This is a genomic window from Streptomyces sp. NBC_01320 (assembly GCF_035974375.1).
GTDB lineage: Bacteria > Actinomycetota > Actinomycetes > Streptomycetales > Streptomycetaceae > Streptomyces > Streptomyces yanii.
This window is the reverse complement of sequence record NZ_CP108390.1, coordinates 4,463,187-4,520,857: the sequence shown is the minus strand read 5'-3', so window position 1 is coordinate 4,520,857 and position 57,671 is coordinate 4,463,187. Positions and strand designations below refer to the sequence as shown.

Annotated in this window: 46 protein-coding genes and 4 pseudogenes (1 of these 50 only partly in view); 36 read left to right on the top strand and 14 right to left on the bottom strand. The window is 70.4% G+C overall.

The window, feature by feature from the left end:
* Positions 1 to 65 precede the first annotated feature (65 nt).
* Positions 66 to 773: an N-acetylmuramoyl-L-alanine amidase gene (locus OG395_RS20345; protein WP_327244228.1), complete on the bottom strand. Its 708-nt coding sequence runs from the start codon at positions 771 to 773 to the stop codon at positions 66 to 68.
* Between the two features lie 61 nt (positions 774 to 834).
* Here OG395_RS20345 and mnmA point away from each other — a divergent pair, with 61 nt between their 5' ends.
* Entirely contained in the window at positions 835 to 1,971 is a 1,137-nt protein-coding gene (mnmA, locus tag OG395_RS20340; protein ID WP_327244227.1) for a tRNA 2-thiouridine(34) synthase MnmA, read from the top strand.
* Between the two features lie 104 nt (positions 1,972 to 2,075).
* Here mnmA and OG395_RS20335 read toward each other — a convergent pair whose 3' ends face one another.
* The gene (locus tag OG395_RS20335; protein WP_327244226.1) at positions 2,076 to 2,633 is read right to left on the bottom strand and encodes an alpha/beta fold hydrolase; all 558 of its coding nucleotides are present in this window, start codon (positions 2,631 to 2,633) and stop codon (positions 2,076 to 2,078) included.
* A gap of 72 nt (positions 2,634 to 2,705) precedes the next feature.
* Entirely contained in the window at positions 2,706 to 3,041 is a 336-nt protein-coding gene (locus tag OG395_RS20330; RefSeq protein WP_327244225.1) for a DUF427 domain-containing protein, read from the bottom strand.
* A 77-nt stretch (positions 3,042 to 3,118) separates the two neighbouring features.
* Between OG395_RS20330 and OG395_RS20325 the strand changes: the two genes are divergently transcribed.
* The 18 genes from OG395_RS20325 (at position 3,119) to OG395_RS20240 (ending at position 26,200) form a co-directional block, all read left to right on the top strand.
* The gene (locus OG395_RS20325; protein ID WP_327244224.1) at positions 3,119 to 3,658 is read left to right on the top strand and encodes a TIGR00730 family Rossman fold protein; all 540 of its coding nucleotides are present in this window, start codon (positions 3,119 to 3,121) and stop codon (positions 3,656 to 3,658) included.
* A 28-nt stretch (positions 3,659 to 3,686) separates the two neighbouring features.
* On the top strand, positions 3,687 to 4,376 hold the full coding sequence (locus OG395_RS20320) for an SDR family oxidoreductase (RefSeq protein WP_327244223.1): 690 nt from the start codon (positions 3,687 to 3,689) through the stop codon (positions 4,374 to 4,376).
* A 143-nt stretch (positions 4,377 to 4,519) separates the two neighbouring features.
* Complete coding sequence (locus OG395_RS20315) at positions 4,520 to 5,545, top strand: methionine synthase (protein WP_327244222.1); 1,026 nt, start codon at positions 4,520 to 4,522, stop codon at positions 5,543 to 5,545.
* Between the two features lie 29 nt (positions 5,546 to 5,574).
* Positions 5,575 to 7,770: an NAD-dependent DNA ligase LigA gene (gene ligA / locus OG395_RS20310; protein WP_327244221.1), complete on the top strand. Its 2,196-nt coding sequence runs from the start codon at positions 5,575 to 5,577 to the stop codon at positions 7,768 to 7,770.
* Between the two features lie 374 nt (positions 7,771 to 8,144).
* Positions 8,145 to 10,226 carry a putative bifunctional diguanylate cyclase/phosphodiesterase gene (locus tag OG395_RS20305; protein WP_327249397.1) on the top strand — a complete coding sequence of 694 codons (2,082 nt, stop codon included), beginning with the start codon at positions 8,145 to 8,147 and terminating at the stop codon, positions 10,224 to 10,226.
* Between the two features lie 236 nt (positions 10,227 to 10,462).
* A complete protein-coding gene (gene gatC / locus OG395_RS20300) occupies positions 10,463 to 10,759 on the top strand; it encodes an Asp-tRNA(Asn)/Glu-tRNA(Gln) amidotransferase subunit GatC (protein ID WP_327244220.1) in 297 nt (98 codons plus the stop codon).
* Between the two features lie 5 nt (positions 10,760 to 10,764).
* On the top strand, positions 10,765 to 12,267 hold the full coding sequence (gene gatA / locus OG395_RS20295) for an Asp-tRNA(Asn)/Glu-tRNA(Gln) amidotransferase subunit GatA (RefSeq protein WP_327244219.1): 1,503 nt from the start codon (positions 10,765 to 10,767) through the stop codon (positions 12,265 to 12,267).
* Positions 12,264 to 12,503 (top strand): hypothetical protein, encoded by a 240-nt coding sequence (locus OG395_RS20290; protein WP_327244218.1) that lies wholly within the window; start codon positions 12,264 to 12,266, stop codon positions 12,501 to 12,503. Before gatA ends, OG395_RS20290 begins: the two co-directional genes overlap by 4 nt.
* Positions 12,504 to 12,519: 16 nt before the next feature.
* Entirely contained in the window at positions 12,520 to 14,028 is a 1,509-nt protein-coding gene (gatB, locus tag OG395_RS20285; protein WP_327244217.1) for an Asp-tRNA(Asn)/Glu-tRNA(Gln) amidotransferase subunit GatB, read from the top strand.
* 95 nt (positions 14,029 to 14,123) lie between these two features.
* Positions 14,124 to 15,383 carry an SLC13 family permease gene (locus tag OG395_RS20280; protein WP_327249396.1) on the top strand — a complete coding sequence of 420 codons (1,260 nt, stop codon included), beginning with the start codon at positions 14,124 to 14,126 and terminating at the stop codon, positions 15,381 to 15,383.
* A gap of 141 nt (positions 15,384 to 15,524) precedes the next feature.
* A complete protein-coding gene (locus tag OG395_RS20275) occupies positions 15,525 to 17,636 on the top strand; it encodes a phosphocholine-specific phospholipase C (RefSeq protein ID WP_327244216.1) in 2,112 nt (703 codons plus the stop codon).
* 444 nt (positions 17,637 to 18,080) lie between these two features.
* On the top strand, positions 18,081 to 18,530 hold the full coding sequence (locus OG395_RS20270; protein ID WP_327244215.1) for a hypothetical protein: 450 nt from the start codon (positions 18,081 to 18,083) through the stop codon (positions 18,528 to 18,530).
* Between the two features lie 53 nt (positions 18,531 to 18,583).
* A complete protein-coding gene (locus OG395_RS20265; protein WP_327244214.1) occupies positions 18,584 to 18,757 on the top strand; it encodes a hypothetical protein in 174 nt (57 codons plus the stop codon).
* Positions 18,758 to 18,969: 212 nt separating this feature from the next.
* Positions 18,970 to 21,189 carry an MMPL family transporter gene (locus OG395_RS20260; protein WP_327244213.1) on the top strand — a complete coding sequence of 740 codons (2,220 nt, stop codon included), beginning with the start codon at positions 18,970 to 18,972 and terminating at the stop codon, positions 21,187 to 21,189.
* A gap of 21 nt (positions 21,190 to 21,210) precedes the next feature.
* Positions 21,211 to 21,765, top strand: a complete 555-nt coding sequence (locus tag OG395_RS20255) for a GNAT family N-acetyltransferase (RefSeq protein WP_327244212.1) — start codon at positions 21,211 to 21,213, stop codon at positions 21,763 to 21,765.
* A gap of 99 nt (positions 21,766 to 21,864) precedes the next feature.
* Positions 21,865 to 22,521 carry a hypothetical protein gene (locus tag OG395_RS20250; RefSeq protein WP_327244211.1) on the top strand — a complete coding sequence of 219 codons (657 nt, stop codon included), beginning with the start codon at positions 21,865 to 21,867 and terminating at the stop codon, positions 22,519 to 22,521.
* Between the two features lie 312 nt (positions 22,522 to 22,833).
* A complete protein-coding gene (locus OG395_RS20245) occupies positions 22,834 to 23,007 on the top strand; it encodes a hypothetical protein (RefSeq protein WP_327244210.1) in 174 nt (57 codons plus the stop codon).
* A 58-nt stretch (positions 23,008 to 23,065) separates the two neighbouring features.
* Positions 23,066 to 26,200 (top strand): helix-turn-helix transcriptional regulator, encoded by a 3,135-nt coding sequence (locus OG395_RS20240; protein WP_327249395.1) that lies wholly within the window; start codon positions 23,066 to 23,068, stop codon positions 26,198 to 26,200.
* 61 nt (positions 26,201 to 26,261) lie between these two features.
* Here the strand turns inward: OG395_RS20240 and OG395_RS20235 are convergent, their stop codons facing one another.
* The 3 genes from OG395_RS20235 to OG395_RS20225 form a co-directional block, all read right to left on the bottom strand.
* On the bottom strand, positions 26,262 to 26,513 hold the full coding sequence (locus OG395_RS20235) for a DUF6191 domain-containing protein (protein ID WP_327244209.1): 252 nt from the start codon (positions 26,511 to 26,513) through the stop codon (positions 26,262 to 26,264).
* A gap of 30 nt (positions 26,514 to 26,543) precedes the next feature.
* The gene (locus OG395_RS20230; RefSeq protein ID WP_442818578.1) at positions 26,544 to 27,782 is read right to left on the bottom strand and encodes a PQQ-dependent sugar dehydrogenase; all 1,239 of its coding nucleotides are present in this window, start codon (positions 27,780 to 27,782) and stop codon (positions 26,544 to 26,546) included.
* Positions 27,783 to 27,896: 114 nt separating this feature from the next.
* Positions 27,897 to 28,853 carry an aldo/keto reductase gene (locus tag OG395_RS20225; RefSeq protein WP_327249393.1) on the bottom strand — a complete coding sequence of 319 codons (957 nt, stop codon included), beginning with the start codon at positions 28,851 to 28,853 and terminating at the stop codon, positions 27,897 to 27,899.
* 154 nt (positions 28,854 to 29,007) lie between these two features.
* Between OG395_RS20225 and OG395_RS20220 the strand changes: the two genes are divergently transcribed.
* From OG395_RS20220 to serA, 6 genes are all read left to right on the top strand, one after another.
* Positions 29,008 to 29,958 (top strand): 2-hydroxyacid dehydrogenase, encoded by a 951-nt coding sequence (locus OG395_RS20220; RefSeq protein WP_327244208.1) that lies wholly within the window; start codon positions 29,008 to 29,010, stop codon positions 29,956 to 29,958.
* A 285-nt stretch (positions 29,959 to 30,243) separates the two neighbouring features.
* Positions 30,244 to 33,081 carry a putative bifunctional diguanylate cyclase/phosphodiesterase gene (locus OG395_RS20215; protein WP_327244207.1) on the top strand — a complete coding sequence of 946 codons (2,838 nt, stop codon included), beginning with the start codon at positions 30,244 to 30,246 and terminating at the stop codon, positions 33,079 to 33,081.
* Positions 33,082 to 33,287: 206 nt separating this feature from the next.
* Positions 33,288 to 35,144 carry an acetolactate synthase large subunit gene (locus OG395_RS20210; RefSeq protein ID WP_327244206.1) on the top strand — a complete coding sequence of 619 codons (1,857 nt, stop codon included), beginning with the start codon at positions 33,288 to 33,290 and terminating at the stop codon, positions 35,142 to 35,144.
* A 22-nt stretch (positions 35,145 to 35,166) separates the two neighbouring features.
* Positions 35,167 to 35,694, top strand: a complete 528-nt coding sequence (gene ilvN, locus OG395_RS20205) for an acetolactate synthase small subunit (RefSeq protein ID WP_266981212.1) — start codon at positions 35,167 to 35,169, stop codon at positions 35,692 to 35,694.
* 102 nt (positions 35,695 to 35,796) lie between these two features.
* Positions 35,797 to 36,798, top strand: coding sequence for a ketol-acid reductoisomerase (ilvC, locus tag OG395_RS20200; RefSeq protein WP_266981210.1), 1,002 nt, complete (start codon positions 35,797 to 35,799; stop codon positions 36,796 to 36,798).
* A 270-nt stretch (positions 36,799 to 37,068) separates the two neighbouring features.
* Positions 37,069 to 38,661 carry a phosphoglycerate dehydrogenase gene (gene serA / locus OG395_RS20195; RefSeq protein WP_327244205.1) on the top strand — a complete coding sequence of 531 codons (1,593 nt, stop codon included), beginning with the start codon at positions 37,069 to 37,071 and terminating at the stop codon, positions 38,659 to 38,661.
* Between the two features lie 284 nt (positions 38,662 to 38,945).
* Here the strand turns inward: serA and pdxR are convergent, their stop codons facing one another.
* Positions 38,946 to 40,370 (bottom strand): MocR-like pyridoxine biosynthesis transcription factor PdxR, encoded by a 1,425-nt coding sequence (gene pdxR / locus OG395_RS20190; RefSeq protein WP_327244204.1) that lies wholly within the window; start codon positions 40,368 to 40,370, stop codon positions 38,946 to 38,948.
* 47 nt (positions 40,371 to 40,417) lie between these two features.
* Here pdxR and OG395_RS20185 point away from each other — a divergent pair, with 47 nt between their 5' ends.
* Entirely contained in the window at positions 40,418 to 40,900 is a 483-nt protein-coding gene (locus OG395_RS20185) for a carboxymuconolactone decarboxylase family protein (protein ID WP_327244203.1), read from the top strand.
* Between the two features lie 13 nt (positions 40,901 to 40,913).
* Here OG395_RS20185 and OG395_RS20180 read toward each other — a convergent pair whose 3' ends face one another.
* Positions 40,914 to 42,062 carry a PucR family transcriptional regulator gene (locus OG395_RS20180; protein WP_327244202.1) on the bottom strand — a complete coding sequence of 383 codons (1,149 nt, stop codon included), beginning with the start codon at positions 42,060 to 42,062 and terminating at the stop codon, positions 40,914 to 40,916.
* A 183-nt stretch (positions 42,063 to 42,245) separates the two neighbouring features.
* Between OG395_RS20180 and OG395_RS20175 the strand changes: the two genes are divergently transcribed.
* Both OG395_RS20175 and pruA read left to right on the top strand, forming a co-directional pair.
* On the top strand, positions 42,246 to 43,172 hold the full coding sequence (locus tag OG395_RS20175) for a proline dehydrogenase family protein (RefSeq protein ID WP_327244201.1): 927 nt from the start codon (positions 42,246 to 42,248) through the stop codon (positions 43,170 to 43,172).
* 51 nt (positions 43,173 to 43,223) lie between these two features.
* Complete coding sequence (gene pruA, locus OG395_RS20170) at positions 43,224 to 44,855, top strand: L-glutamate gamma-semialdehyde dehydrogenase (protein ID WP_327244200.1); 1,632 nt, start codon at positions 43,224 to 43,226, stop codon at positions 44,853 to 44,855.
* A 111-nt stretch (positions 44,856 to 44,966) separates the two neighbouring features.
* On the opposite strand, the gene OG395_RS58395 is transcribed toward pruA, so the two are convergent.
* Complete coding sequence (locus tag OG395_RS58395; protein ID WP_442818762.1) at positions 44,967 to 45,569, bottom strand: DUF1877 family protein; 603 nt, start codon at positions 45,567 to 45,569, stop codon at positions 44,967 to 44,969.
* Positions 45,557 to 45,920 (bottom strand): annotated as a pseudogene (locus OG395_RS58390) (glycoside hydrolase family 97 C-terminal domain-containing protein); the annotation flags it as partial. The gene OG395_RS58395 and the pseudogene OG395_RS58390, both read right to left, overlap by 13 nt.
* A gap of 582 nt (positions 45,921 to 46,502) precedes the next feature.
* Between OG395_RS58390 and OG395_RS20160 the strand changes: the two are divergent.
* Complete coding sequence (locus OG395_RS20160; protein ID WP_327244198.1) at positions 46,503 to 47,048, top strand: GNAT family N-acetyltransferase; 546 nt, start codon at positions 46,503 to 46,505, stop codon at positions 47,046 to 47,048.
* 3 nt (positions 47,049 to 47,051) lie between these two features.
* Here the strand turns inward: OG395_RS20160 and OG395_RS20155 are convergent, their stop codons facing one another.
* Positions 47,052 to 47,915: an NAD-dependent epimerase/dehydratase family protein gene (locus OG395_RS20155; protein ID WP_327249392.1), complete on the bottom strand. Its 864-nt coding sequence runs from the start codon at positions 47,913 to 47,915 to the stop codon at positions 47,052 to 47,054.
* A 128-nt stretch (positions 47,916 to 48,043) separates the two neighbouring features.
* Here OG395_RS20155 and OG395_RS20150 point away from each other — a divergent pair, with 128 nt between their 5' ends.
* A complete protein-coding gene (locus tag OG395_RS20150; RefSeq protein WP_327244197.1) occupies positions 48,044 to 48,886 on the top strand; it encodes a helix-turn-helix transcriptional regulator in 843 nt (280 codons plus the stop codon).
* Between the two features lie 143 nt (positions 48,887 to 49,029).
* On the opposite strand, the pseudogene OG395_RS20145 reads toward OG395_RS20150, so the two are convergent.
* Positions 49,030 to 50,033: pseudogene (locus tag OG395_RS20145) on the bottom strand (NADP-dependent oxidoreductase).
* Positions 50,034 to 50,148: 115 nt separating this feature from the next.
* On the opposite strand from OG395_RS20145, the pseudogene OG395_RS20140 reads away from it, so the two are divergent.
* A pseudogene (locus OG395_RS20140) lies at positions 50,149 to 51,094 on the top strand (LysR family transcriptional regulator).
* A gap of 184 nt (positions 51,095 to 51,278) precedes the next feature.
* Positions 51,279 to 51,407, top strand: a complete 129-nt coding sequence (locus OG395_RS20135) for a hypothetical protein (RefSeq protein WP_093772350.1) — start codon at positions 51,279 to 51,281, stop codon at positions 51,405 to 51,407.
* A 377-nt stretch (positions 51,408 to 51,784) separates the two neighbouring features.
* Here the strand turns inward: OG395_RS20135 and OG395_RS20130 are convergent.
* Positions 51,785 to 52,585 (bottom strand): annotated as a pseudogene (locus tag OG395_RS20130) (RNA-guided endonuclease InsQ/TnpB family protein); the annotation flags it as partial.
* Between the two features lie 245 nt (positions 52,586 to 52,830).
* Here OG395_RS20130 and OG395_RS20125 point away from each other — a divergent pair.
* Both OG395_RS20125 and OG395_RS20120 read left to right on the top strand, forming a co-directional pair.
* Positions 52,831 to 53,871, top strand: coding sequence for a 3-isopropylmalate dehydrogenase (locus OG395_RS20125; RefSeq protein WP_327244196.1), 1,041 nt, complete (start codon positions 52,831 to 52,833; stop codon positions 53,869 to 53,871).
* Positions 53,872 to 54,112: 241 nt separating this feature from the next.
* On the top strand, positions 54,113 to 55,201 hold the full coding sequence (locus OG395_RS20120) for a branched-chain amino acid aminotransferase (RefSeq protein WP_327244195.1): 1,089 nt from the start codon (positions 54,113 to 54,115) through the stop codon (positions 55,199 to 55,201).
* Positions 55,202 to 55,264: 63 nt separating this feature from the next.
* On the opposite strand, the gene OG395_RS20115 is transcribed toward OG395_RS20120, so the two are convergent.
* On the bottom strand, positions 55,265 to 56,698 hold the full coding sequence (locus OG395_RS20115; RefSeq protein WP_327244194.1) for a cytosine permease: 1,434 nt from the start codon (positions 56,696 to 56,698) through the stop codon (positions 55,265 to 55,267).
* A 126-nt stretch (positions 56,699 to 56,824) separates the two neighbouring features.
* Between OG395_RS20115 and ureA the strand changes: the two genes are divergently transcribed.
* Positions 56,825 to 57,508: an urease subunit gamma gene (gene ureA, locus OG395_RS20110; protein WP_266981180.1), complete on the top strand. Its 684-nt coding sequence runs from the start codon at positions 56,825 to 56,827 to the stop codon at positions 57,506 to 57,508.
* Positions 57,508 to 57,671, top strand: partial view of an urease subunit alpha gene (locus tag OG395_RS20105; RefSeq protein ID WP_327244193.1) — the start only. 1,519 nt of this gene lie beyond the right edge of the window; only the first 164 of its 1,683 coding nucleotides appear in the window; the start codon lies at positions 57,508 to 57,510; its stop codon lies beyond the right edge, outside the window. Before ureA ends, OG395_RS20105 begins: the two co-directional genes overlap by 1 nt.

Genomic DNA, 57,671 nt, shown 5'->3' with positions numbered 1-57,671 from the left:
CATCCCGATCACGCATACCGTGATCATCCCGCACGAATGATCACGAACCGCAGGCGGGGTGCGGGTTACTGGGACACGCTCCTAGGCCCTGTCCGGCCGTCAGCCGCCGTCCGTACCAGCTTGAGATACCGGTCCCAGTCCCAGTGCGGACCGGGATCGGTGTGGTCCGTGCCCGGCACCTCCACATGCCCGATGATGTGCTCGCGGTCCACCGGAATCCCGTACCGCCCGCATATCGCGGCCGTCAGCCGCGCCGACGACGCGTACATCGCCGCCGTGAAGTCCTGCGGCCGGTCCACGAACCCCTCGTGCTCGATGCCGACGCTGCGCTCGTTGTACGACCTGTTCCCGGCGTGGAACGCCACATCCAGCTCACGGATCATCTGCGCCACATGGCCGTCCCGGCGCACCACGTAGTGCGCCGCCGCCCCGTGGCCCGGGCTCTGGAAGACCTTGACCGCGCCGCGGTAGCTGCCCTGAGTGACGTGGATGACGACCCGGTCGATGTCGTAGTCGGCGGGGCGGTCCGCCCGCCGCCAGTTCGCCGGGGAGGCCGCTATCCACTCCGCCCGGGCGTAATCCAGCTCACCCGGCTTCCGGGGCTTGTCGACTCCCGGCAGCCGCCACCAGGCATGCTCCAGCTTCGTCCGCGCCAGCGCGGCCGTGCCCACGGCCGTGACGGCAGCGCCGATCAGCAGCCCGCGCCGGCTGATGCCGCGCTCCGACTTCGCACCCGCGGAGCCCTTGGCGCCCGCCGTCCCCTTGGTCCCCATGTGATCGACAACGCATATCCGCGAGCGTTCGGTTCCCGGCGACCCGTACCCTGGTGGAGCTATGAACCAGACTTCCCCGCGCCCCCTCCGGGTGCTCGCCGCCATGTCGGGCGGTGTCGACTCCGCCGTCGCAGCGGCCCGCGCCGCCGAGGCGGGCCACGACGTGACCGGTGTGCACCTCGCCCTCTCCGCGAACCCGCAGTCGTTCCGTACCGGAGCGCGCGGCTGTTGCACCATCGAGGACTCCCGCGACGCCCGCCGCGCCGCGGACGTCATCGGCATCCCGTTCTACGTCTGGGACCTGGCGGAACGCTTCCGCGAGGACGTCGTCGAGGACTTCATCGCCGAGTACGAGGCGGGCCGCACCCCCAACCCGTGCCTGCGCTGCAACGAGAAGATCAAGTTCGCGGCGCTGCTCGACAAGGCGCTCGCCCTCGGCTTCGACGCCGTCTGCACCGGCCACTACGCCACGGTCGTGCTGAACGAGGACGGCAGCCGTGAGCTCCACCGCGCCTCGGACATGGCCAAGGACCAGTCGTACGTCCTCGGCGTCCTGGACGAGAAGCAGCTCGCCCACGCGATGTTCCCGCTCGGCGACACCCTCACCACCAAGGAAGAGATCCGCGCCGAGGCGGAGGCCCGCGGCCTGGCCGTCGCGAAGAAGCCCGACAGCCACGACATCTGCTTCATCGCCGACGGCGACACCCAGGGCTTCCTGGCCGACCGCCTCGGCGGCAAGGCCGAGGGCGACATCCTCGACGAGTCCGGCAACAGGCTCGGTACCCACGAGGGCGCCTTCGGCTTCACCATCGGCCAGCGCAAGGGCCTGCGCATCGGTCACCCGGCCCCCGACGGCAAGCCGCGCTACGTCCTGGACATCTCCCCGGTGAACAACACGGTGACGGTCGGTCCGGTCGAGGCCCTCGACGTCACCGCGCTGACCGCCATCAAGCCCCGCTGGTGCGGCACAGCCCCGGCCGGCCCCGGCACCTACACCGCCCAGCTCCGCGCCCACGGAGGTGAGACCGAGGTGACCGCCGAGCTCGTGGACGGCACACTGAACGTCACCTTCACCGAGGCGGTACGGGGCGTGGCCCCCGGTCAGGCGGTCGTGCTGTACGACGGGACGCGGGTGGTCGGCTCGGCCACGATCGCGACGACGGTGCGGCGCACCGAAGCAGCGGTCGGCCAGGGCTGACCCCTGGCGAACACGCGCGGGAGTATCCGGCGGGTCAGGGCCGGACACTCCTGGTGCCCCTCCCGGCAAGCTCTGCCCCGTCGCAAACACGGCCGGTCACGGCACTAGGACGCCTGGCGCGCGTGCACGTCCCCGGCGAAGAGCTCCGCCAGGACCGGGGCGATCACCAGGGGCGCCGGCTCACGTGTCTGGCCCGTCAGTGTGCGGTGCCGGGCGCGCGGGATCGCGTCTGCGAGGGCGCGGGTCGCCAGCCGGGCCGGGGTGGTGCTGAAGCCGCCGCAGACCACCGTCGTGCGTGCCGTCACGGACACGAACCGCTCCGCGGGCGCCGAGCCGTCGCCGAGCAGCGCATCGTCGTACGCGAGGGTGTGCGCCATCGATTCCAGGGCGCGCCGCATCCGGGCGACCGTCTCCGGCGCGACGACCTCGCGCTCCACCGCGTACGGCTTGCCGTCACCGCTGGAGCCTCGGCCGCGCCCGTCGTATGTGACGACGCTGAACCGCGCTGCCACGAGCGCCGCCAGAGGCGCCTCGGTCGCCGCGGTGCCCAGCGCTCCACCGACCAGGATCACGGGCGGTCCGTCACCCTGACCCCGGTAGGTGATCAGGGTGCCGTCACGGGAGAGAGAGTCTTGTCCATGCGAGGGTGGACTCCGCAGCATCACCGAACTCGTCGATCCCGCCGAGAACTTCTGGGAATGTTCAATTCGGCACGTGGGAACGGAGACTGGCGGTCAGTCGGAGACGGTCTCGGTGTCGTAGAAGCAGAAATGATCCTTGATCAGGGCGACTTCGGGCTTCGGGTCCGGATAGGCCCAGACGAGATCAGCCGCGTCCGGCAGCGACCAGTAGGAGGCATCTCCCTTGAACGGACAGTGGGTGTGGGTGTCCGACGCCGTCAGCAGTTCCGTACGGACGTCGGCCGGCGGCAGGTAGAAGCGCACCGGACAGCCCGTCTCGCGCAGCACGAGCGGACGGCGGCTCTCGGCGAGCAGCTGTCCGTCGCGCACCACTCGCACGTGCTCGGTGCCGGGTTCGACGGTGATGCGGTGTCCTGAGGTGGAAGTCATGTCAGGTGCAGCCGCTCCGTACGCCGTTTTCTTCCCCGGCTCCGTGGAGTGTCAGTGGCGCCGCATACGGTGGATCCATGAACATCTGCGTCTTCCTCTCCGCCGCCGACCTCGACGACCGCTACACCCAGCCCGCCCGCGAGTTCGCCGAACTGCTCGGCCGCGGCGGGCACACCCTGGTCTGGGGTGGTTCGGAGAGCGGTCTGATGAAGGTCGTCGCCGACGGGGTGCAGGAGTCGGGCGGCAGGCTCGTCGGGGTGTCTGTGGACTTCCTCGCCGCGAAGGCGCGGGCCGACGCCGACGAGATGGTGATCGCGCGCGATCTCGCGGAGCGCAAGGCGCTGCTCCTCGAGAAGGCCGACGCCGTCGTGATCATGGTCGGTGGCACGGGGACGCTCGACGAGGCCACCGAGATCCTGGAGCTGAAGAAGCACGGCAAGCACAACAAGCCGGTCGTCCTGCTGAACACGGCGGGTTTCTACGACGGGCTCCGGCAGCAGTTCCAGCGCATGGAGGACGAGGGCTTCCTGCCGCTTCCGCTCGCCGAGCTGGTGTTCTTCGCGAAGGACGGGGTCGGCGCCCTGGCCCACCTCGAGGAATGGTCCGGGCTGCAGTAGGCAGGCGGGCGGATGCGACCATGGGGCCATGTCCACTCATCTCATCACCGGCGCCGGCTCCGGCATCGGCGCAGCTGTCGCACGCCGTCTTCTGGAGCGGGGCGACGAGCTCGTGCTGCTGGCCCGTGACGCGGGCCGCGCCAAGGAGCTCGCCGCGCTCCACCCCGGCGCCCGCACGCTGGTCGGCGACCTCGGTAACCCGGACCGGCTCTCCTGGGCCTTCGCCCAGCAGTCCCTGCCGGAGCGGCTCGACTCGCTGCTGCACATCGCGGGCGTCGTGGAGCTCGGCCGGGTCGGCGACCTCACGCCCAAGGCATGGCACTTCCAGCTCAACGCCAACCTGGTCGCCCCCGCCGAGCTGACCCGGCTCTTCCTGCCGCAGCTGCGGGTCGCCCAGGGGCATGTCGTCTTCGTCAACTCGGGCGCAGGGCTCAGCGCGCACGCGGAGTGGAGTGCGTACGCCGCGAGCAAGCACGGCCTGAAGGCGCTCGCCGACTCGCTGCGCCACGAGGAGCACGAGAACGGGGTGCGGGTGACCTCCGTCTACCCCGGGCGCACCGCCAGCCCCATGCAGGCCAAGGTCCACCGGCAGGAGGGCAAGGAGTACGACGCCTCCAGGTTCATCGACCCGGAGTCCGTGGCCACCACGCTGCTGATGGCGCTCGATCTGCCGCGGGACGCCGAGGTCAACGACCTGACAGTCCGCCCGGGGCACTGACCGGGACCCGGGCCGGGACCCCGTCAGCGCCCCGGGCCGGGACCAGGATCGCGGCCGGACCGGGCCCGGACAGGGCGTGGCGCAAGCGCTGTGCCGGGCCCGCCCCGTGACGGGCCCGGCGACCCGGACCGTAGGCTTCCTGCGTGAGCGAGAAAAGCAAGTTCAGCGGGTGCCGGGCCACCGGGATCGGGTCGATGCCCGGGGGAGACGCGCGGGAGGCGGCGAAGACCGTCACCGGGTCCTTCGCGGACGGTGAGGGCCTGCCCCATCTGCCGGAACTGCCCGCACGCGGGCCCGGCGCGGACATGATCGGGCGGACCATCGGGCTGCTCGTCGACATGTACGGCCATGTCGAGCCGAGTGGCTGGCGGATCAGTGACCGGCCGGGCCGCGACACCCGTCGGGCCCGCTCCTGGCTCGGCGAGGACCTCGACGCCCTGGAGGAGTTCACCCAGGGGTACGAGGGACCGCTCAAGGTCCAGGCCGTCGGCCCCTGGACGCTGGCCGCCGCGCTGGAGCGCCGGGGCGGCGAGGCAGCGCTCGGCGACCCGGGCGCCTGCCGCGATCTGGCGGGCTCCCTGACGGAGGGGCTGCACAACCACCTCGCCGACGTACGACGCAGGGTGCCCGGCGCGCAGGTGATCCTGCAGCTCGACGAGCCGTCCCTGACCGGTGTGCTCCGCGGACAGATCCGGACGGCGAGCGGATACCGCACCTACCGGGCCGTGGACCGGCAGCTGGTGGAGGGCACGCTCCGCGATGTGCTGGCGGCGAACGGGGACGGCGCCACGGTCGTCCACACCTGCGCGCCCGAGGTGCCGTTCGCGCTTCTCCGTCGCGCCGGGGCCGACGGTATTTCGTTCGACTTCTCCCTGCTCACCGAGCGTGAGGAGGAGGCGATCGGGGAAGCGGTCGAGGGCGGGACCCAGCTCTTCCTCGGTGTGGTGCCCGGCACCGACCCGGCTTCGGACGCATTGTCGGACCCGGGCGGTAGCGTCATGGGTGTCAGGACGCTGTGGCGCAGGCTGGGGCTGAATCCGGGGACTCTCGCCGAGTCGTCGGTGATCACCCCGTCGTGCGGCCTCGCGGGCGCGTCGCCCGCGTACGCGCGCGCCGCGCTCGCCCATTGCGCCCGGGCCGCGAGATCGCTCGCAGACAACCCTGAGTGACGGGTATCGGGTAACGGGAGGACGAGACGATGGCCGGCGGACAGCATTCGGAAGTGCCCGTGGAGGTACAGGAGCGGCGTTCGCTCCTCGCCGAGCAGATCGAGGAGCACCGCTTCCGCTACTACGTGAACGACCAGCCGGTCGTCAGCGACGCCGAGTTCGACCGGCTGATGCGCTCGCTGCAGGAGCTGGAGGACGAGTATCCGCAGCTGCGTACGCCCGAGTCGCCGACCCAGAAGGTCGCGGGGCCGTACCGGACGGAGTTCACCTCGGTCGAGCACCGAGAGCGGATGCTCTCCCTGGACAACGCGTTCGACGACGAGGGGCTGGCGGTCTGGGCCGAGCGCGTCGCCAAGGACGTCGGCACGAGGGACTACCACTTCCTGTGCGAGCTCAAGGTGGACGGACTGGCGGTCAACCTCACCTATGAGCGGGGGGTGCTGACCCGCGCGGCGACCCGCGGCGACGGCCGCACAGGCGAGGACATCACCCCCAACATCCGGACGATCTCCGAGATCCCGCACCGGCTGAAGGGCGACCGGATCCCGGAGCTGGTCGAGATCCGCGGCGAGGTCTTCTTCCCGATGGAGGCCTTCGAGGCGCTGAACGCCCGGCTGGTGGCGGCCGAGGACAAGCCGTTCGCCAACCCGCGCAACGCGGCGGCGGGTTCGCTGCGCCAGAAGGACCCGAAGGTCACCGCGGGCCGTCCGCTGCACATGGTGGTGCACGGCATCGGTGCCCGTGAGGGCTTCGGGATCGACCGTCTCTCGCACGCCTACGAGCTGTTGCACGAGTGGGGCCTGCCCACTGCCGGACACAACCAGGTCGTCGACTCCCTCGACGGTGTGCGGGAGTTCATCGCGCACTTCGGCGAGAACCGGCACTCCGTGGAGCACGAGATCGACGGCGTCGTCGTCAAGGTCGACGAGATCGCGCTCCAGGGCCGGCTGGGCTCCACCTCGCGCGCCCCGCGCTGGGCGATCGCCTGGAAGTACCCGCCGGAGGAGGTGAACACCAAGCTGGTGAACATCCGGGTCGGCGTCGGACGCACCGGCCGGGTCACTCCGTACGCGCAGGTCGTGCCGGTCGAGGTGGCGGGCTCCGAGGTCGAGTTCGCCACTCTGCACAACCAGAACGTGGTGAAGGAGAAGGGTGTCCTCATCGGCGACACGGTGGTGCTCCGCAAGGCGGGCGATGTGATCCCGGAGATCCTCGGCCCGGTCGTCGATCTGCGGGACGGCACCGAGCGGGCGTTCGTGATGCCGACCCACTGCCCCGAGTGCGGGACGGAGCTGCGGCCCATGAAGGAGGCCGACATCGACGTCCGTTGTCCCAACGCGCGCTCCTGCCCGGCCCAGTTGCGGGAGCGCGTCGCCTACCTCGCGAGCCGCAAGTGTCTGGACATCGACCACTTCGGCTACGTTGCCGCGGCCGCTCTGACCAGGCCGCTGGAGCCCGTGGAACCACCCATGAGCGACGAGGGCGACCTCTTCGGACTGACCATCGAGCAGCTGCTGCCGATCCGGGCCCATGTGCTCGACATGGACAGCGGACTGCCCAAGCGCGACCCGAGGACCGGCGAGGAGAAGACCGTCCTGGTCTTCGCCAATCAGCACGGCGAGCCGAAGAAGAACGCCGTGGCGATGCTGGAATCCGTCGCCGCCGCCAAGGAGGCTCCCCTGGCCCGGATTCTCACCGGGCTGTCGATCCGTCATGTGGGTCCGGTCGCGGCCGCGGAGCTGGCCCGTCAGTTCCGTTCGATGGACCGCATCGAGGCGGCCACGGAGCAGGAGCTGGCCGACGCGGACGGGGTCGGACCCATCATCGCCACCTCGGTCACCCAGTGGTTCGCGGAGGACTGGCACCGGGAGATCCTGCGCAAGTGGCGGGAGGCCGGGGTCCGGATGGCGGACGAGGCCGCGGGCGAGGACGAGGGGCCGCGGCCGCTCGAAGGCCTCACCGTCGTCGTCACCGGCACGCTGGCCGACCACACCAGGGACGGTGCGAAAGAGGCTCTGCAGAGCCGGGGAGCCAAGGTAACCGGTTCCGTTTCGAAGAAGACCTCCTTCGTCGTGGTCGGCGACAACCCGGGCTCGAAATACGACAAGGCCATGCAGCTGAAGGTTCCGGTTCTGGACGGGGCGGGCTTCGCCGTGCTGCTCGAAGAGGGGCCGGAAGCGGCGCGCGCGGCGGCTGTGCCTGTCGCCGGACCGGTTGAGGAGTAGCGGGCACCGGACGGGGTTCGGGACGGGGCGGGAGGCGATACGGAACGGGCCCGTCCGGGCAAGGGGGCCCGGTCGGGACATCCGGGTTCACCCGTTCGGCGCATAACAGACGCTGACGGATAGTCGGATTGCATTCGGGCAAGAGCTGTAGAGCGCTGCCCGTAGGGGGTTTCGCGGCCTACTGTTGAGTCGTGCGCCTGCCGAGCCCCGGCTGCACGACCGCCGTGGGGCCGTGGTGGCATGGGAGCGGGACAACAGGTGACATCGGCACCGCCGGCTGTGAGAGGGACGGAATGAAACCGACCGAGAGCGCGGCACCGGTGTCGCGGCTGCAAGGTTTCGTCGACCTCACCCCCAAAGTGGGTGCCGTCGTCATGGCGATCGCCACTGTCCAGCTCGCGACCGGTTTCTACCGGACTGTGAGCGACGGGCACGCGCTCTTCCCGGACGGCGCGGCCGGCTGGTCGCTCGCCGTCCTCACCGGAATCATCGTCGGCCATCTGGTGGCCCTCGGGCGCGACCGCTGGTGGGGCGGGACCGGATCCGGCGCCGCCCTCACCCTGGCCGTCCTGCTGCTCTACGGCTGGGTGGCCGCCGGGCTGGTCAGCATGGTCGTCGTCGTCCTCGTCGGCGTGGCACGAAGACACCGCTGGTCGCAGGGGCTGCTGCACGGGGCGGTGGACATTATGGGGATAGGGGCGGCGGCGCTGGTCCTCGCCGCGTTCGGTGAGGTGCAGACCGTCGAGTCGCCCTGGCAGCCACTCGACTGGGGCATCGACGCAGCCCCGGAAGTCCTCCTCGCCGCCGCCACCTACCTCCTCGTCACCCGGGTCCTCCTGTGGTACGCGCGGGCACACCAGGGCGGCGGACTGCCGACCGTCGCACGCACGGCCCTGCTGCGGCAGGGGCTCGTCGCGGTCGCCCTGCTCGGCATCGCCCCGCTGATCTGTGTCGTCGCGATGGCCGCCCCCGTCCTGCTGCCGCTCTTCGCGGTCCCGCTGATCGCCCTGGACTCCACCCTCTGGATCGCCCGGGCCAGAGCCGAGGAGCAGCTGCGGGACCCGCTGACCGGACTGCCCAACCGGCAGTGGATGCTGGAACGCGCCTGGACGGCCCTGGAGGACGCCGAGAGCATCGGCGCCAGATCCGCTCTGGTCCTGATCGACCTCGACCGGTTCCGGGCCGTCAACGACACCCTCGGTCATCTGGCAGGGGACCGGCTGCTGCTGCAGATAGCGCAACGGCTCCGGCTGGCTCTGCCGCGCGGAGCGGAGGCCGCGCGGCTCGGCGGCGACGAGTTCGCCGTACTGCTCCCGACCGCGGACTCCACCACCAGCGCCCAGCGCGTCGCCCGCCATCTGGTCGCCGAGCTCTCCTCACCGCTGGACCTCGACGGACTCACCCTGGTGCTGGAGGCCAGTGCCGGTGTCGCTGTCTACCCCGAGCACGCACTGGACGCCGAAGGGCTGCTCAGGCGCGCCGACGTGGCGATGTACCAGGCCAAGCGGGACCGTACGGGCGTCGAGGTGTACGAGTCGAAGCGGGACAGCAACACCCCGGACCGGCTCGGTCTCCTCGGTGACCTGCGGCGCGCCCTGGACGCCGGCGAGGTGGAGCTCCACTACCAGCCGAAGGTCCGCTTCGACGGGCAGGTGGCCGGACTCGAGGCGCTGGTGCGATGGGTGCATCCGGAGCGCGGTCGGGTCCCTCCGGACGAGTTCATCGCCATCGCCGAGTCGTCGGGCCTGATGCCGCATCTCACCGAGTACGTGCTGGAAACGGCGCTGGCGCAGGTCGCCCGGTGGCGGGCCCAGGGGCTGTTCGTCCCCGTCGCGGTCAACGTCTCCCCGCGCGACGTCCACACCCCCGGCTTCGCGGGCGGCGTCGCGGCCCGGCTCGCCCGGCACGGCGTCCCTCCCGGCTCCCTGCAGCTGGAAATCACGGAACACGTGCTGCTCGAGGACCCGCAGCGCGCCGCGGACACGCTGGCCGGGCTGACCGGGCACGGCGTGAAGATGTCGCTCGACGACTTCGGTACGGGTTACTCCTCGCTGGTCCACCTGCGTCGGCTGCCGGTCAGCGAGCTGAAGATCGACCGGTCGTTCGTGGCCCGGCTGGCCGTCGACCACGAGGACGCGGAGATCGTCCGCTGCACGATCGACCTGGCCCACTCGCTGGGCCTGCTGGTCGTCGCCGAGGGCGTCGAGGACGACGAGACGTGGGAGCGGCTGCGGGACCTGCGCTGCGACGCGGTGCAGGGGTGGCTGGTGGCCGCCGCGATGCCGCCCCAGGAGACGACGGCCTGGCTGAGGGCGCGCGGCGAGCACGGGTGGCGTCGGCCGGCCGAGCTGGAAGCCGCGGCTGCGGCCGCAGCCGCGGCTGCGGCGACGGGGGTGGCCGAGCTTGAGCCGCGGTCCCCCGGGCGAGGGGTTACCTCGCGTCCGGCGACGACGTGAGCGGGTGGGCCGGCCGGTAGGAGAAGAGAGCCCGGAACGCGCGGGTGGCGTCCTGTCCTCGTTCTCCCCCACGGCATCGAAGACGTCTCACACCCACGGGGGACCTTCTCGACGGGCCCGACCGGCCCCGATACGCGCAGAACAGAGCCGGGTGTTCCCCGGGTGGCGGCCCCTCCCATGGCGGACCCCATAGGATTGGGGCCAAAACCACAACACTCACCCCTGAGGATCGCTGCATGCCTGGCATCACGCGCGAGGAGGTCTCCCACCTCGCCCGGCTGGCGCGTCTGGAGCTGAAGGGCGAAGAGCTCGATCACTTCGCCGGTCAGCTCGACGACATCATCGGCGCGGTCGCCCGCGTCTCCGAGGTCGCCGACCAAGACGTACCGCCGACCTCCCACCCGCTGCCGCTGACCAATGTCATGCGCGCGGACGAGGTCCGTCCGTCGCTCACCCCCGAGCAGGCGCTTTCCGGCGCCCCGGCCCAGGAGCAGCAGCGTTTCAAGGTGCCGCAGATCCTGGGGGAGGACTAAAAGTCATGACGGACAACAGCTCCATCATCAAGCTCACCGCCGCCGAGATCGCCGCGAAGATCGCCTCCGGTGAGCTCACGGCGGTCGAGGTCACCGAGGCACACCTGGCCCGGATCGACGCGGTCGACGAGAAGGTCCACGCCTTCCTGCACATCGACCGTGAGGGCGCGCTCGCGCAGGCCCGCGCCGTCGACGCGAAGAAGGCGGCGGGCGAGAAGCTCGGCCCGCTGGCCGGCGTCCCGCTCGCGCTCAAGGACATCTTCACCACGAAGGACATGCCGACCACCGTCGGCTCGAAGATCCTCGAGGGCTGGGTCCCGCCGTACGACGCGACCCTGACCAAGAAGCTGAAGGCGGCCGACGTCGTCATCCTCGGCAAGACCAACATGGACGAGTTCGCCATGGGGTCCTCCACCGAGAACAGCGCCTACGGCCCGACCGGCAACCCGTGGGACCTCACCCGCATCCCGGGCGGCTCCGGCGGTGGCTCCTCGGCCGCCCTCGCGTCGTACGAGGCCCCCCTCGCCATCGGTACGGACACCGGCGGTTCCATCCGCCAGCCCGCCGCCGTCACCGGGACCGTCGGAGTCAAGCCCACCTACGGCGGCGTCTCCCGCTACGGCATGGTCGCCTTCTCGTCCTCTCTCGACCAGGGCGGCCCCTGCGCCCGCACCGTCCTGGACGCGGCCCTCCTGCACGAGGTGATCGCCGGACACGACCCGCTGGACTCGACGTCCATCGACGCCCCGGTCCCGCCCGTCGTCGAGGCCGCCCGCAACGGCAGCGTCGACGGCATGCGCATCGGTGTCGTCAAGCAGTTCTCCGGCGAGGGCTACCAGGCCGGTGTCGTCCAGCGCTTCAACGAGTCGGTCGAGCTGCTGAAGTCGCTCGGCGCCACGATCGTCGAGCTGGACTGCCCGTCCTTCGACCTGGGTCTGTCGGCGTACTACCTGATCGCGCCGTCCGAGTGCTCGTCCAACCTGGCCCGCTTCGACGCCATGCGCTACGGCCTGCGGATCGGTGACGACGGCACGAAGTCCGCCGAGGAGGTCACCGCGCTCACCCGCGAGGCCGGCTTCGGCGACGAGGTCAAGCGCCGCATCATCCTCGGGACGTACGCACTGAGCTCCGGCTACTACGACGCGTACTACGGCTCGGCGCAGAAGGTCCGCACGCTCATCACGCGGGACTTCGAGAAGGCCTTCGAGCAGGTGGATGTCATCGTCTCCCCGACGACCCCGACCACCGCCTTCCCGATCGGCGAGCGTGCCGACGACCCGATGGCGATGTACCTGGCCGACCTGTGCACCATCCCGACCAACCTGGCCGGCAACTCCGCCATGTCGCTGCCCTGCGGTCTGGCACCGGAGGACGGCCTGCCGGTCGGTCTGCAGATCATCGCCCCCGCCATGAAGGACGACCGGCTGTACAAGGTCGGCGCCGCAGTCGAGGCCGCCTTCGTGGAAAAGTGGGGGCACCCGCTGCTGGAGGAGGCTCCGTCACTGTGAGCGCACTGACCAAGGCCAAGGGCTTCAAGAAGTCCAAGACCGGTACGTACCTGTCCATCGGCACCACCGCCTTCGGCGCGATCGGCGTGCTCAAGCAGGCCAAGAAGGCACGCTCCGAGCACGACACGCTCCGGCTGGTCGACGCCGTCGTCTCCGCTGCCGCCATCGCCACCGGCGTCGCTCTGCTCTTCCGAGAGCTGAAGCGCCTGGGCGACGACGACGTACTGCTGGGTTGAGAGGGAAAGTTTCACCGTGACTGTCACTGACCTGGTGCCGTACGAGGACGCCCTCGCGACGTACGACCCCGTCATGGGCCTTGAGGTCCATGTCGAACTCGGCACCAAGACCAAGATGTTCTGCGGCTGCTCGACCGAGCTGGGCGCGGAGCCGAACGCGCAGACCTGCCCGACCTGCCTCGGCATGCCCGGTTCGCTCCCGGTCGTCAACGCGATCGGCGTCGAGTCCGCCATCAAGATCGGCCTCGCGCTCAACTGCGAGATCGCCGAGTGGTGCCGCTTCGCCCGGAAGAACTACTTCTATCCGGACATGCCGAAGAACTTCCAGACCTCGCAGTACGACGAGCCGATCGCCTACAACGGCTATCTGGACGTCCAGCTGGAGGACGGCGAGATCTTCCGGGTGCAGATCGAGCGCGCGCACATGGAGGAGGACACCGGCAAGTCGCTGCACGTCGGCGGCGCCACCGGCCGTATCCACGGCGCGTCCCACTCGCTGCTCGACTACAACCGTGCGGGCATTCCGCTCATCGAGATCGTCACCAAGCCGATCGAGGGAGCGGGCGCGCGTGCCCCCGAGGTCGCGAAGGCGTACGTAGCCGAGCTGCGCGAGCTCATCAAGGCGCTCGGCGTCTCCGAGGCCCGCATGGAGCAGGGCCAGATGCGCTGCGACGTGAACCTGTCGCTGCGCCGGGGCGGCACCGAGACGTTCGGTACGCGCTCCGAGACGAAGAACGTGAACTCGCTGCGTTCCGTCGAGCGTGCCGCCCGCTACGAGATCCAGCGCCACGCCGCGGTGCTGAACTCCGGCGCCGCGGTGGTGCAGGAGACCCGGCACTTCCACGAGGAGGACGGCTCCACCACGGCCGGCCGCATCAAGGACAACGCCGAGGACTACCGCTACTTCCCGGAGCCGGACCTGGTGCCCGTCGCTCCGGCCCGCGACTGGGTCGAGGAGCTGCGCAAGGGACTTCCCGAGCTGCCGCGCGTACGCCGCAACCGGCTGCGCGAGGAGTGGGGCGTCTCCGAGTTCGACATGCAGTCGATCCTCAACGCGGGCGCGGTCGACCTGATCGTCGCCACGACCGAGGCGGGCGCCCCGTCCGACCAGGCCCGCAAGTGGTGGATGGGCGAGCTGGCCCGTCACTCCAACGAGACCGGCACCGCCCTGGACGAGCTGGCGATCACCCCGGCGCAGGTCGCCCGGGTGACCGAGCTCGTCGCCTCCGGCGACCTCAACGACAAGCTGGCGCGCCAGGTCATCGAGGGTGTCCTCGCGGGCGAGGGCGACCCGGACACCGTCGTCGAGAAGCGCGGCCTGAAGGTCGTCTCGGACGAGGGTGCGCTGGGCACGGCCGTCGACGAGGCCATTGCCGCCAACGCGGCCATCGCGGACAAGATCCGCGGCGGCAAGGTCGCGGCGGCGGGCGCGCTCGTCGGCGCGGTCATGAAGGCCACCCGCGGCCAGGCGGACGCGGCCCGCGTCCGCGAGCTGATCCTGGAGAAGCTCGGCGTCGAAGGCTGAGCCCTTCCTGCTGCTGCACGCTGATGAAGGGGCGGTGCACCCGTTGACCGGGTGCACCGCCCCTTCCTGTTCCCCCCGCGCCCGGAGATAGTCCGCTGAACACCGTCACCGCCGAAATCGTCTCCGTCGTGCTGCTCCTCGCGGTGCTGGCGTTCGCCGTCGTACGCCCCGGAGGGCTGCCCGAGGCGACCGTTGCCGTACCCGCGGCCCTGCTGGTCGTCGTCATGGGCTCCGTGCCGTTCGCCGAGGCCCGGGCTCAGATCGGCGGCCTGCTGCCGGTGGTCGGCTTCCTCGCCGCGATTCTCGTGCTGGCCCAGCTGTGCGCCGACGAAGGACTGTTCGTGGCCGCCGGCCATCTGGTCGCCCGGCTCTGCCGAGGCCGGACCGGGCCGCTGCTCGGTGGGGTCTTCGTCGTCGCCGCGCTGATCACGGCCGTGCTCAGCCTGGACGCGACGGTGGTCCTGCTGACACCCGTCGTCCTCGCCACGGCCGCCCGCGTCGGCGCCCGTCCCCGCCCGTACGTCTACGCCTGCGCCCATCTCGCCAACTCGGCGTCCCTGCTGCTTCCCGTCTCCAACCTCACCAACCTTCTGGCGTTCACCGCGAGCGGCCTCTCCTTCACCCGCTTCGCCGCGCTGATGACCCTGCCGTGGCTGGCGGCCATCGCCGTCGAGTACGTCGTCTTCCGCCGCGTCTTCGCCGCCGACCTGGCAGCGGGCGCGCACCCGCCGGAGCCGGACGAGGAGGGGACCGGCGTCCCGGTGTTCACCCTCGTCGTCCTCGCCGCGACGCTGGCGGGCTTCGTCGTCACCTCGTTCGCGGGAGCGGAACCGCTGTGGGCGGCGCTGGCCGGGGCGACTGTTCTCGCGGTCCGCGCGCTGGGACAGCGGAAGACCACGGTCAAGGGTCTGGTGCACGCCGCTCACCCGCTGTTCTGTCTGTTCGTGCTCGCCCTGGGCGTCGTCGTCAAGGCGGTCGTCGACCACGGCCTCGGTACCGGGATCGGCGCACTCCTGCACGACGGTTCGTCACTGCCCGCGCTGCTGGCGGTGGCCACGGTGGCGGCGGTGCTCGCCAACCTGATCAACAACCTGCCCGCGATCCTGGCCCTGCTCCCGGTTGTCGCGGCGGCCGGACCGGGACCGCTGCTCGCAGCCCTGATCGGGGTCAACCTCGGCCCGAACCTCACCTACGTCGGCTCGCTCGCGACCCTGCTCTGGCGTCGCATCCTGCACACCCACGGCGCCGCGCCCGAGCTCGGCCACTTCACCCGGCTCGGGCTGCTGACCGTACCGGCGACCCTGGGCGCGTCGACGCTCGCACTGTGGGGAGCACTGCACACGATCGGGGTGTGACCGGCATTCCCATCGGGTAAGCGGGTTGGACTTTCCCGGGCGACCTCTTGGACGTTCACCGCCGGGCCGTGCGGTGGCCTTTCCGCAGCCACCTGACTTCATTAGCTTCCCGGCTGTACGACCGGACTCGGGAGGCTCAACTTGACCACGGACATTTCACGGCGACGGCTCTTCGCACTGGGTGGCGGCGCGCTCGGCGTCGCGGCGGCCGGTTCGCTGCTGCCGCCGTCGCTGCAGGCCGCGATGGCCGCACAGCCTTCGCCTGCGGCGGGGTCCGGCGGCGGGCTCGGGGACATCAGGCACGTCGTGATCCTGATGCAGGAGAATCGTTCCTTCGACCACTACTTCGGGACCCTGCGCGGCGTACGCGGGTTCGGCGACCGCAATGCCATCGAGCTGCCCTCCGGAAAGCCGGTCTTCGAGCAGCCGGGCGCGGCCGGCACCTCCGTACTGCCCTTCCCGGTCCGGGACGCCGCCGCGACGCAGAAGAAGGACCTCCAGTACATCGGTGCCCTCGACCACTCCTGGAGCGGCGGCGGCAAGGCATGGGCCGGCGGCTGGATGAATGGCTGGGTGACCGCGAAGACGGCCGCCACCATGGCGTACTACGACCGCCGCGACATCCCGCTGCACTACGAACTTGCCGACACCTTCACCGTCTGCGACGCCTACCACTCGTCCATCCACACCTCCACCAGCCCCAACCGCAACCACCTGTGGAGCGGGAAGACGGGCTTCGAGGCGAACGGCAAGCGGGCGGTCGGCAACGACGCGTACAGCGAGGGAACCCATCCGGGGTATGGCTGGTCCACGTACGCGGAGCGGCTGGAGAAGGCCGGGCACAGCTGGAAGACGTACACCGAGTGGGAGAACTTCACCGACAACCAGATCGAGTTCTTCGCCACCTTCAAGGCGATCGCCCGCAAGGCGCTGGCGAAGACCGGTGGCCACACCTACATGGAGTCCTTCTACGCGGCCGTCCGCGACACGGACGACGCGGCGGAGCGGGCCAGGCTGCTCGGTCTGCTGGAGGACGGTGTCGCCACGCTGACGGACACGGAACGCAGCCTGTTCGAGCGGGCGCTGCGCCGGGTCGAGACCGGCACGCTGGCCGACGCGTTCGCCGCGGACGTGGCGGCGGGCACACTGCCCGAGGTCTCCTACCTGGTGCCGTCGGCGGTCGACTCGGAGCACCCGAGCGTCTCCTCCCCGATCCACAGCGCGACGATCGTCTACAAGGTCCTGGACGCGCTGGGCAAGCACCCCGATGTGTGGCGGCACACCGCCGTCATCATCAACTACGACGAGAACGACGGCTTCTTCGACCACGTCCCGCCGCCCGTGGCACCGCCCGAGGTGACCGAGGAACAGTGGGACTCCAAGCCCACCGGCCTCGGCGTGCGGGTGCCGCTGCTCGTCGTGTCGCCGTGGACCGTGGGCGGCTATGTCTGCTCCGAGGTCTTCGACCACACCTCGGTGATCCGCTTCCTGGAGCGGTGGACGGGTGTGAAGGAGCCGAACATCAGTGACTGGCGGCGCACCGTCACCGGCGATCTGACCTCTGCGTTCGACTTCACGCGCGGGCTGCGCAGGCCCGACGTCGAGCAGCCCGGCGCCATTCCGGCGTTCAGCGGACGCTGGCAGCCGAAGCCGCCGGCCGTCCAGCAGATGCCCGTGCAGGAGCCCGGCGTCCGGCCCGCCCGCCCGCTGCCGTACCAGCCGGACGCCCAGTCGACCGTGGCGAACGGGGCAGTGCGGGTGGCCCTCAGCAACACGGGCCGTTCGTCGGCACACTTCGCGCTGTACCCGTACGCGGGCGAGTTTCCCGTACCGCAGCACCAGGACGTACGGGGCACGGCGCAATGGACGGTCCCCCTGACCGGCGACGCGTACCGGTTCACGGTGACCGGGCCGAACGGCTTCCGGCGCGAGTTCGCAGGACCCGCCACCGGCGGACCCGAGGTCGCCACCTGGATCGACGCCCACGAGCGCGATCTGCACGTCACCCTGCGCAACACGGGGCAGCGGACGCTCACCTTCACCGTCCGCCCGCTCGGGTACGTCGACGAGGCGGACCTGCGCGACTGGACCCGGACCATCAAGGTCAAGCCCGGCCGGAGCCGTACGGTCGTCCACTCGGCCGCCGACGCGCACGGCTGGTACGACCTGTCCGTCACCGTCGACGGGGACGACGCGTTCCGCCGCCGGCTGATGGGGCACATCGAGAACGGCCGGGCGAGCGTCTCGGGCTGACCGCCGGACACCACCGCGGACACGCGGAACCGCGCCGCGTGCGACGGACGTATTCACGATCCTGACTGAACCGATCGAGAACTGGTCCGGCGTCACGACGGGGTCCACCCCGGACGAGGCGGACCCCGTCGTCCTGGAGTGCGCCCGCCTGCTCGCCGCCGAACCGGGCGGCGAGCAGGCCGTCCCGCTGACCTTCGCCCTGGTGGGCATGGCGCCGTACATCGTCGGGCGGCGGGGCGCCACGGTCGGGCGGGCCGCCGTCGACGCGCTCGGCGCCGCGGCGCAGGCCCTGGAGACGCGGCCGTGCGAGCACGAGACGCATCCGTACCTCACGGACCCGGAGGAATGGGACACCGACGCGGACGGGCTGCTCGGCGCACCGGACGTCCAGGTGCCCCTCGACACCTGGGAGGAGGCGGAGGCCTGCCCCCGCAACGCCGCAGGATGGGCCAGGATCGCCGCCGACGTGATCCGGCCGGTGTGCTCAACGACTACCCGTACGGTGATCCGTTCTGGGACCTGGAACCCCACGCCGCCCCGCCGCGCGCCCTCACCCGCACGAGCCTCGCCGGTTACGTCGTCGTCGCCCACGCGAGCTGCTGGTACGTGGGTTCGGGCCGGATCGGACGGCGGTCGCTCCTCGACGACATGATCGAGGGACTGGACTCCGTACTGCCGCTGCTGCCGGACGAGGAATGCGCCCACCGGGAGGGTGAGCACCCGGAGCTGGACGGCGGCACCGACAGCCAGGCCCGGGAGGGCATCCAGCCGCAGAGCCCCGGCGGCCGAGCCGGCCCGCGCGAGGATCACGAGGACGGGTACGGGGCGTCGCTGGAGGCACGGACCTGCACCACGTTCCTGCGCAGGCTGGCCGTCGAGGCCGCGACCATCTGAGCGATGCGGTCGGGAAGCTCTTCGACACCCGTGACACGGCGCATCTCGACGCGGTGTACCTGCTCCCCGACGGGCGCCCGGACATCAAGTCGCTGAGCGAACGGCATGTGCCGTACCGGGACGAGGCGGCGTCGCCGGAGGCCGTGGCCAAGGGCATCGCCGAGATCGAGGAGCAGTACGAGGACGAGCTGCAGGCGGAGGACGAAGCGGGGGAGGAGCCGCAGTAGGAGTTGTGGTGGGGCGAGGCGCCGGAGGGCGACGCGCGGTCGGTGTCCGGCGGTGCGTGTAGGGGAAATATCAGTCCCTGTGAGCATCGCCACGAAACGGGCAAAGGATCACTGACGGCTGCCAGAGTGACGATTCTCAGGCCATGTGTTCTTTGCGGGCTGTTCATCAGATCTCCCGAAAAAGATCCACGAACCACCAGGGAGCACGTCCGTTGGCTGCCATCGCCCGCTGGTGCGTCAGGCACCGTCTCCTCGCCGTCCTCATCTGGCTGTTCGCCCTCGGCGGCGCGGCCACCGCGGCGGGGTTCGCGGGGTCCGACTACTCCAACAACTACGAGGTGCCCGGCACCGAGTCCGGGCGGGCGACCGAACTGCTGAAGAGCGGATTCACGGACCTCGGCGGTGACACAGACACCGTCGTCTGGCACACCACCGAGTCCACCGTCCGGGCCGCCGACGTCCGGCAGACGATGACCCGGACCCTCCACGCGATCGAGCAACTGCCTGGCGTCGGCGGCGTCACCGGGCCCTACGGAGGCTCCGACGCGGGGCAGATCAGCGCGGACGGACACACCGCCTACGCCACGATCACCTTCGACCAGCAGGCCGACGATATTCCGGTGCAGCAGGCCCAGGCCGTCGTCGACACCGCGAAGGCGGCCGCCGGCGACGGACTCCAGGTGGAGCTGGGCGGCTCCGCCATCGCCCTCACCGAGGCACCGTCCGCCCATCTCAGCGAGGCCATCGGAGTGGTCGTCGCCGCGGTCGTCCTCTTCCTCGCCTTCGGCTCGCTCGCCGCCAGCCTGCTGCCCATCGCCACCGCCCTCGTCTCGGTCGGAACGGCGTACGCGGGCATCGTGCTGCTCGGGCACCTGATGACCGTCGCCGACTTCGCTCCCATGCTCGGCATGCTGATAGGCCTTGGCGTCGGCATCGACTACGCGCTGTTCATCGTGACCCGGCACCGCAGAGGACTGCGGCGCGGCATGTCGGTCGCCGAGGCGGCGCGGAACGCCGTCGCGACGACCGGGCGCGCCGTCGTCTTCGCCGGAGCCACCGTCTGCATCGCACTGCTCGGCATGCTCATCCTGCGGCTCGGGTTCCTCAACGGCGTCGCGATCGCCGCCTCGCTCACCGTGGTGCTGACCGTGGCCGCCTCGGTGACCCTGCTGCCCGCGCTGCTCTCCTTCATCGGGATGCGGGCGCTGAACCGGCGCGAGCGCAAGCAACTCGCCGAGCACGGACCGCAGCCCGAGCTGCCCACCGGTTTCGCCGCGCGCTGGTCGGCGTTCGTCGAACGCCACCCCAAACTGCTCGGCGCGGTTGCCGCCGTGGTGATGCTCGTCCTCGCACTGCCCACGTTCGCGCTCCACCTCGGCAGCTCCGACCAGGGCAACAACGCCGCGTCGTCCACCACCCGGCAGGCGTACGACCTGCTGGCCGATGGATTCGGGCCCGGCGTCAACGGCCCGCTGACCATCGCCGCGCAGCTCGACGGGGCCGACGACCGGCTCGCGATGGACAGTCTGCCCGCCACCCTCCGGGCCACCGACGGTGTCGCTTCGGTCAGCCCTGTCACGTACAACAACAGCGGCGACGCGGCGTTCGTCACCGTCGTCCCGGCCTCGTCGCCGCAGTCGCGGGAGACCAGCGCACTCGTCGACCGGCTGCGCACGGACGTCCTGCCGCACACCGAGGAGAACACCTCACTGCACGCGTACGTGGGCGGTGCGACGGCCGGCTACGACGACTTCGCCCGGATCATCATCGGCAAACTCCCGCTCTTCGTCGGCGCCGTCATCGGGCTCGGCTGCCTGCTCCTGCTGCTGGCGTTCCGGTCGATCGGCATCCCGCTGAAGGCAGCCGCGATGAACGTGGCCGCCGTCGCCTCCTCCTTCGGCGTCGTCGTCGCGATCTTCCAGTGGGGGTGGGGGAGCGAACTCCTGGAGCTGGGCAGCGCCGGGCCCATCGAACCCTTCCTCCCGGTCATCATGGTCTCCGTGCTCTTCGGCCTCTCCATGGACTACCAGGTGTTCCTCGTCGGCCGGATGTATGAGGAGTGGCTGGAGACCGGCGACAACCGGCGGGCGGTCCGGGTCGGCCTCGCCGAGACCGGCCGGGTGATCAACTCCGCCGCGGTGATCATGATCTCGGTCTTCCTCGCCTTCGTCCTCAGCGGAGACCGAGTCATCGCGATGTTCGGCATCGCACTCGCCGCCGCGGTCGCCCTGGACGCCTTCGTCCTGCGCACCCTGCTGGTTCCCGCCCTGATGCACATGCTGGGCGGCGCCAACTGGTGGCTGCCGCGCCGGCTGGACCGATGGCTTCCGCGTATCAGCATCGAGCCGCCCGACTGCCGGGCCCCGCATGCGAAAATTCTTTCGGCGCGCAGCAGCGAGGACGACGAACCGGCCGCGCAGCGCGTCCACTGACAAGGCAGTTGGAGGAGCACGATGTTCGCGGTATCCCTGGGTGACGACGGTGCGGAACTGCGCCCGCTGGAAGTCTGGCAGGCGGAGGAGTTCCTCGCGCACATCGATCGGGCTCGCGAGCTCGTCGACCCGTGGATCCCGTTCGCGGCCTTCGCCACCGATCTCGGATCGGCGCGCGCCCTGCTGCAGCGGTATGCCGACAAGCAGGCGGCCGACACGGGAAGGCTGTACGGCATCTGGCTGGAGGGCACGCTCGTCGGCGGCGTCCTCTTCCGGATCTTCGACACCGAGTCGGGGAACTGTGAGGTCGGCTGCTGGCTGGAGTCCGCGGGAGAGGGGCGCGGTCTGGTGACCCGGGCGGCGCGGAAGCTGATCGACTGGGCGGTCGAGGAGCGCGGGATGCACCGCGTGGAGTGGGTCGCGTCCTCCGCCAACACCCGCAGTGTCGCGGTCGCGAAGCGGCTCGGCATGACGCGCGACGGGGTGCTCCGCGAGAGCTACCCGTACCGGGGGACGCGGCACGACTCGGAGATCTGGTCCGTGCTGGCACCGGAATGGCGCGCTCAGCGGGGCTGAGACGGGACTGCTGCACGGTGCGGGTCCGCTCCGGGCCGGGCGCCCATGGTGCGAGCTTCTCTCAGAGGGTTCTCATCCGGGCCGCCTAGCGTGCGGCGCATGAACCCCACGACGTCCAAGACCACCGAAGCCCCTACCACCGAGGCACCCGAAGCCGCGGACGCGACATCCGCGACGCTTGTGAAGGGTGCGTCGAACGCCTCCGATGTGTCCGACGAGGCGGGGGGCGAAGCCGAGGGCAGGCGGGCGCCGGGCGACGGCGACGGTCCCGAGCACGACAGCAGCACCGATACCGACTCCGATCCGGACCTCGACTTCGATCCGAAGGACGACGACGTCGACGGGGCGCCGTCGGGGCTCGGCGCGGCCGCCGCTGCCGTCGTCGCCGCCGGCCTCGGCGTCGTCGGCCTCACCGGGGCATGGTCGGGCCGGGTCGCCGCCGAGCGGGAGACCCTGCTGGGCCAGATGAAGACCGCCTCCGGTGGCTCCGTGGCCCAACAGATCTCCGAGATCTACGGCGACGCCTGGCACTCCACCGCCCTCGTCAACGGCCTCTTCGCGCTTCTCGCCCTGCTGGTCGGCGTCTTCGCCCTGGTCCGCCCGGCGTTCGGCGCACCCGCCAAGGACCCGCAGCCCGGCTGGGTCCGCGCCGTGGCGACCGCCGGAATCGCACTCGGTGTCCTCGGCGTACTGATCTCCGTCGGCATGTACTTCGACCTCATCGTCGCCCTGCCGACCGCGAGCGCTGCCGGCTGAGACAGGCGGTCGGGCCTTGGAGGAGGTCGGGCGGGTGATCGGGTCGCCGCGGGGGATGGCCGATCGGGCAGTACGCACCGACCGGCGCTCCTCTAAGGCATCCACCCGGGGGGCCTTGGTCCGGATGCGGCACCTGCCGCCTGTGACTAAGGCCCCCTGTCCCGCAGAGATGCGGAAGTCGCCCGATGTGGCGACACCCCCTGGAAGACGAAAGTAGAGGCACGGCAGAGGACGGGCCCGGCAGAACCGGCCCGTCGCAGCAACTGCCCCTCCACCAAACCCCACCGGGCCGTCGACATCCAGGAGAACCACATGTACGCGTACGACCTCCACAAGATCAGGGAAGCCGAACTCCTGCACCGGGCCGAGCGCGAGCGCGTCCTCCGGCAGGTCCGCCGTGACCGCCGCGCCGCTCGCCGGTCCGGACGCAAGGAGGAAGAGGGGACAGTGAGTTCGCTACGGAACCGGTTCGTCCACGCTGCGTGACGGGCGTGCGATGAGCACCGATTTCCCTCTCGCCGTCACGGTGTCGCACCCATGTGCGATGCTCGGCGACGTGGAGACCAGGTCTGTCAGTCCCGTGTTCGTCGGTCGCGCAGGCGAACTCACCTCACTCACCGGTGCGCTCGTGCGCGCCACCGCCGGACACCCCGACAGCGTCGGGGCGCCCGGCGGAGAACCGCAGGCGCTGCTCATCGGTGGCGAGGCCGGCGTCGGCAAGACGCGGCTGGTCGAGGAATTCCTGATCGAGGCCGGCCGCCGCGACGCAGCCGTCGCCGTCGGCGGCTGCGTGGAGATCGGCGCCGACGGGCTGCCGTACGCCCCGTTCTCCACGGCCCTGCGCGCCCTGCGCCGCACCCTGCCCGACGAGATGGCCGCAGCCTGCGCCGGGCAGGAAGGCGAACTGGCCCGGCTCCTCCCCGAACTCGGCGAGCCCGACCGGGACGCCACCGACGAGCACGGCACCGCACGGCTCTTCGAGCTCACCGCCCGGCTGCTGGAGCGCATCTCCGCGGACCGGCCCGTCGTTCTCATCCTGGAGGACCTGCACTGGGCCGACGCCTCCACCCGCCACCTCCTCGCCTATCTCTTCCGCACGCTGCGCAGCGGCCGCCTCGTCGTCATCGGCACCTACCGGGCCGACGACATCCACCGCCGTCACCCCCTGCGCCCCCTCCTTGCCGAACTCGACCGCCTCCGCACCGTCCGCCGGATCGAACTCGCCCGGTTCAACCGCGCCGAGGTCCGTCGTCAGCTCACCGGCATCCTCGCGGCCACCCCCGAGCCCGCCCTCGTGGACGAGATCTTCGAACGCTCCGACGGCAACGCCTTCTTCGTCGAAGAGCTCGCCTGCAGCCTGGAGTGCGGTGACAGCGCCGGACTCTCCGACTCGCTCCGCGACCTTCTCCTCGTCCGCGTCGAAGCGCTCTCCGAGGATGCCCAGAAGATCGCCCGGGTCATCGCCGAGGGCGGCTCCACCGTGGAGTACGAACTGCTGGCCGCGGTCTGCGGACTGACCGAGGACGAACTCATCGAGGCGCTGCGCGGAGCCGTCGGCGCCAACCTGCTTCTCATCACCGCGGAGGGCAACGGCTACCGCTTCCGGCACTCGCTGGTCCGCGAAGCCGTCAGCGACGACCTGCTGCCCGGCGAACGGTCGCGCCTCAACCGCCGCTACGCCGAGGCGCTGGAGGCCGACCCCACGCTCGTCCGCGCGGGCGAACGCGCGACGCGCCTGGCCAGCTACTGGTACGGCGCCCACGATCCGGCCAAGGCACTCCCCGCCGTTCTGAAGGCCTCCGTCGAGGCCCGCCGCCGCTACGCCTTCACCGAGCAACTCCGGCTGCTGGAACGCGCGATGGAACTGTGGGACGACGTCCCCGACGAGATACGCCGCACCCTGCGCCCCATCGACTACGCAGAGGTCTACCCGGCCTGTGGCTGCGACCCCGAGACCACCCCGCTCCGCTATCTCGATCTGATGGCCGAAGCCACGGTCGCCGCCCGCTTCGGCGGCGAACGCGAACGCGCCCTCGCCATCTCCAAGAAGGCCATACGGGTCCTGGACGACGACCCCGACCCGCTCCGGGCCGCCTGGTTCTGGGTGCAGCGCTCCCGGCTGATGCAGGACCTCACCCGGGGCGACGGCTGGCAGGAACTGGCCATCGCCCAGGACCTGGTCCGTGGCCTGCCCCCGTCCGCCGTCCATGCCGACGTCCTCATGAGCGTGGCCGGATGGGGTGCCCTGCACCGCCCCGGCGCGGAGACGCTCGCCGCGGTCGATCGGGCCGTGGAGTACGCGCAGCTCGTCGGCGACGAGTACATCGAGCTTCACGCCCGGCTCACCCGCGGCTGGCTCACTGCCGATGCGGGCGGTATCGACGAGGGCATCGCCGAGATGTACGCCGTACGCGACCGGGCCGATGAACTCCACCTCGTGGGCATCATGGGCCGCGCCAGCATCAATCTCCCCTCGACGCTCGAAGCCATGGGCCGTTCCCTGGAAGCGGTCGCCGCAGCGGATCACGGCATCGAGGTCTGCCACAGTCACGGTGTCGCCGACATGGAGGTGTGGGTCCGCACCAACCAGGCGACGTCGTACTTCTCCCTCGGCCACTGGGACGAGAGCCGGGCGACCACGGAGGCGGCGGCCCGCACCGCACAGTCCCGCAAGGCGCAGGGCCTCGTGGCCATGCGCCGCACCGAGCTGGCCCTCGCCCGTGGCGACTTCGCCGAGGCCGAGGTCCAGCTCGCGCTCACTCAGCGGCACTTCGGTTCACGCGACCCGCAGCCCCAGCACCTCATCAACCCCGTTCGCCATGCCATGACCCTGGCCGTGCAGCAGGGGCGCCTCCCGGAGGCGCGGGCCGCCTTCGAGGCGCAGGCGGAGCAGGGCTTCCCGCCCGGCACCCAGCGGTACGCGCTTCCACTCCTCCATACCGCCGCCGCGGCGGAGGCGGACGCCCGTGGGCTGCCCGCCACGGAGCCGGGCCGGCCTGCGATTCTCGCCCTCATCCGCAAGCACCTGGGCCAGTTGCCCATGTTCGTCCCGGTCTGGGCCGCGTACGGCCTGCTGATCAACGCCGAGCTGGCCCGGGCGGAGGGCGCCGACACCCCCGAGCACTGGTCCCGCACGGCCGCCGCCTTCGCCCCCCTCGCCCGCCCGTACGAACAGGGCCAGGTCCACCACCGCTGGGCGGAGGCCATCCTCGTCGCCTCCGGTGACCGTGCCACGGCGGCCGGTCTCCTGCGCGACGCCCACAGCATCGCCGAGCGGCTCGGTGCGCGCCCGTTGACCGAGACCATCGAGCTGCTGGCCGGCCGCGCGCGCATCACGCTCGCTCCCTCCCCCGACGACATTCCGGTCGCGGTCACCGTCCCGGCCGAAGCGGGCTCCACGGGCGGGGCCGCGGAGCGGCAGCACTCCGAGGACCAGCTCCAGGACGCGGCCGTCGCGGCCGTGGAGTCGTTCGGGCTGACGAGGCGCGAGCAGGACGTGCACCGGCTTGTCGCTGCGGGGCATACGAACCGGCGGATTGCCGAGGAGCTGTACATCTCGCCCAAGACCGCGAGCGTGCATGTCTCGAACATCCTTGCCAAGCTCGGCGTTTCCAGCCGCGGCGAAGCTGCGGCTCTGGCGCACCGTCTCCGCCTGTACCGGGGCAACGGGGCGTCTTAGAGAAGCTCGGCGGGTCGGTGCGGGGAACGGGTACCCGGGCCGTCCGGTGACCGTTCCGTCCTCAATCGCAGGGCGGGCCTGAGCGACTTGAGGGGGCCTCGGTGTCTTCCGGGTCCTGAAGCGGGGTCGGCGGGAGTGACGGGGTGCCTTCCGGACCGGGGACGCGCACCGTCACCTTTCCCGAGCTCAGGTCTATCGGGCCGCGGGCGGGGTCGCCCGTGCCCAGGTCCACCCGGGTCAGTTCCAGCCGCTTCTGTTCCTCCGCGGCGTGCTTGCGGCCCGGGGCGAAGAGTTCCTCGAAGAAGTTGAACACCGGATCGCACCCTTTCACCTGCTGTCGCCGCTACCGCACCTGGAGCACCAGGACTCTGTCGTCTCCCGGTTTCGGGGTGCCGCGGGTGTCCGTGTTGCTCGTGACCAGCCAGAGTCTGTCGCCGCCCGCGGCGAGCACCGTGCGCAGACGGCCGTACTTCCCTCGCAGGAACGACTGCGGGGCGGCCAGAGGTTCCCTGCCCGGGCTGCCGGACAGCGGAATCCTCCAGAGCCGCTCACCGCGCAGGCCCGCCATCCAGATCGAGCCCCGGGCGAAGGCGATCCCGCTCGGGGATGCCTCGGACGGTCTCCACTGGGCCACGGGATCGACAAAACCCGCCTTGCCCACCTTGCCCTCGTACTTCGGCCAGCCGTAATTCCCGCCGGGCACGATCTGATTCAGCTCGTCCCAGGTGTCCTGCCCGAATTCGGACGCCCACAGCCGTTTCTGCCCGTCCCAGGCCAGACCCTGCACATTGCGGTGCCCGTACGAATACATCAGCGAGCCGGGCACGGGGTTGCCCGGTGCCGGTCTGCCGTCCGGAGTCATCCGCAGGATCTTGCCTGCCAGGGATTTCTTGTCCTGTGAGAGCTCCCTGGTCTGCCCCGTCTCGCCCGTGCCCGCGTACAGCATGCCGTCCGGGCCGAAGGCGATACGGCCGCCGTTGTGGATGTAGCCCTTCGGGATGCCCCGCAGGATCGTGTGCGGTGCACCCAGCTGCCGGCCGGGGTCCCTGCCGGTCCCGTCGTACCGCATGCGGGCGATGCGGTTGTCGGACGCGGTCGTGAAGTACGCGTACAGCAGATGGTCCGTGTCGAACGCCGGGGAGACCGCGATCCCCAGCAACCCGCCCTCTCCGGCGGGCGACACGCCGGGCACCGTGCCCAGCGGTGTCTGCTTTCCCGTGCTGCCGTCGATCCGGGTGATCGTTCTCCTGTCGCGCGAGGACACCAGCAGATCGCCACCCGGCAGCTCCGCCAGCCCCCACGGAGACGCGAGCCCCTCCGTCAGCGTCGACACCACCTTCACCGAGCCCTTCGCCGACGGTGGCGAGGAGGACGACGACGAGGAGGACGGTGAAGAGGGCACCGCGGCGGGTGCGCCCGTGGGGCGGACCTGCGCGTTTTCCGAGTCGTCGTCCGACGAGCACCCCGCGGACAGCAGCAGCGAGCCCACAGCCAGCGCGGCCACGGCAGCGCGGCGCGCGCCCGGGAGGATGCGCGGGTGTCCCGCAGGGGTTCTCGGCGATCCGAATACAGCAATGCGCACAGCACCGGTCCCTTCGACGACTGCCTGACTACTGTTCCTACACCGCAGCCCGGCCCCGGGTTCCGCAAGCCCACGAACTTTTCCGGCAGGTGCCGGACTCGCGCACGCCCGCCCTCAGTCCCACGACCCCCGCGCCCGCGGCAACCGCGCGATCTCGGCCAGATCCCGTGTCGTCAGCTCCAGTCCGGCCGCCCCCGCGTTCTCCACCGCCCACTGCTCCCGCTTCGTGCCCGGCACCGGCACCACATGCGGGCCCTGCCGCAGCACCCAGGCCAGCGCCACCTGGGCCGGAGTCGCCCCGTGCCGCTCGGCGATCCGGCGCAGTCCCACCACCAGCGGCTGGTTCGCTGCCATCATCTCGGCGGTGAACCGCGGATGCCTGGCCCGCAGATCGTCCGGCTCGAAGCCCTGGCCGGGCGTCAGCGTGCCCGTCAGATAGCCGTTCCCCAGCGGCATCGCAGCCAGCAGGCCCACACCCCGCGCCTCGCACCACGGCAGCAGCGCCTCCAGCGCCTCCGGCGACCACACCGAGAGTTCCGCCTGGACCGCGCTCACCGGAAAGACCTGCTGCACCCGTTCCAGCTGCCGAATCGTTCCGTCGTGCATCCCCACCCCCGACCGGCGCGAGGCCCGTGCCCCGACCGCACTCAGCCCGAGCGCCCGCACCTTCCCCGCGGTGACCAGCTCCGCCATCGCCCCCCAGGTCTCCTCCACCGGCACCTCGGGGTCGGCCCGGTGCAGGTGGTACAGATCGATCACATCGGTCTGCAGCCGGCGCAGCGACGCGTCACAGGCCCGGCGCACATAGCCGGGACGGCCATTGGCCACGATGTGCTGATCGCCCACCAGCAGCCCGCACTTGGTGGAGACGAACGCCTCGTCCCGACGCCCCTTCAGCGCCCTGCCGATCAGGAGCTCATTGGTGAAGGGGCCGTACATGTCGGCTGTGTCGAGCAGGTCGGCACCCGCGTCGAGCGCGGCGTGCACCGTCCGCAACGCACGGTCACCACGCTGCTGCGACGCGCTGTACGCCCAGCTCATAGGCATGCAGCCGAGTCCGACCGCACCCACGGCGAGCGCCGCCGCCCCGAGACTCCTGCGCTCCAACTCCCCGAACCCTCCTTGGTACCCCGCCCGGCGAGGCACTCGGCCCCGCCGTCAGGGGGCCGCACCGCACCCAAAAGTAACCTCTGCCGCCCGGCGGGCTTCGCATAGCCTCCTGACCATGACTTCTACAAAGACTCCCGACGTATGGCTGCCGATTCCGGCCGACGAGATCGAAGGACTCCCCCAGGGTCTCAACTACCGCTTCTGGGACGGCGCGCAGGACTTCCCCGCCGATCCCGCGGACTGCGCCTTCTACGTCGTTCCCTACATGAAGGGCCTGGAGATCGCGGTCCGCCCGCTCGCCGGGATGGGGGCCGTGCAGGTCGTGCAGACGCTCTCCGCGGGCATCGACCATGTCCAGCCGGGGCTCGGCCAGTTGCCCGCCGGGGTGCGACTGTGCAACGCCAAGGGTGTCCACGAGGCCTCGACGGCGGAGCTCACCCTCGCCCTGATTCTCGCCTCGCTGCGCGGCTTCCCCGGATTCGTCCACGGACAGGACAAGGAGGAGTGGCGTTCCGGCTTCTACCCGGCGCTCGCGGACAAGTCCGTACTGATCGTGGGGTACGGATCGATCGGCGCCGCCATCGAGGACCGGCTCGTGCCCTTCGAGTGTGCGCGGGTGGCGCGCGTCGCGCGCTCCGCACGGACAACTGCGCGCGGCCCCGTACACACGCTAGACGACCTGCCCGCGCTGCTGCCCGAGGCCGACATCGTCGTTCTGTCCATCCCGCTGAACGCCTCCACACAAGGGCTGGTGGGCGCCGATTTCCTGGCCGCGATGGCGGACGGCGCGCTGCTCGTGAACGTCGCGCGCGGTGGCGTCGTGGACACCAAGGCCCTGCTGGCCGAACTCGAGTCCGGCCGGCTGCGCGCCGCCCTCGATGTCACCGACCCCGAACCGCTGCCCGCCGGCCATCCCCTCTGGCATGCTCCGAACGTCCTGATCACACCTCATGTGGGAGGCAGCACCTCGGCATTCCTGCCGCGTGCCAAGCGCCTGCTGGCCGGCCAGCTCACCCGGTTCGCGGCGGGGGAGCCGGTGCGGAACGTCGTACTCACCACCGGCTGACCACGCTGCGGATCCGTTCCATGGCACACCGTGTCGACAACTCCCCGGATCGTCACGGAGAGTAGAGGCACTATGTCCCTGTGTGACGAGTCTGGTGTATCGTCCCGGATGGGGGGCTGTGTTGTGGAAGGGGCGGCACCGGGGTGGCAGCGGAACGCGAGGGGGGCGACGGGCGATGTACGGCCGATGGACGAACGATCCGACGCGACAGGGCGGTCGCCGGCGACCGCCGGGCCGGCCACCCCGCCGGGCCCGCGCCCATCCGATGACATCGGGAGCACCCCGGTGAGCGCCCCGGCAAGCGCACTCGGGGCGCTCCTCTCCCGGCAGCCGGCCGCCCGCGGGGCCTCGGGGCTGGTCTCACAGCTCCTCCTCGGCCTGGTCTGCGGTGGTTACGCCGTGGGGGCGGCGCTGGGCTGGGGTTCGCCCGAACTGGCACTCGTCATGGGTGACTTCGGCCTCAGCGGTGCCGCCCTGATCGCGGCTGTCTCCTGCTTCCTCTACGCGCGCGCCGCGGAGAACCGCTTCCGGCCCGCCTGGCTGCTGTTCTCGCTCTCCTCGCTGATGGCCGCCGGGGGAAACGCCGTCTGGGGGTGGTACGAGGTCGTGCTCGGGCTCCCGGTGCCCAGCCTGTCCCTCGCCGACGCCTTCTACCTCTGTTTCGCCCCACCCGCGATCGTCGGACTGCTCGTCCTTGCCAAACGCCCCGCCACCCGGGCCGGCTGGGTCTGTCTCGTACTGGACTCCTGGCTGATCGGCGGATCGCTCCTGACTCTGTCCTGGAGCCTCGCCCTCGCCCACGCCGCGCACCTCGCGGACGCCGGGGGGACGAGCGTGGCCCGCGTGGCGCTCTCGCTGGCCTATCCGCTGCTCGACATCGTGCTGGTCTCCATGGTCCTCGCCCTGCACTTCCGGCGGTCCAACGTGAACCGCTCCGCGGTGAACACCGCCGTCGCCGCGCTTGCCCTGACCGTCCTGTCGGACGCGCTGTTCACCTCGCCGCTGCTCCGCCAGACCTACCACTCCGGCCAGTTGCTGGACGCCGGCTGGTTCGCCGGGTCGCTGCTCCTCGCATACGCCCCCTGGAGTACGAACCGGACCTCGGACAACGCTGTCCAACAGCGCCCCGCCGCGCGTGCCACCAGCCGCCCGATCGCCGGTTCGCTGGCCGCCCTGACGCCGTATCTCGCCGCAGCCGTCTGCACCCTCGGCATCCTCTACAACGTCATCGAGGGCCGCAGGCTGGACCGCGTCGTGGTGTTCACCGGCTGCACGGTGGTGCTCGCGCTGGTCGTCCGGCAGGGCATCATGCTCGTCGACAACATCGCCCTCACCCAGGAGCTGGCGCAGAAGGAGAACCACTTCCGCTCCCTGGTCCAGGGCTCCAGCGATGTCATCATGATCGCCGCACCCACCGGCATACTCCGGTACGTCAGCCCCGCCGCCTCCGGGGTGTACGGGCGCGAGGCCGACGACCTGATCGGTGCCGAGCTCGCCTCGATCATTCACCCCGAGGACCTGGGGCGCGTGGTCCACGAGGTGCGGCGGTTCCTGGCCGCACCGCCCAGCGAGGAACCCACCACCCGGATCGAGTGCCGGTTCAGGTCCGGCACCGGTGACTGGCTCAATGTCGAGTCCACCGTCAACCGCCACCAGGGCGGGCTGATCCTCAACAGCCGGGACGTGACCGAACGGGTCCGGCTCCAGGCCCAGCTGCAGCACAACGCCGAGCACGACCCGCTCACCGACCTGCCCAACCGCGCCCTGTTCACCGACCGGGTCCGGCAGGCCCTCGGCGGCCGCCGCTCCGGCGACCCCGGCACCGCGGTGCTCTTCATCGACCTCGATGGCTTCAAGGCGGTCAACGACCGGCTGGGCCACCAGGCGGGCGACGAGCTGCTCATCCAGGCCGCCCGCCGCCTCCAGGAGTCCGTACGGGTGGGGGACACCGCCGCCCGCCTCGGCGGCGACGAGTTCGCGGCGCTGATCCTCGGCGACGGCACCCGTGACCAGTCGGCGCGTGAGTACCAGGTCCACGAGATCGCCGACCGGCTGCGCCTCACGCTCTCCCAGCCCTACCGGATCGGCGGCGGCGAGGTACGGGTCGCCGCCTCCATCGGCGTCGCCTTCGCCGAGCCCGCCATCACCCCCACCGACCTCATGCGCAACGCCGATCTCGCCATGTACCGGGCCAAGGCGGGCGGCAAGGACCGCGTCGAGCTGTACGCTCCACAGATGCAGGCCGACGTGGTACGCCGCTCCGAGCTCGCGGCCCGTCTGGGCACCGCTCTGCGGGACGGCGAGTTCGCCCTGCTTCACCAGCCCGTGATCCATCTCGCCACCGGCAATGTCGCCGCCGTTGCCGCACAGGCCCGCTGGCGCTCCGCCCAGGGCATCCTGTTCACCCCCGCCGAGTTCCTCCGTGTCGCCGAGGACAGCGACCGCACCGCCGAGCTCGGCCGCTGGCTCCTGGAAGAGGCCGTCGAGCAGGCCGCGGACCGGGCCAGGGCCGGGCACCACGTCTCCGTGGCCGTCCGGCTCTCCGCCCGCAGACTGCTGGACAAGGCGATGCCGTTCGGCTCCGTCGAGGCCCTCCTCACCCGCTACAGCCTGCCTTCAGGGGCGCTGATGATCGAAGTCTCCGACAGTGACCCCCGGGTCTCCTTCGACGAGCTCGAACAGCGCCTCGTCGCGCTGCGGCGGCTCGGCGTACGGATCGCGCTCGACGGCTTCGGCAGCGGCTACGCCGCGATCAACGCGCTGCGCCGGCTCCCCATCGACGTCCTGAAACTGGACCGCGGACTCGTCGAGGGCGTCGTGGAATCGGCCCGGCTGCACAAGATCACCAGTGGGCTGCTGAGGATCGCCTGCGACCTCGGTCTGCAGTCCGTCGCCGACGGTGTCGACGTACCGGAGCAGGTCCTCGCGCTGCGTGCCATGGGCTGTACGCACGGGCAGGGAATGGCCTTCTCGGGGCCGCTGGACGAGTACCGGCTGCGCCGCGCGCTGGCCCGCGGCGAGTTCCCGGTGCCCGGTGGTCCGGTTGCTCAGCCCGTCCTGGCAGGCGGCTCGGTCCCGCTCCTCCGCGGCTCACATGGTGAGACGCCCATCCCACCCACTTGACACGTTGGGCGCGTCGGAGAGAGGGTCAATGCCATGCGCACCCGAATTCTCGTACTTGGAAAGCGCGTCGGCTGAAGCAGAGTCCCTCGTTGACACTCTGCAGACCACACCGGCGCGCTCCCCTCGCTTGCCTCACGGCACGAGGGGTTTTTTGTTGCACCGGCACACCCCAAAACCCCGCAAAAACCCTCAGCTTCGAGAAGAGAATGCCGATGACCGAGCAGGCCACCGGGGCCCACCATCCCCAGCCGCGGGCCCGTAGCGGCGGATCGTCCCCCGCCACCGTTGAGCACGTCACGGGTGCGCAGTCCCTCATCCGGTCTCTTGAGGAGGTGGGGGCCGACACGGTATTCGGCATTCCCGGCGGCGCCATCCTTCCGGCGTACGACCCGATGATGGACTCCAGCCGGGTCCGTCACGTGCTGGTCCGCCATGAGCAGGGCGCGGGCCACGCCGCCACCGGCTACGCGCAGGCCACCGGCAAGGTCGGTGTCTGCATGGCCACCTCGGGCCCCGGCGCCACCAACCTGGTCACCCCGATCGCCGACGCGCACATGGACTCCGTCCCGCTGGTCGCGATCACCGGCCAGGTCGCCTCGAAGGCGATCGGTACGGACGCCTTCCAGGAGGCCGACATCTGCGGCATCACGATGCCGGTCACCAAGCACAACTTCCTGGTCACCCGCGCCGAGGACATCCCGCACACGATCGCCGAGGCCTTCCACATCGCCTCCACCGGCCGTCCGGGCCCCGTCCTCGTCGACATCGCCAAGGACGCCCTGCAGGCACAGACCACGTTCAGCTGGCCGCCGACCCAGGACCTGCCCGGCTACCGCCCGGTCACCAAGCCGCACGCCAAGCAGATCCGCGAGGCCGCCCGGCTCATCACCCAGGCCAAGCGTCCTGTGCTGTACGTCGGCGGCGGCGTCATGAAGGCCGGCGCCACCGCCGAACTGAAAGTGCTCGCCGAGCTCACCGGAGCGCCCGTCACCACCACCCTGATGGCGCTCGGTTCGTTCCCCGACAGCCACCCGCTGCACGTGGGAATGCCGGGCATGCACGGTGCGGTCACCGCTGTCACCGCGCTGCAGAAGGCCGACCTGATCGTCGCCCTCGGAGCCCGTTTCGACGACCGCGTCACCGGCAAGCTGGACAGTTTCGCCCCGTACGCAAAGATCGTCCACGCCGACATCGACCCGGCGGAGATCGGCAAGAACCGCGCCGCCGACGTGCCGATCGTCGGTGACGCCCGCGAGGTCATCGCCGACCTCGTCCAGGCGGTCCAGGCCGAGCACACCGACGGTCACGTCGGCGACTACTCCGCCTGGTGGAAGGACCTCAACCGCTGGCGCGAGACCTACCCGGTCGGCTACGACCTGCCGGAGGACGGCAGCCTCTCGCCGCAGCAGGTCATCCAGCGCATCGGTGAGCTCGCTCCCGAGGACACGATCTTCGCGGCGGGCGTCGGTCAGCACCAGATGTGGGCCTCGCACTTCATCCAGTACGAGAAGCCCGCCACCTGGCTGAACTCCGGCGGCGCCGGAACGATGGGCTACGCGGTCCCGGCCGCGATGGGCGCGAAGGCCGGCATGCCGGACCGTACGGTCTGGGCGATCGACGGCGACGGCTGCTTCCAGATGACCAATCAGGAACTGACCACCTGCGCGCTCAACAACATCCCGATCAAGGTCGCGATCATCAACAACGGCGCGCTCGGGATGGTCCGCCAGTGGCAGACCCTGTTCTACAACCAGCGGTACTCCAACACCGTTCTGCACTCCGGCGCCGACACCGAGGGCACCCCGGCGAAGGGCACCCGGGTCCCGGACTTCGTCAAGCTGTCCGAGGCCATGGGCTGCTACGCGATCCGCTGTGAGGACCCGGCCGACCTGGACAAGGTCATCGCCGAGGCCAACTCCATCAACGACCGCCCCGTCGTGATCGACTTCATCGTCCACGAGGACGCCATGGTCTGGCCGATGGTCGCCGCCGGCACCTCCAACGACGAGGTCATGGCCGCCCGCGGTGTCCGCCCCGACTTCGGCGACAACGAAGACGACTGAGAGACAGAGAGAGACCGACTCCATGTCCAGCAAGCACACGCTCTCCGTCCTGGTCGAGAACAAGCCCGGTGTCCTCGCCCGGATCACGGCCCTGTTCTCCCGCCGCGGCTTCAATATCGACTCACTCGCGGTCGGTACCACCGAGCATCCCGACATCTCCCGCATCACCATCGTCGTGAATGTCGAGGACCTGCCGCTCGAGCAGGTGACCAAGCAGCTCAACAAGCTGGTCAACGTACTGAAGATCGTCGAACTCGAGCCCTCCGCTGCGATCCAGCGTGAGCTCGTCCTGGTGAAGGTCCGCGCCGACAACGAGACCCGCTCCCAGATCGTCGAGATCGTTCAGCTGTTCCGCGCCAAGACCGTGGACGTCTCTCCGGAGGCCGTCACGATCGAGGCGACCGGCGGCGCCGACAAGCTGGAGGCCATGCTCAAGATGCTGGAGCAGTACGGCATCAAGGAGCTCGTCCAGTCCGGCACCATCGCCATAGGGCGCGGCGCGCGCTCGATCACCGACCGTTCCTTGCGCGCACTCGACCGTACGGCCTAGCCGCCACCCCCCTCGCCGCTCGTATGGCGAGACCCGAAAACGTTTCTGACGCACCCCGCCGTACGGTGGGACGCAACACCTGCACACCAAGGAGAAGACCCAGTGGCCGAGCTGTTCTACGACGACGATGCCGACCTGTCCATCATCCAGGGCCGCAAGGTCGCGGTCATCGGCTACGGCAGCCAGGGCCACGCCCACGCGCTGTCGCTGCGTGACTCGGGTGTCGACGTCCGTGTGGGTCTGCACGAGGGCTCCAAGTCCAAGGCCAAGGCCGAGGAGCAGGGCCTGCGCGTGGTGACCCCGTCGGAGGCCGCCGCCGAGGCCGACGTCATCATGATCCTCGTCCCGGACCCGATCCAGGCCCAGGTCTACGAGGAGTCCATCAAGGACAACCTCAAGGACGGCGACGCGCTGTTCTTCGGCCACGGTCTGAACATCCGGTTCGACTTCATCAAGCCGCCGGCCAACGTCGACGTCTGCATGGTCGCTCCGAAGGGCCCGGGCCACCTGGTCCGCCGTCAGTACGAGGAGGGCCGCGGCGTTCCCTGCATCGTGGCCGTCGAGCAGGACGCCTCGGGCAACGGCCTGGCGCTCGCCCTCTCGTACGCGAAGGGCATCGGCGGTACCCGCGCCGGCGTCATCAAGACGACCTTCACCGAGGAGACCGAGACCGACCTGTTCGGTGAGCAGGCCGTCCTCTGCGGTGGCACCGCCGCTCTGGTCAAGGCCGGATTCGAGACCCTGACCGAGGCCGGCTACCAGCCGGAGATCGCGTACTTCGAGTGCCTCCACGAGCTGAAGCTCATCGTCGACCTCATGTACGAGGGCGGCCTGGAGAAGATGCGCTGGTCCATCTCGGAGACCGCCGAGTGGGGCGACTACGTCACCGGCCCGCGGATCATCACGGACGCCACCAAGGCCGAGATGAAGAAGGTCCTCGGCGAGATCCAGGACGGCACCTTCGCCAAGAACTGGATGGCCGAGTACCACAACGGTCTGCCCAAGTACAACGAGTACAAGAAGGCCGACAGCGACCACCTGCTGGAGACCACCGGCCGTGAGCTGCGCAAGCTCATGAGCTGGGTCAACGACGAGGACGCGTAAGTCCTTCGCCGCGGGGCGGGTCTTCGGACCCGCCCCGCGGCGTATCCATCGCAACACCGCTGGAAGGAGCGGCGTCGTACGTGTGTACAAGTCGTCCAGCCCCGTGTGGGTGATCCTTCCAACGGGGCGCAGAATGCGCCCTCGCGCATGACTACACTTCTCCACATACACGCGTCAGGCCCACAGTGTCGTGCGTCTTCCACGCGGCAAGCACCTCCACCGCCTGCGGCCGTCGGGACGGCCGTCCGCACTGGACCTGTGAGGACTCACGTGAGCTCGAAACCTGTCGTACTCATCGCTGAAGAGCTGTCGCCTGCCACGGTTGACGCCCTGGGCCCGGACTTCGACATCCGGCACTGCAACGGCGCGGACCGCGCCGAACTCCTCCCCGCGATCGCCGATGTCGACGCCATCCTGGTGCGTTCCGCCACCAAGGTCGACGCCGAGGCCATCGCCGCCGCGAAGAAGCTGAAGGTCGTCGCCCGCGCGGGCGTCGGTCTGGACAATGTCGACGTGTCCGCGGCCACCAAGGCCGGCGTGATGGTCGTCAACGCCCCGACCTCCAACATCGTCACCGCCGCCGAGCTGGCCTGCGGTCTGCTGGTCGCCACCGCGCGCAACATCCCCCAGGCCAACACCGCCCTCAAGAACGGCGAGTGGAAGCGCTCCAAGTACACCGGCGTCGAGCTGAGCGAGAAGACCCTCGGTGTCGTCGGTCTCGGCCGCATCGGTGTCCTGGTCGCGCAGCGCATGTCGGCCTTCGGTATGAAGATCGTCGCGTACGACCCCTACGTGCAGCCGGCCCGCGCCGCGCAGATGGGCGTCAAGCTCCTCGCGCTGGACGAGCTGCTCCAAGTCTCCGACTTCATCACCGTGCACCTGCCCAAGACCCCCGAGACGCTCGGCCTGATCGGCGACGAGGCGCTGCACAAGGTGAAGCCCTCGGTGCGGATCGTCAACGCCGCGCGCGGTGGCATCGTCGACGAGGAGGCGCTCGCCTCCGCCCTCAAGGAGGGCCGCGTCGCCGGCGCCGGTCTGGACGTGTACACGAAGGAGCCCTGCACGGACTCCCCGCTGTTCCAGTTCGACCAGGTCGTCTGCACCCCGCACCTGGGCGCCTCCACCGACGAGGCCCAGGAGAAGGCGGGCATCGCGGTCGCCAAGTCGGTGCGCCTCGCGCTGGCCGGTGAGCTCGTGCCGGACGCGGTCAATGTCCAGGGCGGCGTCATCGCCGAGGACGTACGTCCTGGTCTGCCCCTCGCCGAGAAGCTCGGCCGTATCTTCACCGCGCTCGCGGGAGAGGTCGCGGCCCGCCTCGACGTCGAGGTGTACGGCGAGATCACCCAGCACGACGTGAAGGTGCTCGAGCTCTCCGCGCTCAAGGGTGTCTTCGAGGACGTCGTCGACGAGACCGTGTCGTACGTCAACGCCCCGCTCTTCGCCCAGGAGCGCGGTGTCGAGGTCCGCCTCACCACCAGCTCCGAGTCGCCGGACCACCGCAATGTGGTGACCGTCCGCGGCACGCTCGCCGACGGCGAGGAGGTCGCGGTCTCCGGCACGCTGGCCGGACCCAAGCACCTCCAGAAGATCGTCGCGATCGGTGAGCACGACGTGGACCTGGCGCTCGCCGACCACATGGTCGTCCTGAGCTACGAGGACCGTCCCGGCGTCGTCGGCACGGTCGGCAAGATCCTCGGCGAGGCCGGGCTGAACATCGCGGGCATGCAGGTCTCGCGCGCGGCCGCGGGCGGCGAGGCGCTGGTCGTGCTCACCGTCGACGACAACGTCCCGCAGACCGTCCTCAGCGAGATCGCTGAGGAGATCGGCGCGACCTCGGCCCGTTCGGTGAACCTCACCGACTGATTCCGCCGCTTTCCCAGTCGCACCCGGCATACGGGCGCCCTGAACGGACGTCTGCATGCCGGGTGCGCTGCTGTCGTGGGGCGTCGTGAGAGTCTGCCCGAAGACGCCGAGCGCTGCCTGCTGGAGAAGGGGTCCGGGCGGACGACGGCGCGCGCCGTCGAGGAGACCGCGCCGTCGCCGCAGGATCTGACGGACGGCCTCAGGACGATCACCGGAGGCCGCCCAGGCACCACTGAATGCCGGGCCGGGCCGCACGGGCCCGGCCCGGACATGCGCGGGCCCGGTCAGACGGAGGGCGGTGGCAGGGCCCGGCACAGCGCCTCCAGAGCCGCGCCGTACGCATGGTCCGGCGGCGTCGCATAGCCCACGACCAGGCCGTCCTCGGCGGGCATCGTGGCGGCCGGGTGCCGGAAGTCGGCGAGCGGGTCCAGAGCGAGCCCCTGCCAGGCCGCGGCCTTGACGGTGGAGCGCTCGGTGCCGGGAGGCAGCCGCAGCACGGCGTGCAGACCTGCCGCGATGCCGGTGGGCGCGATGTGTGGGGCGTGTTCGGAGAGGGCGGCGACCAGCTGGTCGCGGCGGCGCCGGTAGCGCTGCCGCATCCGGCGGATGTGGCGGTCGTAGTGGCCGGACTCGATGAACTCGGCGAGCGCGAGCTGGTCCAGGACGCTCGCCCAGCCCTCGCGTTCGCCCTTGGCGGCCAGTACGGCGTCGACGAGCTGCCCGGGAAGCACCATCCAGCCCAGCCGGACCGCGGGGGAGAGGCTCTTGCTGACGGAGCCGAGGTGGACGACCCGGTCCGGGTCGAGTCCCTGGAGGGCGCCGACCGGTTCGCGGTCGTAGCGGAACTCCCCGTCGTAGTCGTCCTCCAGGACCAGTCCGCCGCGGGTACGCGCCCAGTCGACGGTGGCCGTGCGCCGCTTCGGGTGCAGTGGCCCACCCGTCGGGAACTGGTGGGCCGGGGTGAGCAGCACACTCCGCACGCCCGGCAGGCCGGTCAACTCGCCGGTGCGTGCCCCGTGTTCGTCGAGCGCCAGCGGGACCGTACGCACCGAGGCGGCAGCCAGCAGGGAGCGGTGGAAACCGAGCCCGTACGACTCCACCGCCAGCGGTCCGCGCAGCACCCCGCCGCCGAACAGCAGCCGCAGCGCGTGCGCGAAGCCGGAGCAGATCACGATCCGTTCGGGCACACAGCGCACCCCTCGGGCGCGCGCCAGATAGTCGGCCAGCGCCCGGCGCAGCTCGATCCGGCCCTGCGGATCACCGGGCCCGAAGGCGTCGTTCGGTGCCGCGTTCACGGCGCGGCGGGAGGCGGCAAGCCAGGGTGTACGGGGGAAGGAGCCCGCGTCGGGCTGGCCCTGCCGGAGGTTGTGCACGGGAGGGGCCGGGCGGGTCGGCGCCCTCTTCGGCACCCGGGCCGGGGCGACCGGGGCAGCGCGGTGCGCGACCCGGGTGCCGGAGCCCTGCCGGGCGGTCAGCCAGCCCTCGGCGACCAGCTCGGCATAGGCGTCGGCAACGGTGTTGCGGGCCAGGCCGAGGTCGGCGGCGAGCGAGCGGTAGGGCGGCAGCCGGGTGCCCGGGGCCAGCCTGCCCTCCCGTACGGCGTCCCGCAGCGCACGGATGAGAACGGTCCGGCGACTGCCGGGACCGGTCAGCTCCAACAGAAGGTCGCTACCGATCCGCTCCGCCGAATTGACCCATGATTCCGCCATGAAAATGCACCCTACGTGAGGTCGCCCGACTCCGTAGCGTAGTGGCCATGACGAACAACGACGCAGTCACCCGCACCCCTCGGATCAACTTCGCCAAGGCCGCGCCGAAGGCGTTCAAGGCCCTCATCGGCTTCGACGCCGCCGCCCGCCAGGACCTGGACCCCGCACTCGTCGAGCTGGTCCAGATCAGGTCCTCCCAGCTCAACGGGTGCGCGTACTGCCTCCATATGCACACCACGGACGCCCGCAAGGCCGGTGAGAGCGAGGAGCGGCTGCACCTGGTCGCCGTCTGGCCGGAGGCCGCGCACTTCTTCACGGAGAAGGAGCAGGCGGCGCTCGCCCTCACCGAGGCCGTCACCCTGGTCTCCAGGGGTGGCGTCCCGGACGACGTCTACGCCCGCGCGGCCGCGCACTTCGAGGAGGCCGAACTGGCCGGGCTGCTCGCCCTGATCTTCACGATCAACACCTGGAACCGCATCGCGCTGAGCACTGCCAAGGTGGCCGGCACGGACGAGCGGGTGGCGCACTGAGCGCGGCCGGAGCTCAGAGCCGGGCACCCTTCAGCGCCATGTGCAGCAGCAGCCGGTCCTCCCCGTCGTTGAGGTCCAGGCCGGTGAGCTGCTCGACCCGGGACAGCCGGTAGTAGAGCGTCTGACGGTGGATGCCCAGCTCGGCCGCCGTTCGGCTCGCCTGGCCCGCGCAGTCGAGGAACACCTCGGCCGTGCGGGCCAGCTCCGCGTGGGGCGGGGTGAGCAGCGTCCGGACGGTGAGGTCCGGGGCGGTGTCCGTGGCCGGCGGGAGGGCGGTCAGCAGACGGTACGGGCCGATGCCGGACCATTCGGCGACCGGGCCGAGGCGGGACTCCGCGGCCGCCGCGCGGGCTGCGGCCGCGGCCTCGTGCCAGGCCGCGGCCAGCTCCGGCAGGCCTCGTCGGGGGACTCCGATTCCGGCGGTCGCCGTGTGGCCCGCAGCGGTCCGCAGCCGGTCCGCGGCCGTCACAGCAGGGTCGAGCACGTCGGATGAGCGCAGCCGGACCAGCGCTGCCAGCGACAGGGTGTCCGCCCGCGCCGGTGACGGGACGGTGGACAGCGCCGCAGCCGACGGCACCGTACGGGCCGATGGCATATCGTCCGGCCACGGCGTCACACAGACCACCGTGTGCAGGCCGTCCGCGTCCGGGCCCAGCGCCTCCCGGAGCGCGGCGACCGCCATGTCGCGCTGCCAGCCCCGCCCGGCGGTGAGCACCGCGCCGAACTCCCGTGACAGGTCCGTGCCGGCCCGTGCCTCCTCGGAGAGCAGCGCCCCGATCCGGGCCGCCACGTCCATCGCCGCGGTCAGCTGTTCGTCGGTCGGCCCGGGGTCCGCGTCGAGCAGCCATACGTAACCGAGCACGACACCCCGATGGCGTACCGGCAGACAGATCCGGCCCCGGAACACACCCGCCTCCGGGGCGGCCGGGATCCGGACCGGGCCGGTGGCGCGGGCGATGCCGAAGCCCTCGAACCACGCGCGGACCGCCGGGGTGGAGCGGCGGGTCAGGATCGACCGGGTGCGGACCGGATCCATCGCCGTGTCGTCGTCGCTGTCGTGCGCCCCGAAGGCGACCAGACCGAAGTCCCGGTTCTCCAGCGTGGCGGGGACGCCGAGCAGCGCGGAGATCTCGTCGACCAGCTCCTGGTAATCGCCCTTCACCCGGCCATTCTCGCACCCCCTTCAGACATATGTCTGAGATCCAGTGCACGGATGCGTGACAGCTGTCGATGGCACAGGATCGGGGAGATCCTTAGATTTCACGGTGGTTCTCCGTGCTGTACCGGTCTGATTCAGTTCCTGCCGATACGGCCCTCGTACATACCTTTCCGTTGGAGGTGCCCCGTGCTGGCTCCCGTGATTCTCGCTGCGTCGCGCAGTGACAAGATGCGCCGATTCATTTCGGCCGCCCCGGGGACCAAGCAGGTCGTCGACCGGTTCATCGCCGGTGAGACGGTCGAGCAGGTCGTCCCGATCATCAAGGACGCCACCGGGAAGGGCCTGGAGGTCACCCTCGACGTCGTGGGCGAGGACATCACCACGCCGGAGCAGGCCACCGCCGCGCGCGACGCCTACCTGGAGCTGATCGACCGCCTCAAGGACCTCGGCCTGGGCACCAGGGCCGAGATGTCCGTCAAGCTGTCGATGTTCGGCCAAGCATTGGAGGGCGGCCACGAGATGGCGCTCGCCAATGTGCGCCCCGTCGTCGAGGCCGCCGCGGCGATCGGCACCACGGTCACCCTGGACGCCGAGGACCACACCACCCTCGACTCGATGTTCGCCATCCACGAGGAGCTGCGGAAGGACTACCCGCAGACCGGCTGTGTCATCCAGGCGTACCTGTTCCGCACCGAGGAGGACGCCCGCCGCCTCGCCGCCGCAGGCAGCCGCGTCCGCATCGTGAAGGGCGCCTACAAGGAGCCCGCCTCCGTCGCGTACCAGGACAAGGCCGAGATCGACAAGGCGTACGTCCGCATCCTGAAGATCCTGATGGACGGCGAGGGCTACCCGATGATCGGGTCCCACGACCCGCGGCTGATTGCCATCAGCCAGGAGCTGGCACGCAAGGCCGGGCGCAAACTGGATGAGTACGAGTTCCAGATGCTGTACGGGATCCGCAGCGACGAGCACGTCCGGCTCGCGGCCGAGGGGCACCGGATGCGCGTCTACACCGCGTACGGCACCGACTGGTACGGCTACTTCATGCGTCGCCTCGCGGAGAAGCCGGCCAACCTGCTGTTCTTCGCCCGCTCCATCCTCACCAAGGGCTGACCCGCCCGCCCCGCTGCCCCCACCCCGCTGAAGCAAGGAGACAAGGCACTCATGGACGCTGTGACCCAGGTCCCCGCGCCGGTCAACGAGCCGGTCCACTCCTACGCCCCGGGCTCCCCGGAGCGTGCCCGCCTGGAGGTGAAGCTCAAGGAGCTCGCCGAGAACCCGATCGACCTTCCGATGACCGTCGGCGGCGAGAAGCGGATGGGCGGCGGCGAGCGCTTCGACGTCGTACAGCCGCACAACCACAAGGCCGTCATCGGTACCTTCGCCGGCGCCACCGAGCAGGACGCCCAGGACGCGATCGACGCCGCCCTCGCCGCCGCCCCCGCGTGGCGTGCGATGTCCTTCGACGACCGCGCCGCGATCATCCTGCGCGCCGCCGAGCTGCTGTCCGGCCCCTGGCGCGAGACGCTGGCCGCGTCCACGATGCTCGGCCAGTCGAAGACCGCCCAGCAGGCCGAGATCGACACCCCCTGTGAGCTCGTCGACTTCTGGCGCTTCAACGTGCACTACGCGCGCCAGATCCTCGCCGAGCAGCCCCCGGCCAACTCGCCGGGCGTGTGGAACCGCATGGACCACCGCCCGCTGGAGGGCTTCGTCTACGCGATCACGCCGTTCAACTTCACGGCCATCGCGGGCAACCTGCCCACCGCCCCCGCCCTCATGGGCAACGTCGTCGTGTGGAAGCCGTCTCCGACGCAGACCCACTCCGCGGTGCTGCTGATGCAGCTCCTGGAGGAGGCCGGTCTGCCCAAGGGCGTCATCAACCTGGTGACCGGCGACGGAATCGCCGTCTCCGAGGTTGCCCTGAACCACCGCGACCTGGCCGGTATCCACTTCACCGGCTCGACCCCGACCTTCCAGCACCTGTGGAAGACGGTCGGCAACAACATCGCCAACTACCGCACCTACCCGCGGCTCGTCGGCGAGACCGGCGGCAAGGACTTCGTCGTCGCCCACCCGTCGGCCGACCACGCCGTGCTGAAGACCGCGCTGACCCGTGGCTCCTTCGAGTTCCAGGGCCAGAAGTGCTCGGCCTCGTCCCGCGCGTACGTCCCGGCCTCCATCTGGAACTCCGGTTTCAAGGAGAAGTTCGCGGCCGAGGTCGACTCCATCACCATGGGTGACGTCACCGACCTGTCGAACTTCATCGGTGCCGTCATCGACGAGCGCTCGTTCGCCAAGAACAAGGCCGCGATCGACCGTGCCAAGTCCGACCCGTCCTGCACGATCATCGCGGGCGGCACGTACGACGACTCCGTGGGCTACTTCGTCCGCCCGACCGTCATCGAGTGCAGCGACCCGGAGAACGAGGTCTTCACGACCGAGTACTTCGGCCCGATCCTCGCCGTGCACGTCTACGAGGACAACACGTACGACGAGATGCTGGAGCAGATGGAGTCGGTCTCCGACTACGCGCTGACCGGTTCCGTCATCGCGAACGACCGCGCCGCGGCCGCGCACACGATGGAGAAGCTGCGGTACGCCGCGGGCAACTTCTACATCAACGACAAGTCGACCGGTGCCGTCGTCGGCCAGCAGCCCTTCGGTGGCGGCCGAGCCTCGGGTACGAACGACAAGGCGGGCGCCCCGCAGAACCTGCAGCGCTGGACGCTGACCCGCGCCATCAAGGAGACGCTGGTCCCGCCGACCGACTACACCTACCCCCACCAGGGCTGACGCCCCCCGGGGCGCCGCATCCCGGCGCCCCGCCATGATTCCCGCCTCCCGCCCGGTTCCCCTGCCGGCCGGGAGGCGGTTTCCATTTCGGCCCCTCCGGCACACGGCCGCTCAGTACAGGAACCGCTTCACCACCGCGTCGCCCGAATCCGCTGCCCGCTCGTAGAAGTCCAGCACCCGCCGATAGTGGTGGGCGAAGATATCGCGGACCTCGGGCTCCGGCAGACCCCAGTGCGCGGCAATGCCACCGGCGGCCGCGCGCCACAGCTCGTCGAATGGATGGGTGCGGAGGAATTCCGCCGCCTCCCGCACCTCCCCGGCCTCCAGAGTCACCGACGGTGCCTCGATCCCTGCCGGGTCCTCATGAATGGCCCCGCCGAAGACCGGGAGCTCGCAACTGCCGTGGCCGGGCGGTGCGGTGAGACACAGCTTGTGCACCTCGGAGAAATCCTTGGAGATGTTCAGATCCGTCTCCAGGTGGTCGAGCCCGTCGTCCGTGTCGGCGAAGACCGCCGCCACCCCGGCGAAGTGCTGCGGCAGCCTGGTTGCCGGAACGGCCCGTGCCTGCATGCTGAAGCCCATCGCTGTCCCCTCCCGCCGGGCCGCCGCGCGCGGCCCCCTGTCCATGAACAGTAGGGGTGCCCACTGACAACGGCGCGCGGTTGTCAGTGGGCGAGCGGCGGTGGGTGATCCGGCCCCCGCTACCGGTCGCAGGAGGTGCGGCCAGGGGACCAGCGGCAGGCGACCGCGGCGAAACCGCCGTCGGAAATGACCCCCCACCGGCAGAGTGTCGCCGCCCCGCACCGTGCGGGCCGTGCGGACCAGCCCCGTCGGCCCGTCCGTCACCGTCTCGACCAGCCACCGGCCGGCCCCGATCCGCAGCGGCACCTCGGCGGTGTGCGCCGTGCCCGCGTACGTACCGCCGATGAACCAGCGGCTGCCGCTGCGGCGGGTCAGGACCGCGCTGCTCCCGGGCTCACCGGCCGGCAGCCGGGTGTCGTCCCAGGCATTCGGCAGCTGCTCCAGGAAGTGCCGGGCCTCCGGACGGGATTCGTGGGACTCGGGGTGCCGGCCAGGTGCGCACATCTTGACGCGGTAGGTGGAGTAGCCCGCGTCATGGGTCAGCCGGGCCCCGGAGCAGCCGCCGGTGAGATCGGACTCGGCCACCAGGGCACAGCTGTTTCCGGTACGTAAGAGTGCCTGCATCATGTACTCGCCGGCCGGGGCGCCGGACGCGGTGTACCCGTTGAAGAGGTTCTCGTCGTCCTTGCGGTAGGCGCCGAGCCAGGCGGAGGAACCCTCGGGCAGGGTGAACGCCGAGGTCCCCGTCGAGGTTGGCGAAGGCGAGCCGGGCAGCGAGCAGCACGGCGACCGGCAGGACGGCGGGGCCGGCGGGCAGCCAGGCCGGCGCGGCGGCGGCACCGGTCGCCGAGACCACACCGGCCGCCGTGAGGGTGTCGGGCGACACCCTCACGGCGGCCGAGCGTGGCGCGGACGCCGGAGAGCCGGTCCGCGTATCAGGGCTTGAGAGTGTAGAGGCCGTTCATGGGGCCAACTCCCTTTCGGCGTGGAACTCTTCGACACGTGACAGCTACTCAAATGCGTCCTGAGTACCTGGTGGCGCAGGTGCCTGAGAGGCTGGGGGACATGACTGAGCCGCTGTGGCACATCGCGCACACCTACGAGCTGACCCCGACCGCCCGCGACGGGATCCGCGCCTTGCTCGACACCGCTTTCGAGGGCGACTTCAGCGACGACGACTGGGACCACACCCTGGGCGGCATCCACGCCTACGCACGCGACAACAGCGGTCTCCTGGCCCACGGCAGCGTCGTCCAGCGCCGAGTGATCCACGCCCACCGCTCGTACCGCATCGGCTATGTCGAGGGCGTGGCCGTCCGCGCCGACCGGCGCCGCGAGGGGCTCGGCGGCCGGGTGATGGCTGCGCTGGAACGCGTCATCGACGGGGCGTACACGTTCGGCGCGCTGTCCGCCTCCGCCACCGGGGCCGGCCTCTACGCGGCGCGTGGCTGGCAGGTGTGGCAGGGGCGGATCGGCGTGCAGGGGCTGAGCCGGGTGGAGCTGCTGCCGGACGAGGAGGGCAGCACGTACGTCAGGGCGGCGGGCAGTCGCCCACTGCCCTCGCCGTCCCAGAAGCTGATCTTCGACTGGCGCGACGGCGACGTGCTCTGATCCCTACAGGGCCCCCGCGTCCCGCGCCGTCCACACCGACGGATACAGCGGCCGGAAACCCAGCTCGTCCCTGGCCCGCAGCGTCGACGTGATTCCGTACCACGGGTCGGGGTCGACCCGGTCCGCCGACTCGGCCGGCAGCGCGACCCCGTTGAGCTGGTGCAGCTCCACCGCCGTCACCGGCGCGTCGTCCGAGAAGTTGTAGCGGCGACCCGCCGGGCCCGGTGCGTACAGCAGCCGCAGCAGTCCCTGCGCGACATCCGCGTGGTGCACCATCGCGAGCCGCTGCGTGGCCGCCCACTGCCCGGCCCAGGCCATCGACTGCGCGAGGTGCGGGTCGCCCTCGCCGTACACAAAGGCCAGGACGGCGATCCGGACATCGAGCCCGTGGTCGCGGTGGAGCGCGAGCAGGCCCTCCTCGGCCGCCACCTTGGACTCGGTGTACGCACCCCACAGCTGCCCGCCCGGCACCGGGGCGTCGTCCTCCGTCAGCGGCCTGCCGCGCCCCGCGCCGTACCCGAGGTTCGTGCCGACCTGCACGAACCGCTGCGTGCCCGCCTCCACGGCCGCCCGGCCCAGGGCCAGCGCGGCGGCATGGTTGACCGCCCATGCCTCCTCGTCCGGCACCCCACGGAACGCCGCCGCGATGTTCACCACCGCGTCCGTTCCGGCCAGCGCCTTCCGTACGTCCTCCGGGTCCCGCAGGTCACCGACGACGACCTCGGCCCCCAGCGCGGCGAGGGGTGCACCCCGCTCCTCGTGCCGCACGATCACCCGCACCGTGTCACCGGGGGCGGCCCGCCGAAGCAGCCGTGGTACGAAACGCCGGCCGACCTCACCCGTGGCACCCGTCACCAGAGTCAGCATCATCGGTTCCTCTCGTTGCTTCCGATGTCCATCACCCTGCGACGGGTCGCCGGCCGGCGGGAGAGACGCGGCTATCCGAGGACCGGCACTCCCTGGATACGGATCCGCGCACGAGCCATGCTGGGGACGTGGACCTCGACCGATCGGAACTCGCCGACTTTCTGCGCCGCTGCCGCGCCCGAATCGAACCGGCCGACGTAGGGCTGACCGCAGGCTCCCGGCGGCGCACCCCGGGGCTGCGGCGGGAGGAGGTCGCCCATCTCACCGGTGCCTCCGTGGACCACTACACGCGCCTGGAGCAGGGCCGCGGCTCACGCCCCTCGCGTCAGATGCTCTCCGCAGTGGCCAGGGCGTTGCGGCTGAGCGAGGACGAGCGCGACCATCTCTTCCGGCTGGCCGGGGAGGAGCCGCCGAGCGACCGTCATGGCCCCACCCAGCATGTGCGCCCCGGGCTGTTGATGGTCCTCGACCGACTGCACGACGCACCCGCCCAGGTCCTGAGCGACCGCGGCGAGGTCCTCGCCCAGAACGCCATGGCCGTGGCGCTGACCGGTGAGCACCAGCCGGGGTACAACATCATCCGGTCCTGGTTCACCGCCCCCGAAGGGCGTGCGCTCTTCCCGGCAGAGGACCACGAGACGCACTCCCGCAGCCATGTCGGCCAGCTCCGCGCGGTGCTCGCCGCCCGCCCCGATGATGTCGCGCTCGTCGCGCTCGTCGATGAACTGCGTGCGGCGAGCGAGGAGTTCGACCTGCTGTGGGCCGAACATGTCGTCGCCGTACGGCGTGCCGAGCACAAGCGGTTCGTGCACCCGGTCGTCGGGGAACTGGACCTGGAATGCGAGGCGCTGCTCAGCGCCGACCACGGACAGGTGCTGGTCATCCACACGGCCCGGCCCGGCACGGACGCGTACGAACGGCTGCAGCTGCTGCGTGTGGTGGGCCTCCAGGACCTGACCGTCGGGCCGTGACCGGTCAGGACCTGATGTCAGGACCGGATCCGTCAGCCGCTGATGCTCGCCGCGCCCGTCTCGATGCATGGACCATGATGTGGTCGTCGGTGAGTCCGCTGCGGCTTCGCCCGGGTGGGAAGTGCCGGTCGGAACCGGCCGGGTCAACTGCCCGTACGGATCAGCAACTTGCCGGTGTTCTCACCGCGCAGCATCCCCAGGAACCCGTCCACCGTCCGCTCGATACCGTCCACGACCGTGACATCCGGCGTGATCAGCCCACTCTGCAGATGCGGTACGAGGAACTCCTCCAACTCTCCCTGCACATGCCGGTGGTTGCGGACGAGCACCCCTTCCAGGCGCAGGCTCCTGCCCACCACGTCGTACAGGTTGCGCGGGGCGGCCGGCGGCCGGTCCGCGGAGTGGTACTGGGCGATCGCGCCGACCCAGGCGATCCGCCCGTGGTCGCGCAGGGCGGAGATCCCGCCCTCCAGATGGTCACCGCCCACGTTGTCGACGAACGCGTCGATGCCGTCCGGCGCCGCCTTCGCGAGCAGCTCGCCGACCGGTCCGTCGTGGTGGTCGAAGGCCGCGTCGAAGCCGACGTTCTGCGTGAGGTGGGCGGCCTGGCGGCCGAACCCGTGCTGCCGATGATGCGGCCGGCGCCGAGCAGTCGGGCGATCCGCCCCACTGCGGTGCCGACCCCGCCCGCGGCAGCCGAGACGAACAGATCCTGGCCCGCCCGGAACTCCAGGGTCCGGGTGACCGCCACATAGGCGGTCAGCCCGGTGCCGCCGAGGATCGACAGATGCGCGGCGAGCGGTACACCGTCGAAGGACGGAAGCTTCCGCGTTCCCGGGATGCCGAGCGCCACCAGGGCGTGGCTGCGCCAGCCGTGCCGGTGGAAGACCAGGTCGCCCTCGGCGAGCGCGGGGTCGCGGGAGGCGATCACCCGGCCGACGGAGCGGCCTTCCAACGGCGTGTTCAGCTCCCATCCGCCGTCCATCTCCTCGCGGTGGTACGGATCGACGGACAGGTACAGGTTCTCCACCAGTGCCTCGCCCGGCCCGGGGGAGGGGACGGGTGACTCGGTGAAGGAGAAGAGGTCGGCGGTCGGGAAGCCGTGGGGCCGGGCGGTCTGCGCAATGATCGTCTGCGTGGTCCTCATGGCAGGGACGGTAGGAAGGAATCGATGGGCCCGGCAGAGGGTTGCGTCGATGGAAAGGCCGTTTCCATGAACAGCTTTCATGGGCGGCCGTGGGCCACCAGGGGGGACCGACCGGATGACCGACCTCGCCCCGCACGAGCTGCGGGTACTCGTCGCCGTGGAGAGCGCGGGCAGCTTCTCCGCCGCCGCGCAGGCATTGGGCATGACCCAGTCAGCCGTGTCGCATTCCGTAAGGACCAGTGAGCGCCGGATCGGGGCTGTGCTCTTCGACCGGGGCCGCCGGGGGGCCAGGCCGACCGCGGCGGGCGCCGGGGCGGTCGCCCATGCCCGGCGCATCCTGCGGCTGCTCCAGCTGATGGGTGACGAGACGCGTGGGGTGGCGGCTGGTCCTGCCGGGACGGACACGGTCGCGGGACCGCTGCGGATCGCCGCGTTCCGCAGTGCGGCGCTCTTCCTGCTCCCGCCCGTGCTGGAGCGGCTGCGGGCCCGCCACCCCGGGATCGAACCGGTGGTGCGCGTGGTGCGCGAGATCGGGCGGGACGGCGGGCGAGGTGCTCGACGGGCGCGCCGATCTGGGCATCGCGACGATCGGGACGAGTTCGCCCGTACCGAAGGAACTGGTCGGGGGAGTGCTGCTGCAGGAGGAGTACGCGCTGGTGCATCCGGCCGGTCATCCGGCGCCGCGTTCGCTGCCGCTGGTCGACTGGGCGGAGAGCTGCACCTCGTACACCCGGGACTGGTGGGCCGCGCAGGAGTGGATCCCGCAGGCAACGACGGAGGTCGAGGACGACGGAGCAGTGCTCTCGATGGTGTCCCGTGGTCTCGGAATGGCGATCATGCCGCAGCTCTCCCTCGAAGGAGTACCCGACAACGTCGAGATCACTGATCTCGGACCGGAGCGGCCGACCCGCTCCGTCGGCTATGTCACCACCCCTGAGCAGGCACAATCCCTCGCCGTTCGGGCTCTGATCCGGGAACTGCGGGCGGCAGGCCGTAAACCCCCGTCTCAGATAGTAGGAAGTCCGAGTAATTGTGGAGACAGACCGGCCGAGCTGTCCTAGCTTTGTAGAAGCCGAACGTCTCGCTAGATCCAGCGACTGGCGGTCGTGAGCGCGTGCCCCCGTGCAGGCAACCCCTGCGGCATCCGCTCCCCGCCCCTTCCGGCGCCTCGAAATCCCGATCTCGAAATCACGCACACGTTTTTTCGATCTCGAAATCCTCGCGATCTCAAGGAGTCGATCCACCATGGCCGAGACGACTGTCCGCCGCGTCCGACACACCCACCGCCCGACCGAGTCGGAGCGCCAGAATGCCGCCGCCGCCCTGCAGCGAGCCCTCGACCGCAGGGACAACGGCGGCTCCACCGGCCACTGAGGCCGGTGCGTCCGGCAGTGCTCAGCCGCGGCTGATCTCGAAGTGGTCGATGCGCTCGCCCGACTCGGCGAGCGCGGTGACCTTCATCCGGGCATGCCGCCCGGGCTGGACCTCCACCGCGAGGGAACGAGAAGCCGGTTTGACGTCCTCGCCTCCGTGAGTGGGGCGATTTTCTCCCTGGCGCCCGTGTGTGCGGTGCGCCTTGAGTCGGGTTCCTGGTTCCTTCCCACCAACGTGGGTGTTGCGCACTGTGCCGGGACGAGCCCTGGTCTTACCTGTGCTCCGCAGGCGTTTACTCGCTACCGTTGCCGGTGTGAGGCCCCATGCCCTGGGGTGGTTGGTGCTGCTTGTGACGCGCGGATGCGCCGTCCTTCGTGTTTGGTGGACAGCTTGTGGTGAAAGTCCCGGCGCGCATCCGCCACCTTCGCGTGTGCGCGTGCGACCCTGATCCGCTGCTTGTTGCGGTTCTTCGATCCTGTCTTCTTGCGGGACAGGCCGCGCTGTTCGCGTTTCAGTTTCTTCTCCGCCCGGCGCAGGAACCGGGGCGATTTCACGCGCGAGCCGTCCGCCATGACGGCGAAGTGGGTCAGCCCGAGATCGATGCCTTGGTCCGTATCCAGCGGCGGCAGGATCTCGTCTGCCGGATTGGTCTCCACGACGAACGACGCCCAGTACCGGCCGGCGGCGTCCCTGATGATCGTCACCGTGGACGGGGGCGAAGGCAGGGCACGGGACCAGCGGACTCGTACAGGCCCGATCTTGGGAAGGCTCAGCTTCCCATCCCGAGTGATTGACCACCGCGCGTTCGCGGTGAACCGGATGGCCTGTCGGTTGTCACGCTTCGACTTGAACCTCGGCTCCGCGACCCTCGGCCCCTTACGGGTGCCCTTGAGGCTCGCGAAGAAGTTCCGGTAGGCCGTATCCAGATCCCGCAGGGACTGCTGGAGGACCACGGCCGACACCTCCCCAAGCCATCCGCGCTGGGTGGTCTTTTTTGCCTCGGTAATGAACCGCTTGGACAGCTCCGACGACTTCGGACACTCCATATCTGCTGAGTGTGCGTTCCGCCGTGCTCGCAGACAGTCGTTCCACACCACCCGCGCACAACCGAACGCCCGGCCCAACGCATCGCGCTGACCAGGACTCGGCTCGATCCGAAACGAATAACGAAGCTGCACATCACGACCGTACGACTGCAGATCGATGTTTCCTGCGACAAGATCAGAACTGCCAGAGATTGCACATTAGTGCTCCGGAGCCACATGGTTCCGTGAGGTAAACCGTCATGGTCTGTTCGCCTGAGTGCAACCTGACGCATGTTGAAAGGGGTGCACCACCTGTCGGCGGTACGGTCGAAGCCGCTCGCATGTCCGTATGGTGGACGTGAAATGTCACAAGGTGGGACGAGCAGTAGGGTGCGGACATGACTCGCAGCATCAATCTCGCAGTCGTCCCCGGTGACGGTATCGGCCAGGAGGTCGTGGCTCAGGGCCTCAAGGTCCTCAACGCCGTTCTCCCGCAGGATGTGAAGCTGGAGACCAAGGAATTCGACTTCGGCGCCAAGCGTTACCACGCGACCGGTGAGACCCTCACCGACGCCGATGTCCAGGCGCTCAAGCAGCACGACGCGATCCTGCTCGGCGCGATCGGTGACCCCTCGGTCCCGTCGGGCGTCCTGGAGCGCGGCTTCCTGCTGAAGCTCCGTTTCCTCTTCGACCACCATGTGAACCTGCGGCCGTCGAAGCTCCTCCCGGGTGTCGCGACCCCGCTCGAGGGGCAGCCGGAGATCGACTTCGTCGTGGTCCGTGAGGGCACCGAGGGTCCGTACACCGGCAACGGCGGCTCGATCCGCACCGGCACCCCGCACGAGGTCGCCACCGAGGTCTCGGTCAACACCGCCTTCGGTGTCGAGCGTGTGGTCCGTGACGCCTTCGCCCGCGCCCAGGCCCGCCCGCGCAAGAAGCTGACGCTGGTCCACAAGAACAACGTGCTGGTCCACGCCGGGCACCTGTGGACCAACATCTTCAACAAGGTCGCGGCCGAGTTCCCGGACGTCACCACCGACTACCTGCACGTGGACGCCGCGACGATCTTCCTCGTCACGCAGCCCGAGCGCTTCGACGTGATCGTCACCGACAACCTCTTCGGCGACATCATCACCGACCTTGCCGCGGCCGTCTCCGGCGGCATCGGCGTCGCGGCCTCGGGGAACATCAACCCGAGCGGCGAGTTCCCCTCGATGTTCGAGCCGGTCCACGGCTCCGCCCCGGACATCGCGGGACAGGGCAAGGCGGACCCCACGGCCGCGGTACTCTCCGTCGCCCTCCTGCTGCGCCACCTGGGCTACGAGGCCGAGGCTGCGCGCATCGAGGAGGCCGTCTCCGCCGACCTCGCGGAGCGCGGCGACACTCCTCGTACGACCTCGGAAATCGGTGACGCGCTCGCGGTACGCGTAGCGAGCTGACCCGACGACTCCATTTCGAAGCCGCCGGGTCCCCACCGCACCCGGCGGCTTCTCCTGTGTGGTCCCGGGTGCCACCATCGAACCCTGGACCGCATTCACGTCATTTCGTGCACGGGTCCCCGCGAGAGATAATCGAACGGGCCGTGGCTTGCGGTAAAGCTCGGACGTCCCAGCACCTGTCTGACAGGAGCCGGCGTGAGCGCGGTCCATCACACACAAAACCGGTGAAGGACACGCACTCATGACGACGCCCACGATCGAGCTCAAGCCCTCTTCGACCCCGCTGTCCGACGCGGAGCGCGAGGCGATCCTGGCCAACCCCGGATTCGGCCGCTACTTCACCGATCACATGGTGATCATCAAGTGGACCGAAGGCCGCGGGTGGCACGACGGCCAGCTCGTTCCCTACGGCCCGCTCTCGATCGATCCCGCCACCAACGTCCTGCACTACGCGCAGGAGATCTTCGAGGGGCTCAAGGCCTACCGCCAGCCCGACGGCTCGGTGGCCAGCTTCCGCCCCGAGGCCAACGCCAAGCGCTTCCAGCGTTCCGCACACCGGCTCGCCATGCCGGAGCTCCCGGTCGAGACGTTCATCGAGGCGTGCGACGCGCTGGTCCAGCAGGACAAGGCATGGGTTCCGGCCCACGGCGGCGAGGAGTCGCTCTACCTGCGCCCGTTCATGATCGCGTCCGAGGTCGGCCTCGGTGTGAAGCCCGCCAACGAGTACCTCTTCATCGTCATCGCCTCGCCTGCCGGCGCGTACTTCGCCGGTGGCGTCAAGCCGGTCTCGATCTGGCTCTCCGAGGACCGCGTCCGCGCCGTCCCCGGTGGCATGGGCGACGCCAAGACCGGCGGCAACTACGCGGCGTCCCTCCTCGCCCAGGCCGAGGCGTCCGCGAAGGGCTGCGACCAGGTCGCCTATCTCGACGCCGTGGAGCACAAGTGGGTCGAGGAACTCGGCGGCATGAACCTGTACTTCGTGTACGGGGACAAGATCATCACCCCGTCCCTGACCGGCTCCCTGCTCGCCGGCGTGACCCGTGACTCGCTGCTCCAGGTCGCCCGCGACCTCGGCTACGAGTCCGAGGAGGGCCGCGTCTCCATCGACCAGTGGCGCGCCGACACCGAGAACGGCACCCTCACCGAGGTCTTCGCCTGCGGCACCGCCGCCGTCATCACCCCCGTCGGCCTCGTCAAGTCCGCCGGCGGCGAGTGGACCCAGAGCGAGGGCCGGCCCGGCGAGGTCACGCTCAAGCTGCGCGAGCGCCTGCTGGACATCCAGCGCGGCGTCGCACAGGACACGCACGGCTGGATGCACCCGCTCGGCTGAGCCACGGTCCCGTACCGCGACGCCCGCCCCGGCAGCAGCCGGGGCGGGCGTCGTCGTTCCCGCTCAGAACATGGCGGATGGCTGTGCCTCCGTGTCGGCCGACACCGCGGGCTCCGTGCGCCTGCCGCGCGTCAGCGCCGTGTACGCGACACCGCCCACCAGGCCCGACAACAGGAAGCTGCAGTCCACCCCGCCAGTCAGGGAGAGCAGCGGACCCTCGTACGAGGGCAGCGAGACGGCGGAGAGGCCCACTACCGCGCCCAGGGCCCAGGAGGCCGTGGCGGGCAGGTTCCAGCCGGCCGTGTACCAGTAGGCGCCGCCGCGCGAGCGCCGGTTGAAGACTTGGAGGGCCTCCGAGTCGTAGACACCGCGACAACGGACGGAGCCGATCAGGGTGATCACCGCCCACGGGGTGCCGATGGCGGTCAGCAGCAGGACGAACGAGGTCATCGCGGATTCGGCGTCCCAGGCGTAGTGGCCGACGAAGACGCACGCCGTGGCAACGCCCGCGACCGCGAAAGTGGCCTGGGGGCGCGAGGCGCGCGGCAGGATCGCGTCCAGATCGAGGCCCATGGAATACAGCATCAGGCCGGCGTTGCCGACCGAACCGGCGGAGGCGGCGAGCAGCAGCGGGATCAGGTACCAGGTGGGGGAGGCGTCGACGAGCGGGCCCGCATAGTCGAGGGCCGCCCGGGAGGCGTACGCCGTGAACGTACCGAAGAGCTGCGGAACGAGCAGACCGATCAGCAGGCCGATCCAGCTTGCGCGCAGCACGCTCCGGGAGGAGTGACGGTCCGGGGAGATGTACCGGGTGTAGTCGCCGAGCAGGGTGATGAACGCGATCGGGCCGCTCAGCCCTGCTGCGACCACGGCCAGCAGCCAGGTCGGCCAGAAGGATCCGAGCAGATAGCCGCCGGTGCCGGGCAATGCGGCGGTGGTGAAGTGCGGGGCGTACGCGACGATGCCCAGGATCAGCAGCGCGCTCATCGCGACGGCGAGGATGCGGGAGAGACGCAGCAGCATGCGGTAGCCGTAGACCGCGCCGATCACGGTGGCGGCGGCGAGCAGGGCATACACGGCCGCGTACGAGAGCCCCCCGGTCGACAGCCCGAAGAGGCGATGCATGGCGCCCACCATCGCGTCGCCGCCGATCCAGACGGTCAGCGCTGTGTAGCCGAGGGCGAGCAGCAGGCCGACGATCGAGCCGACCAGGCGGCCGCGCACACCGAACTGGGCACCGGAGGACGTGGAGAGGTTGGTTCCGGTGCGCAGCGAGACCAGGGCGAGCGGTGCCGTCAGCAGGGTGCCGAGCAGGGTGCCCGCGACGATCGAGCTCACCGAGGCCCACCAGTCCAGGCCGAAGGAAACCGGGAGCCAGCCGAAGATGATCACGCCCAGGCAGAGATTGGACCCCAGCAGGATCGAGACGAGGTCGCGCGGGGCGCTGGTGCGTTCCGCCTCCGGGATGGTGTCGACTCCGCGCTGTTCTACCGGCATGAGGACGCCCCTGACGTTCGACAGTTTGAGTGCCGCTCTATATGAGCCCAAGTGAAGCTCTCCGTCAATGGTTTCCAGATGGGAAAATCTTGATTAGAGTGATGCTCAAATTGGAGGTGTGCTGACGTGCGACTTACCCCTACCGAGCGAGATCGGCTCCTGCTCTTCGGTGCCGCCGAACTGGCACGGGCGCGCCGGGCGCGTGGACTGAGGCTCAATGTTCCCGAGGCGACCGCGCTCATAGCGGACACCGTCTGCGAGGCGGCCCGGGACGGAAAGCGGCTTGCCGAGGCGATCGAGGCCGCGCGCGGCGTGCTGGGGCCCGACGACGTCCTGCCCGGTGTGGCGGATGTGGTCACCGAGGTGCATGTGGAGGCCGTCTTCGACGACGGATCCCGGCTCGCGGTCGTCTCGAAGCCCATCGGGGGAGGGCTCGGCGACGCCGCACCCGGCGCCGTACTGCCCGCACCGCCGCACGCCGAGCCCGAGCCCGCGCTGCGGCTGACCGTGCACAACACCGCGACCGTCCCGGTCAGCGTCACCTCGCACTTCCACTTCTTCGAGGCCAACCCGCGCCTTGACTTCGACCGGGCCGCGGCGTACGGAATGCGGCTGTGCGTCCCCGCCGGATCGTCGGTCCGCTTCGACCCGGGCGGCGAGACCGAGGTCGGCCTGATGCCGATCGGCGGCGCCCGGATCGCGATCGGTTTCGCCGGCCTGGTCGACGGACCGCTGGACGCGCCCGGCGCGAAGGAAGAGGCCCTGCGGCGCGCGGCGGCCTGCGGCTATCTGGGAGCGGAGGACGCCTGATGGACCCCAACGAATACGCATCGGTCCACGGACCGCGCGCCGGAGACCGGGTTGTTCTCGGCGACTCCGGCCTGGTGGTGCGCGTCGAGTCGGATGCGCAGGCGCACGGCGACGAGTTCCTGGCCGGCTTCGGCAAGACCGCGCGCGACGGGCTGCACCTCAA

Bases quoted from the DNA above. Each gene is read 5' to 3' on its own strand.
- OG395_RS20345 (WP_327244228.1), bottom strand. From the start codon at position 773: ATGGGGACCAAGGGGACGGCGGGCGCCAAGGGCTCCGCGGGTGCGAAG.
- mnmA (WP_327244227.1), top strand. From the start codon at position 835: ATGAACCAGACTTCCCCGCGCCCCCTCCGGGTGCTCGCCGCCATGTCG.
- OG395_RS20335 (WP_327244226.1), bottom strand. From the start codon at position 2,633: ATGCTGCGGAGTCCACCCTCGCATGGACAAGACTCTCTCTCCCGTGAC.
- OG395_RS20330 (WP_327244225.1), bottom strand. From the start codon at position 3,041: ATGACTTCCACCTCAGGACACCGCATCACCGTCGAACCCGGCACCGAG.
- OG395_RS20325 (WP_327244224.1), top strand. From the start codon at position 3,119: ATGAACATCTGCGTCTTCCTCTCCGCCGCCGACCTCGACGACCGCTAC.
- OG395_RS20320 (WP_327244223.1), top strand. From the start codon at position 3,687: ATGTCCACTCATCTCATCACCGGCGCCGGCTCCGGCATCGGCGCAGCT.
- ligA (WP_327244221.1), top strand. From the start codon at position 5,575: ATGGCCGGCGGACAGCATTCGGAAGTGCCCGTGGAGGTACAGGAGCGG.
- OG395_RS20305 (WP_327249397.1), top strand. From the start codon at position 8,145: ATGGCGATCGCCACTGTCCAGCTCGCGACCGGTTTCTACCGGACTGTG.
- gatC (WP_327244220.1), top strand. From the start codon at position 10,463: ATGCCTGGCATCACGCGCGAGGAGGTCTCCCACCTCGCCCGGCTGGCG.
- gatA (WP_327244219.1), top strand. From the start codon at position 10,765: ATGACGGACAACAGCTCCATCATCAAGCTCACCGCCGCCGAGATCGCC.
- OG395_RS20270 (WP_327244215.1), top strand. From the start codon at position 18,081: ATGGGCCAGGATCGCCGCCGACGTGATCCGGCCGGTGTGCTCAACGAC.
- OG395_RS20255 (WP_327244212.1), top strand. From the start codon at position 21,211: ATGTTCGCGGTATCCCTGGGTGACGACGGTGCGGAACTGCGCCCGCTG.
- OG395_RS20250 (WP_327244211.1), top strand. From the start codon at position 21,865: ATGAACCCCACGACGTCCAAGACCACCGAAGCCCCTACCACCGAGGCA.
- OG395_RS20245 (WP_327244210.1), top strand. From the start codon at position 22,834: ATGTACGCGTACGACCTCCACAAGATCAGGGAAGCCGAACTCCTGCAC.
- OG395_RS20240 (WP_327249395.1), top strand. From the start codon at position 23,066: ATGCTCGGCGACGTGGAGACCAGGTCTGTCAGTCCCGTGTTCGTCGGT.
- OG395_RS20220 (WP_327244208.1), top strand. From the start codon at position 29,008: ATGACTTCTACAAAGACTCCCGACGTATGGCTGCCGATTCCGGCCGAC.
- OG395_RS20210 (WP_327244206.1), top strand. From the start codon at position 33,288: ATGCCGATGACCGAGCAGGCCACCGGGGCCCACCATCCCCAGCCGCGG.
- ilvN (WP_266981212.1), top strand. From the start codon at position 35,167: ATGTCCAGCAAGCACACGCTCTCCGTCCTGGTCGAGAACAAGCCCGGT.
- pdxR (WP_327244204.1), bottom strand. From the start codon at position 40,370: ATGGCGGAATCATGGGTCAATTCGGCGGAGCGGATCGGTAGCGACCTT.
- OG395_RS20185 (WP_327244203.1), top strand. From the start codon at position 40,418: ATGACGAACAACGACGCAGTCACCCGCACCCCTCGGATCAACTTCGCC.
- pruA (WP_327244200.1), top strand. From the start codon at position 43,224: ATGGACGCTGTGACCCAGGTCCCCGCGCCGGTCAACGAGCCGGTCCAC.
- OG395_RS20160 (WP_327244198.1), top strand. From the start codon at position 46,503: ATGACTGAGCCGCTGTGGCACATCGCGCACACCTACGAGCTGACCCCG.
- OG395_RS20155 (WP_327249392.1), bottom strand. From the start codon at position 47,915: ATGCTGACTCTGGTGACGGGTGCCACGGGTGAGGTCGGCCGGCGTTTC.
- OG395_RS20135 (WP_093772350.1), top strand. From the start codon at position 51,279: ATGGCCGAGACGACTGTCCGCCGCGTCCGACACACCCACCGCCCGACC.
- OG395_RS20125 (WP_327244196.1), top strand. From the start codon at position 52,831: ATGACTCGCAGCATCAATCTCGCAGTCGTCCCCGGTGACGGTATCGGC.
- OG395_RS20120 (WP_327244195.1), top strand. From the start codon at position 54,113: ATGACGACGCCCACGATCGAGCTCAAGCCCTCTTCGACCCCGCTGTCC.
- OG395_RS20115 (WP_327244194.1), bottom strand. From the start codon at position 56,698: ATGCCGGTAGAACAGCGCGGAGTCGACACCATCCCGGAGGCGGAACGC.